Annotated in this window: 52 protein-coding genes and 1 pseudogene (2 of these 53 running past the window's edge); 27 read left to right on the top strand and 26 right to left on the bottom strand. The window is 74.1% G+C overall.

Going from position 1 to position 56,377, the window contains the following annotated elements:
- Both D7318_RS15805 and D7318_RS15800 read right to left on the bottom strand, forming a co-directional pair.
- Positions 1-351: the 5' end (the start) of an ABC transporter permease gene (locus D7318_RS15805; protein WP_120697746.1), read on the bottom strand. 2,238 nt of this gene lie to the left of the window's left edge; 351 of the gene's 2,589 nt are visible here — the first part of the coding sequence; it begins with the start codon at positions 349-351; the stop codon falls past the left edge of the window.
- Entirely contained in the window at positions 348-1,136 is a 789-nt protein-coding gene (locus D7318_RS15800) for an ABC transporter ATP-binding protein (RefSeq protein ID WP_120697745.1), read from the bottom strand. Before D7318_RS15800 ends, D7318_RS15805 begins: the two co-directional genes overlap by 4 nt.
- Positions 1,137-1,466: 330 nt before the next feature.
- On the opposite strand from D7318_RS15800, the gene D7318_RS15795 reads away from it, so the two are divergent.
- The 3 genes from D7318_RS15795 (at position 1,467) to D7318_RS15785 (ending at position 4,497) form a co-directional block, all read left to right on the top strand.
- A complete protein-coding gene (locus tag D7318_RS15795; protein WP_120697744.1) occupies positions 1,467-2,777 on the top strand; it encodes a DUF6716 putative glycosyltransferase in 1,311 nt (436 codons plus the stop codon).
- A 65-nt stretch (positions 2,778-2,842) separates the two neighbouring features.
- Entirely contained in the window at positions 2,843-3,514 is a 672-nt protein-coding gene (locus D7318_RS15790) for a SurA N-terminal domain-containing protein (RefSeq protein ID WP_120697743.1), read from the top strand.
- The gene (locus tag D7318_RS15785; RefSeq protein WP_120697742.1) at positions 3,511-4,497 is read left to right on the top strand and encodes a nucleoside triphosphate pyrophosphohydrolase; all 987 of its coding nucleotides are present in this window, start codon (positions 3,511-3,513) and stop codon (positions 4,495-4,497) included. Before D7318_RS15790 ends, D7318_RS15785 begins: the two co-directional genes overlap by 4 nt.
- Before the next feature lie 187 nt (positions 4,498-4,684).
- Here the strand turns inward: D7318_RS15785 and D7318_RS33940 are convergent, their stop codons facing one another.
- Both D7318_RS33940 and D7318_RS33935 read right to left on the bottom strand, forming a co-directional pair.
- Positions 4,685-5,179 carry an SUKH-3 domain-containing protein gene (locus D7318_RS33940; protein WP_230423788.1) on the bottom strand — a complete coding sequence of 165 codons (495 nt, stop codon included), beginning with the start codon at positions 5,177-5,179 and terminating at the stop codon, positions 4,685-4,687.
- Between the two features lie 63 nt (positions 5,180-5,242).
- Positions 5,243-5,608: pseudogene (locus tag D7318_RS33935) on the bottom strand (YwqJ-related putative deaminase); the annotation flags it as partial.
- Positions 5,609-5,751: 143 nt separating this feature from the next.
- Between D7318_RS33935 and D7318_RS15775 the strand changes: the two are divergent.
- The 8 genes from D7318_RS15775 to D7318_RS15740 all read left to right on the top strand — a co-directional run bounded on the left by D7318_RS15775 (position 5,752) and on the right by D7318_RS15740 (position 14,504).
- Positions 5,752-6,726, top strand: coding sequence for an SMI1/KNR4 family protein (locus tag D7318_RS15775; protein WP_120697740.1), 975 nt, complete (start codon positions 5,752-5,754; stop codon positions 6,724-6,726).
- A 7-nt stretch (positions 6,727-6,733) separates the two neighbouring features.
- Positions 6,734-8,911, top strand: a complete 2,178-nt coding sequence (locus tag D7318_RS15770; protein WP_120697739.1) for an SUKH-4 family immunity protein — start codon at positions 6,734-6,736, stop codon at positions 8,909-8,911.
- A gap of 132 nt (positions 8,912-9,043) precedes the next feature.
- Positions 9,044-9,964 carry a cellulose-binding protein gene (locus tag D7318_RS15765; protein WP_120697738.1) on the top strand — a complete coding sequence of 307 codons (921 nt, stop codon included), beginning with the start codon at positions 9,044-9,046 and terminating at the stop codon, positions 9,962-9,964.
- Between the two features lie 53 nt (positions 9,965-10,017).
- The gene (gene glmU / locus D7318_RS15760; protein ID WP_120697847.1) at positions 10,018-11,475 is read left to right on the top strand and encodes a bifunctional UDP-N-acetylglucosamine diphosphorylase/glucosamine-1-phosphate N-acetyltransferase GlmU; all 1,458 of its coding nucleotides are present in this window, start codon (positions 10,018-10,020) and stop codon (positions 11,473-11,475) included.
- 89 nt (positions 11,476-11,564) lie between these two features.
- Positions 11,565-12,542 (top strand): ribose-phosphate diphosphokinase, encoded by a 978-nt coding sequence (locus tag D7318_RS15755; RefSeq protein WP_120697737.1) that lies wholly within the window; start codon positions 11,565-11,567, stop codon positions 12,540-12,542.
- Positions 12,543-12,720: 178 nt separating this feature from the next.
- The gene (locus D7318_RS15750) at positions 12,721-13,329 is read left to right on the top strand and encodes a 50S ribosomal protein L25/general stress protein Ctc (protein ID WP_120697736.1); all 609 of its coding nucleotides are present in this window, start codon (positions 12,721-12,723) and stop codon (positions 13,327-13,329) included.
- Positions 13,329-13,910 carry an aminoacyl-tRNA hydrolase gene (gene pth / locus D7318_RS15745; protein WP_120697735.1) on the top strand — a complete coding sequence of 194 codons (582 nt, stop codon included), beginning with the start codon at positions 13,329-13,331 and terminating at the stop codon, positions 13,908-13,910. Before D7318_RS15750 ends, pth begins: the two co-directional genes overlap by 1 nt.
- Positions 13,911-13,997: 87 nt before the next feature.
- A complete protein-coding gene (locus D7318_RS15740) occupies positions 13,998-14,504 on the top strand; it encodes a hypothetical protein (protein WP_230423769.1) in 507 nt (168 codons plus the stop codon).
- 1 nt (position 14,505) lies between these two features.
- Here the strand turns inward: D7318_RS15740 and D7318_RS15735 are convergent, their stop codons facing one another.
- Positions 14,506-15,828, bottom strand: a complete 1,323-nt coding sequence (locus D7318_RS15735) for an MFS transporter (protein WP_408055496.1) — start codon at positions 15,826-15,828, stop codon at positions 14,506-14,508.
- Positions 15,829-15,912: 84 nt separating this feature from the next.
- Between D7318_RS15735 and D7318_RS15730 the strand changes: the two genes are divergently transcribed.
- Positions 15,913-16,911, top strand: a complete 999-nt coding sequence (locus D7318_RS15730; RefSeq protein ID WP_120697734.1) for a GlxA family transcriptional regulator — start codon at positions 15,913-15,915, stop codon at positions 16,909-16,911.
- 7 nt (positions 16,912-16,918) lie between these two features.
- On the opposite strand, the gene ppc is transcribed toward D7318_RS15730, so the two are convergent.
- A complete protein-coding gene (gene ppc / locus D7318_RS15725) occupies positions 16,919-19,705 on the bottom strand; it encodes a phosphoenolpyruvate carboxylase (protein WP_408055494.1) in 2,787 nt (928 codons plus the stop codon).
- Between the two features lie 234 nt (positions 19,706-19,939).
- Between ppc and D7318_RS15720 the strand changes: the two genes are divergently transcribed.
- Complete coding sequence (locus tag D7318_RS15720) at positions 19,940-20,971, top strand: acyl-CoA desaturase (RefSeq protein WP_120697732.1); 1,032 nt, start codon at positions 19,940-19,942, stop codon at positions 20,969-20,971.
- Positions 20,971-21,666 (top strand): TetR/AcrR family transcriptional regulator, encoded by a 696-nt coding sequence (locus D7318_RS15715; protein ID WP_120697731.1) that lies wholly within the window; start codon positions 20,971-20,973, stop codon positions 21,664-21,666. Before D7318_RS15720 ends, D7318_RS15715 begins: the two co-directional genes overlap by 1 nt.
- Positions 21,667-21,848: 182 nt before the next feature.
- Here the strand turns inward: D7318_RS15715 and D7318_RS15710 are convergent, their stop codons facing one another.
- Together D7318_RS15710 and D7318_RS15705 are read right to left on the bottom strand one after the other, a co-directional pair.
- On the bottom strand, positions 21,849-22,253 hold the full coding sequence (locus tag D7318_RS15710; protein WP_120697730.1) for a rodlin: 405 nt from the start codon (positions 22,251-22,253) through the stop codon (positions 21,849-21,851).
- Between the two features lie 111 nt (positions 22,254-22,364).
- Positions 22,365-23,192 (bottom strand): trans-aconitate 2-methyltransferase, encoded by an 828-nt coding sequence (locus tag D7318_RS15705; RefSeq protein ID WP_120697729.1) that lies wholly within the window; start codon positions 23,190-23,192, stop codon positions 22,365-22,367.
- A gap of 69 nt (positions 23,193-23,261) precedes the next feature.
- On the opposite strand from D7318_RS15705, the gene D7318_RS15700 reads away from it, so the two are divergent.
- On the top strand, positions 23,262-23,759 hold the full coding sequence (locus tag D7318_RS15700; RefSeq protein WP_120697728.1) for a MarR family winged helix-turn-helix transcriptional regulator: 498 nt from the start codon (positions 23,262-23,264) through the stop codon (positions 23,757-23,759).
- A gap of 37 nt (positions 23,760-23,796) precedes the next feature.
- On the opposite strand, the gene D7318_RS15695 is transcribed toward D7318_RS15700, so the two are convergent.
- From D7318_RS15695 to rsmI, 11 genes are all read right to left on the bottom strand, one after another.
- A complete protein-coding gene (locus D7318_RS15695; protein WP_120697727.1) occupies positions 23,797-24,495 on the bottom strand; it encodes a helix-turn-helix transcriptional regulator in 699 nt (232 codons plus the stop codon).
- 225 nt (positions 24,496-24,720) lie between these two features.
- The gene (gene galK, locus D7318_RS15690; protein WP_120697726.1) at positions 24,721-25,860 is read right to left on the bottom strand and encodes a galactokinase; all 1,140 of its coding nucleotides are present in this window, start codon (positions 25,858-25,860) and stop codon (positions 24,721-24,723) included.
- Positions 25,857-26,858 carry a UDP-glucose 4-epimerase GalE gene (galE, locus tag D7318_RS15685; RefSeq protein ID WP_120697725.1) on the bottom strand — a complete coding sequence of 334 codons (1,002 nt, stop codon included), beginning with the start codon at positions 26,856-26,858 and terminating at the stop codon, positions 25,857-25,859. The genes galK and galE overlap by 4 nt, the downstream gene beginning before the upstream one ends.
- Positions 26,855-27,916 carry a galactose-1-phosphate uridylyltransferase gene (gene galT, locus D7318_RS15680; RefSeq protein ID WP_120697724.1) on the bottom strand — a complete coding sequence of 354 codons (1,062 nt, stop codon included), beginning with the start codon at positions 27,914-27,916 and terminating at the stop codon, positions 26,855-26,857. The genes galE and galT overlap by 4 nt, the downstream gene beginning before the upstream one ends.
- 1,349 nt (positions 27,917-29,265) lie before the next feature.
- Positions 29,266-29,943 (bottom strand): response regulator transcription factor, encoded by a 678-nt coding sequence (locus tag D7318_RS15675; protein WP_120697723.1) that lies wholly within the window; start codon positions 29,941-29,943, stop codon positions 29,266-29,268.
- Positions 29,940-31,775 (bottom strand): outer membrane protein assembly factor BamB family protein, encoded by a 1,836-nt coding sequence (locus D7318_RS34585; protein WP_120697722.1) that lies wholly within the window; start codon positions 31,773-31,775, stop codon positions 29,940-29,942. Before D7318_RS34585 ends, D7318_RS15675 begins: the two co-directional genes overlap by 4 nt.
- 165 nt (positions 31,776-31,940) lie before the next feature.
- Positions 31,941-33,746 (bottom strand): ABC-F family ATP-binding cassette domain-containing protein, encoded by a 1,806-nt coding sequence (locus D7318_RS15665; protein WP_120697721.1) that lies wholly within the window; start codon positions 33,744-33,746, stop codon positions 31,941-31,943.
- Positions 33,739-34,668, bottom strand: coding sequence for a 4-(cytidine 5'-diphospho)-2-C-methyl-D-erythritol kinase (locus D7318_RS15660; protein WP_120697720.1), 930 nt, complete (start codon positions 34,666-34,668; stop codon positions 33,739-33,741). The genes D7318_RS15665 and D7318_RS15660 overlap by 8 nt, the downstream gene beginning before the upstream one ends.
- Before the next feature lie 11 nt (positions 34,669-34,679).
- On the bottom strand, positions 34,680-35,543 hold the full coding sequence (rsmA, locus tag D7318_RS15655; protein ID WP_120697719.1) for a 16S rRNA (adenine(1518)-N(6)/adenine(1519)-N(6))-dimethyltransferase RsmA: 864 nt from the start codon (positions 35,541-35,543) through the stop codon (positions 34,680-34,682).
- Positions 35,540-36,388 carry a TatD family hydrolase gene (locus D7318_RS15650; protein WP_120697718.1) on the bottom strand — a complete coding sequence of 283 codons (849 nt, stop codon included), beginning with the start codon at positions 36,386-36,388 and terminating at the stop codon, positions 35,540-35,542. Before D7318_RS15650 ends, rsmA begins: the two co-directional genes overlap by 4 nt.
- 10 nt (positions 36,389-36,398) lie before the next feature.
- Entirely contained in the window at positions 36,399-37,265 is an 867-nt protein-coding gene (gene rsmI, locus D7318_RS15645) for a 16S rRNA (cytidine(1402)-2'-O)-methyltransferase (RefSeq protein ID WP_120697717.1), read from the bottom strand.
- Between the two features lie 60 nt (positions 37,266-37,325).
- On the opposite strand from rsmI, the gene D7318_RS15640 reads away from it, so the two are divergent.
- The 3 genes from D7318_RS15640 (at position 37,326) to D7318_RS15630 (ending at position 41,810) form a co-directional block, all read left to right on the top strand.
- Positions 37,326-39,041 carry a dolichyl-phosphate-mannose--protein mannosyltransferase gene (locus tag D7318_RS15640; RefSeq protein ID WP_120697716.1) on the top strand — a complete coding sequence of 572 codons (1,716 nt, stop codon included), beginning with the start codon at positions 37,326-37,328 and terminating at the stop codon, positions 39,039-39,041.
- Positions 39,042-39,169: 128 nt separating this feature from the next.
- The gene (locus D7318_RS15635; protein WP_329604579.1) at positions 39,170-40,813 is read left to right on the top strand and encodes a penicillin-binding transpeptidase domain-containing protein; all 1,644 of its coding nucleotides are present in this window, start codon (positions 39,170-39,172) and stop codon (positions 40,811-40,813) included.
- Positions 40,814-40,868: 55 nt separating this feature from the next.
- On the top strand, positions 40,869-41,810 hold the full coding sequence (locus D7318_RS15630; protein WP_120697715.1) for a ribose-phosphate diphosphokinase: 942 nt from the start codon (positions 40,869-40,871) through the stop codon (positions 41,808-41,810).
- Between the two features lie 22 nt (positions 41,811-41,832).
- Here the strand turns inward: D7318_RS15630 and D7318_RS15625 are convergent, their stop codons facing one another.
- Positions 41,833-42,597 carry a hypothetical protein gene (locus D7318_RS15625; RefSeq protein ID WP_147437727.1) on the bottom strand — a complete coding sequence of 255 codons (765 nt, stop codon included), beginning with the start codon at positions 42,595-42,597 and terminating at the stop codon, positions 41,833-41,835.
- 328 nt (positions 42,598-42,925) lie between these two features.
- Entirely contained in the window at positions 42,926-45,166 is a 2,241-nt protein-coding gene (locus D7318_RS15620) for an MMPL family transporter (RefSeq protein WP_120697713.1), read from the bottom strand.
- Between the two features lie 174 nt (positions 45,167-45,340).
- Between D7318_RS15620 and D7318_RS15615 the strand changes: the two genes are divergently transcribed.
- From D7318_RS15615 to D7318_RS15595, 5 genes are all read left to right on the top strand, one after another.
- Complete coding sequence (locus D7318_RS15615) at positions 45,341-48,862, top strand: S41 family peptidase (protein WP_120697712.1); 3,522 nt, start codon at positions 45,341-45,343, stop codon at positions 48,860-48,862.
- A 50-nt stretch (positions 48,863-48,912) separates the two neighbouring features.
- A complete protein-coding gene (locus tag D7318_RS15610; protein ID WP_120697711.1) occupies positions 48,913-49,116 on the top strand; it encodes a hypothetical protein in 204 nt (67 codons plus the stop codon).
- 114 nt (positions 49,117-49,230) lie between these two features.
- Positions 49,231-49,656 (top strand): hypothetical protein, encoded by a 426-nt coding sequence (locus D7318_RS15605; RefSeq protein WP_147437725.1) that lies wholly within the window; start codon positions 49,231-49,233, stop codon positions 49,654-49,656.
- Position 49,657: 1 nt separating this feature from the next.
- The gene (locus D7318_RS15600; RefSeq protein WP_120697709.1) at positions 49,658-50,587 is read left to right on the top strand and encodes a hypothetical protein; all 930 of its coding nucleotides are present in this window, start codon (positions 49,658-49,660) and stop codon (positions 50,585-50,587) included.
- Between the two features lie 239 nt (positions 50,588-50,826).
- A complete protein-coding gene (locus D7318_RS15595; RefSeq protein ID WP_120697708.1) occupies positions 50,827-51,201 on the top strand; it encodes a pyridoxamine 5'-phosphate oxidase family protein in 375 nt (124 codons plus the stop codon).
- Positions 51,202-51,458: 257 nt separating this feature from the next.
- On the opposite strand, the gene D7318_RS15590 is transcribed toward D7318_RS15595, so the two are convergent.
- Both D7318_RS15590 and D7318_RS15585 read right to left on the bottom strand, forming a co-directional pair.
- The gene (locus D7318_RS15590; protein ID WP_120697707.1) at positions 51,459-52,121 is read right to left on the bottom strand and encodes a response regulator; all 663 of its coding nucleotides are present in this window, start codon (positions 52,119-52,121) and stop codon (positions 51,459-51,461) included.
- On the bottom strand, positions 52,118-53,242 hold the full coding sequence (locus D7318_RS15585) for a sensor histidine kinase (RefSeq protein WP_120697706.1): 1,125 nt from the start codon (positions 53,240-53,242) through the stop codon (positions 52,118-52,120). The genes D7318_RS15590 and D7318_RS15585 overlap by 4 nt, the downstream gene beginning before the upstream one ends.
- Before the next feature lie 238 nt (positions 53,243-53,480).
- Here D7318_RS15585 and D7318_RS15580 point away from each other — a divergent pair, with 238 nt between their 5' ends.
- The gene (locus D7318_RS15580; RefSeq protein WP_120697705.1) at positions 53,481-53,843 is read left to right on the top strand and encodes a DUF6223 family protein; all 363 of its coding nucleotides are present in this window, start codon (positions 53,481-53,483) and stop codon (positions 53,841-53,843) included.
- Positions 53,844-53,859: 16 nt separating this feature from the next.
- On the opposite strand, the gene D7318_RS15575 is transcribed toward D7318_RS15580, so the two are convergent.
- Positions 53,860-54,072: a DUF397 domain-containing protein gene (locus D7318_RS15575; protein ID WP_120697704.1), complete on the bottom strand. Its 213-nt coding sequence runs from the start codon at positions 54,070-54,072 to the stop codon at positions 53,860-53,862.
- A 91-nt stretch (positions 54,073-54,163) separates the two neighbouring features.
- On the opposite strand from D7318_RS15575, the gene D7318_RS15570 reads away from it, so the two are divergent.
- Entirely contained in the window at positions 54,164-54,343 is a 180-nt protein-coding gene (locus tag D7318_RS15570) for a hypothetical protein (RefSeq protein WP_120697703.1), read from the top strand.
- 9 nt (positions 54,344-54,352) lie between these two features.
- On the top strand, positions 54,353-54,613 hold the full coding sequence (locus D7318_RS15565; protein WP_120697702.1) for a hypothetical protein: 261 nt from the start codon (positions 54,353-54,355) through the stop codon (positions 54,611-54,613).
- 39 nt (positions 54,614-54,652) lie between these two features.
- On the opposite strand, the gene D7318_RS15560 is transcribed toward D7318_RS15565, so the two are convergent.
- Complete coding sequence (locus D7318_RS15560) at positions 54,653-55,255, bottom strand: TetR/AcrR family transcriptional regulator (RefSeq protein WP_120697843.1); 603 nt, start codon at positions 55,253-55,255, stop codon at positions 54,653-54,655.
- A 100-nt stretch (positions 55,256-55,355) separates the two neighbouring features.
- Between D7318_RS15560 and D7318_RS15555 the strand changes: the two genes are divergently transcribed.
- Entirely contained in the window at positions 55,356-56,348 is a 993-nt protein-coding gene (locus tag D7318_RS15555) for an ABC transporter permease (RefSeq protein ID WP_120697701.1), read from the top strand.
- Between the two features lie 25 nt (positions 56,349-56,373).
- On the opposite strand, the gene D7318_RS15550 is transcribed toward D7318_RS15555, so the two are convergent.
- Positions 56,374-56,377: the end of a GNAT family N-acetyltransferase gene (locus tag D7318_RS15550; RefSeq protein WP_120697700.1), read on the bottom strand. Its footprint extends 476 nt past the window's final position; only the last 4 of its 480 coding nucleotides appear in the window; the start codon falls outside the window, past its right edge; the stop codon is at positions 56,374-56,376.

The following is a 56,377-nucleotide window of genomic DNA, read 5'->3' as shown; positions in this document are numbered from 1 at the left end:
TTCGTTCCGGTCGTCGACGACGACCGCGCTGGTGGAGGCGACGACGCCGGTGACCTGGTCCACGCCGTCGATCGCGGAGACGTCCTCGACGAGCGCGCCGGGTATGGTCTCGGGCCGGCCCGTGACCGCGCCGCCGCCCTCCATCTCGGCGTCGCCGTCCTGACCCGCTGGCGCGATCATGACATTCGAGGCGGTCACCGAGAAGAGCGCGTTGAACGTGGTGTTCATCGTGGCGGTGAACACCAGCGTGCCGCACACGAACGCCACCGAGAGGACCACCGCCATCCCGGAGAGCACCATGCGCCACTTGTGCGCGAAGAAGCTTCTCAGCGATGTCTTGAGAACGCTCACGACGTGCGTCCCTGGGCGTCGAAGCCCCGCATGCGGTCGAGCACGCGGTCGGCCGTGGGCTCGCGCATCTCGTCCACGATCCGGCCGTCGGCCAGGAAGACGATGCGGTCGGCGTACGCGGCGGCGACGGGGTCGTGGGTGACCATGACGATGGTCTGGCCGAGCTCGTCGACGGAGCGGCGGAGGAAGCCGAGGACCTCGGCGCCGGCGCGGGAGTCGAGGTTCCCGGTGGGCTCGTCGCCGAAGATGATGGCGGGGCGTGCGGCGAGGGCGCGGGCGACGGCGACGCGCTGCTGCTGGCCGCCGGAGAGCTGACTGGGGCGGTGCTTGAGGCGCTCGCCCAGGCCGACGGTGCTGACGACGCGGTCGAGCCACTCCTTGTCGGGCTTGCGTCCGGCGATGTCCATGGGGAGCGTGATGTTCTCCAGGGCGTTGAGCGTCGGGAGGAGGTTGAACGCCTGGAAGATGAAGCCGATGCTGTCGCGGCGAAGGCGGGTGAGCTTCTTGTCCTTCAGCCCGGTGATCTCGGTCTCGCCGACCCAGATCCGGCCGCTGGTCACGGTGTCGAGCCCGGCCAGGCAGTGCATCAGCGTCGACTTCCCCGACCCCGAAGGCCCCATGATCGCCGTGAAGCGACCCCGCTCGATGTCCACGCTGACGTCGTCCAGGGCGAGGACGCGCGTCTCGCCCGTCCCGTACGCCTTCACGATGCCCTCGGTCCGTGCGGCCACGGCTGAGTGCCCTCCGCTGCCCCCGGTCGTCGGATTCGCCACAGCCGTCGTCACGTCATCTCCCGTTTTTCATGCTTCGCAGCTTCTGTCCTTGACCTCACAGACTACGGACCGCGTCCGCCGCCCTCGTCGCCCCCAAGGACGAGCCTCGGGTAGGCGCAAAGTCGCAGAATCCCCTAGGGGATGACGACGAAGGTCGTGTCTTCTCCCGGGGAAAGACATGACTTCCGTCAGGTTTCGCCAGGTGAACGCCTCCGCGAGGAGCGCGGATGCGCGGGCAGATCAAGGAAGCGCGGGCAGATCACGGATGCGCGGGCAGATCGAGGAAGCACGGGCAGGAGGTAATCTGATCTCTCCGTCAACACCCCAGGAGATGCTCGGTCGATGGGTAGCGCTGTGCCTCGTGCGGTCGTGCTCGCGGACTCCGACAGCCGGTGGAAGTGGGCCGCGCTCGTCGCCCGGCAGCTCGCCCCGAAGCACGCGCTCGACGCCCGCTTCCTCGCGGGCCCCACCACCCCGACCGAGCGCCAGGTCGACGAGGCCGGGGTCGTCCCCGACACCAGCAGGGTCGTCACCTACGGGGAGCTGCTCGACGACCCCGCGGTCGCCGAGGCCGACCTGCTGGTCCTCGGCACCATCGGCGGCACGACGCTCGCGCTCATCCACAGCCTGGGGATGGCGTGGGACGGCGCGTCCCGCCGCCCCGTCGTGGTCTCGGGCTATGTCGGCGTCGTCTACGAGAACCTGGTGGACGGCCTGCTCCTGCGCGTCGGCTCGGACCTGGTGCTCGCCAACAGCCCGCACGACGCCAAGCTGTTCCGCGAGGTCTACCGGGGCGTGGGCGCCGACCCGTACACCGTGGTCGAGGCCGGGCTGCCGTTCCTCGGCGGGTCACGGTACGACCCCTCGGCCGTGGGCCGCGGCGAGCGCAGGTTCACGGTGTGCTTCGCCGTCCAGCCGACCGTGCCCGCGGGGCGCGCCGCACGGGCCGGGCTGCTCGACAAGCTCAAGCGGCACGCCAGGCGCCACCCCGACCGCGACGTGCTGCTCAAGCCGCGCACGCGCGAGGGCGAGACGAGCGGGCGCCTCGAACGCTTCCCCTACCGCGCGCTGTTCGACGAGCTGGCCGACCCCCCGCCCAACCTCTCGGTGGTCGACGGCGCGATGAGCGACGTCCTCGACCGCACCGACCTGCTGGTCACGGTCAGCTCGACGGCCGCGATGGAGGCGATCCACCGGGGCATACCCACGGCGATCCTCACCGACTACGGCATACGCGAGGCCCACGGGAACCACTTCTTCGCCGCCTCGGGCGCCCTCGCCTCCTGGGCGCAGCTCGACGAGGGCCTGGTCCCCCGGGCCTCCCAGGCGTGGGCGACGGCGCACGGCCTGGGCAGGCGCGACGCGTTCACCGCCGCGCGCGCCCAGTTCGCGCAGCTCCGCTCGCGCGGCACGCTCCCGCGCATGCGCCCCTACTACACGCCGACGAACGCTTCGGACTACCTGGAGGCGCTGCTCAGCCGCCATGGACTGGGCCTGAGCGGGCGCCCGTTGCCCTCCGCCTCGCCCGCGAGCCCCACCGCGATGCGCAAGCTGATCCAGCGCGGCGCGGGCGGCCTCTACCGGGTGGGCCGCAAGCGGGTCGCGCCCGTCATCCGGCGCCTCGCGCAGGCCGACAGCTCGGGCCCGGGCTGACATCGCGGGACCGCCCGGCCTAGGATGATCGATCGACCTGCCCGATCGCCCACGGGAGTGGCCTCGTGAAGCGCCGCACTTCAGCACTGTCCCTCTCCACCGCCGCCCTGCTCGCGATCGCGGCCCCCCTGCTGACCGGCTGCTCGACGGATTCCCATCCGGGCGCTGCCGCCGTCGTCGGCGGCGAGCGGATCACCCTGTCGTCCGTGCAGGCGCAGGTCGAGGCCGTCCGCGACGCGCAGCGCGCGCAGTCGGAGGGCGAGCAGCTGGTCGCCGCGAGCCCCGCCCTGGCGCGCGACACCGTGGCGTTCCTCGTCTACACCGAGGTGCTCGAACGCGCCGCCGACGAGGTGGGCGTCGAGGTGACCCGCCTCGAGGTGCAGGAGGCCAGGGGCAACGCCGAGCGGAACGTCGGCGGCCCCGACGCCCTCGCCGAGGCCCTGCTCCGCCAGCCCAACAGCACGCCGCTCGCGGGCGACGAGCAGATCGACCGGATGCTGCGCGGGCAGCTGCTGTTCCAGGGCATCGCCGCCGAGCTCGGCGTGCTGCCCGACGGCACCGGGCTCGACCGCATGGCCCAGCTGATGGTGGACACCGCCGACGAGGTGGGCGTCGACGTCAACCCCCGCTACGGCGAGTGGGACGCGGAGCAGCTGACGCTGGCCGACGCGTCCATGCCGTGGCTGCGCGCGGACGAGCCGGTCGGGGCCGGGCAGCCCGCTACGCTCGACGGGTGACCGCGGGCCGGATCGTTCTGCTGACCACCACCCACCGGGTGGCCCCGGGGCTGCTCTCGTGGCCCGCCTGGCAGGCCCTGCGCGGCGCGGACCGCGTGCTGTGCCGGGACGCCGACCACCCCCAGCTGCCCTATCTCAAGGACGCGGGCATCGCGGTGGAGACGGGGGCGCCCGAGACGGCCGACGCGCCGGCGCTCGTGGCCGCGTGCGCGGGCGGCCGGAGCGTCGTGGTGCTCGCGGGCGCGAACGGCGAGCCCGCGCTGACGGACGGGCTCGCCGCGCTGGCCGGTTCGGGGCGGGCGGAGGCGCTGCCCGAGCTCGAGCTGCTGCCCGGCTCGTACGACCTCCCCGGGGCGCGGCTGCTCGACCTCGTGCAGGTCATGGACCGGATCAGGGTCCAGTGCCCGTGGGCGTCGCTGCGCACCCACGCCGACCTGGCGCGTTACGGCATCGAGGAGATGTACGAGCTGATCGAGGCCATCGAGGCGGGTGATCGCGCCGAGGTGCGCGAGGAGTTGGGCGACGTGCTGCTCCAGGTCGTCTTCCACGCGCGGATCGCGGCCGAGGACGCGGAGGAGCCGTTCGACATCGACGACGTGGCGGGCGGGATCGTCGCCAAGCTGATCCACCGCCACCCGCACGTCTTCGGGGACGAGACGGCCGAGACCGCCGAGGACGTCAAGGAGCTGTGGCTGCGGACCAAGGCCGAGGAGAAGCGCCGCGCCTCGGTGACCGAGGGCGTCCCGCTGGGGCAGCCGGGTCTCTCGCTGGCCGCCAAGCTCGCGGGCCGGGTCCGCGCGGCCGGGCTCGACGTCCCGCTCCCCGGGCCCGAGGCGGACTTCGGCTACCGGCTGCTCGCCCTGGCCGCGGAGGCCGAGGCCGCGGGGATCGACGCGGAGACGTCCCTGCGGGCGGCGGCCCGCGCGTACCACGAGGCGATCCGCGCGGCGGAGACGGCGGGCTCGGCGGAACGGGACGGCTGACCGCCGCGGCGCGGCCCCGTCGGACGGTGGAGCCGCCGTCCGACGCGACCGCCGCGCGCATGACGTCGCGGGCCTCGGGCCCGACCACGTGGTGGTTCGTGGCCGCGACCTCGTCGGCCGTCGCGTAGGCGCCCCTGGCCGCGGCGGCCCTTCCTGTGGGGTCGGTGCCTCGCCGGGAGGCGGGATCTCACAGGCCGTCGGGCGGTACCAGCCGGTGCGGCGCCGCGCCGGTCAGGAGCGTCGCCAGGCCGCTGATCACATCGGGGCCGAGGTACCAGTCGCCGGTGTGGTCGACGCAGTAGAGACGCGCCTCGGGGTCGATGGCGACGAGCGCCGTGCCGCCGCTCTCCTCCCCGAGGGGCGCGAGCCGCGTGTCGAGCGCCCGGCCGAGGTCGCCGAGGGTGCGGGCCCAGTGCAGGCCGCGCAGCGGGTCGACGACGATCCCGGTGGCGGCGTACTCGCGCCCCGGGCCGCTCGGGCCCAGGGTCATGGGCCCGAGCTCGGCCCACGTCTCGAACGCCGCGGGGAAGAGCGCGTGCGTGTGCCCCTGCGGCGAGCGGTGGGCGCTGAGCGCGTCGGCCCAGCGTTCCGCCTCGGCGGCGTGCCTGCGGCCCGGCACCCAGCCCGCCGCCGCGAGCGCCTCGTCCACGCTGCCGACCGACCAGGGGCCTCCGGTGGCCAGCGTGTCCGAGCCGCCGCCCGGCGCGGCGGGCGCGGCGCTGATGCTGCGCACGCCGAGCCGCGCGAGCAGCACGGCGCACGAGCGGCAGTGCGGGGCGTACTCGCCGTGCTGGGGATCGCCGTCCTCGCGGATGTGCCGGGTGGTGATCCCGGCCTCGTGGAGGGCGGAACGCGCCTGGTCGAGCGTGTGCGCCCCCGCGTCGGCGAGGCAGCGGGAGAGCAGCGCGGGCTCGGGGCAGCGGCCGAGGTGGCGGTCGCGCTGCGCGGTGCCGAGCGAGGCGAGGGTGTCCGCGACGACCGGGTGCAGGTCGGGAGCCGTCGCGGCGCGGCTCGCGGTGCCGGTGAGGGCCTGGGCGGTGGCCGGCAGCGAGAGCGCGGCGGCCGTCGTCGGCAGGATGCCGTCGCGGCGGCGCAGGAGTACGGGAGGCACGGGCCCGGCGCCCCGATGCTGGCGGGGATCGCCCGGCGGCTGGCCATGGGTATCCGATATCACGTGGACGATCGTGCCACCGACAGGCTCACCCCATAGGCTGTGCCGCGACAGCGTGATGTAACAGCAGGGGGCGTACCGCCATGACGACAGGTCGGCTCGGACAGCAGGCCGCGCCACCGAACCGGGCCTATGCCGGACAGATCGTGCAGTTCCCGGACCCGGTCCGGGCGGCACGGTATCCGCAGGGTGTTCGCGTGGACGCGGACGGTTTCCCGGATTTCTCGCCCTACGCGAGAGCCGCGGCGGAGATCGCCGAGCCGCCCGAGGGCTTCGGCGTGGACGAGCTCAGGCTGACCGACTACGTGTCGGCGAACGCCGCGCTGCACGCCTCGGGTCACGAGCTGTGGGCCGACCTGCCCCCGGTCGCCACGCCGCACGGCTGGACGTGGCACCACGTGGCCAGGTCGCGGCGCGTCGAGCTGATCCCCGTCGAGGTCAAGGCCCTGCTGCGGCACCACGGCGGCCTCGCGACCACCGCGGTCGACCAGAGCAAGCGCGGGACGCGCCCCCTGGCCGAGACCAAGCCCGCGCACTTCCGCGTGCCGCGGGCCGTCGCGGTGGAGGAGGACAGGGTGCGGGCCGCGGAGGAGAAGCTGGGGTACCGGCTGCCCGAGGCGTACCGCTCGTTCCTCAGGGCGGCCGGCGGCTGCGCGCCCGCGGGGGTGGCGCTGGACGCGGAGCTCGGGCTGCTGGTGGACCAGCCGTTCTTCACGCTCCGCGAGGAGGCCGCGGTCAACGACCTGGTGTACATCAACAAGTGCCTGCGCGATCACCTCACCAAGGACTACCTGGGCGTGGCGTTCCTCCAGGGCGGCCTGCTGGCGATCAAGGTCAAGGGCGGGGACGCGGGTTCGGTGTGGCTGTGCCCCTACGACGACGCGCGCGACCGGGACGGTCTCGGCGTGGAGCAGCGGGTGGCCGAGCTGCTGCTGCACTGCGGCGACGACTTCGACAACTTCCTGCTGCGGTTGGCGGGCAACCCGCCCGAGCTGGACACCGTGGCCAATCTGATGGTGGACGGCGGCTTCGCGAACGCCGTCCCGGTGGAGGGGTGAGCGGGCCATGGTGACGTTCGCGCAGGCGCAGGAGCGCGCCGAACGCTGGGTGAACGGCTCGGACCCGGGCGCGCCCGCGCGCGAGGTGCGGGTGCGGGAGTTCGACCTGGGCTTCGTGGTGTGGGCCGAGACGCCGGACGGCGGCTGGGCGGGTGGCGGGAAGCTGGTGATCGCGCGGGACAGCGGGGACACCACGCTGTGGCCCGCGCTCTCCGTGGCCGAGGTGATCCGGCGCTACGAGGAGGAGTACGGCGTGGCCCCCGCGGCCCCGGCCCCCGCGGCGACCGGCGAGCCGATCGACCTCAACGCCACGTCGTTCCTGCTGACCCCGCCGCAGTGGCTCCAGGACGCGGCGGACCGGGCGGGCATCCCCGACCAGCGCGCCGACCCGCCGCCGTCGCCCGCGACGCCCGCACCCGCGCCTTCTTCCGCCCCGGCGCCCTCGCCTTCCGCGCCGCCCTCGCCCTGGGCCGGTACGGACACCACGCCGCCGCCGCAGGCCGCGCCGAGCAGCCCGTGGGCGGGCAAGGACGTGGACACCTCGGGCGGTGACGCGTCCTCGTCGCCCTGGGCGGGCACCGACACGTCGGGCAGCGGCGACGAGGCGGAGTCGATGGCGCCGCCCGCGACGGTGTTCTCGCCGCCGGTTGCCGTGCCCGACGCCTCGGCCTCGCCCGCCGGGGCGCCCTCGTCCGAGGCGCGGACGACCGTGATGCCCCAGGGCAGCGCGTTGCCCAGGACCAAGGTGAGCGAGCCGACGCCGCCCGCCGCGCCCTCCGGCGCCCCGCCCGGCACGCCGCCCGGCACCCCCGTCGGCCCGCCGCCCGTGCCGGGTGGCGGGGGCGCGGCCGACCTGGCGAGCGCCGACACCCACAAGTCGATGGCGGGCCCGCTCGGTGGCCCGCCAGGGCCTCCCGGCAGCCCGCCGCCCCCCGGCGGCAGGGGCGCCGCCGTGCCGCCGCCGCCGGGGGCGCCAGGCGCGCCAGGGGCGCCCGCCCGCCCCGGGCCGCCGCAGCCGCCCGACCCTTCGGGCGCGGACGCCGCGGGCGCGTATGTACCGACCCAGACCGTTGACCCCGACATCGTGGCCTCCCTGCGCAACCCGGGGCAGCCCACGCCCCCGCCGGGCCCGGGCGCGCCGCCACCGCCCCCAGGCCCGAGCGGCTACGGCTACCCGCAGGCGGGCGGCTACGGCTATCCGCCGCAGGCCCAACCCGCCGTCGGCTCCGGGTACATGGCGGTCCTGCGGTATCGCGCCCCCGACGGCTCCGAGCAGCAGCTGATCCGGCGCTCGGCGCCCGGCATGCCGCACCCCGAGTGGCAGATCCTGCACGAGCTGCACGCGATGAACGTTCCCCCGCAGCAGGTCATCGAGCTGCACACCGAGTTGCAGTCGTGCGAGCTGCCCGGCGGGTACTGCGCGCGGATGATCAGGGAGACCTGGCCCCAGGTGCGCGTCACGCACACCGCCGCCTACGGGCGCGACCTGGCGTCGCGTCAGGCGGGGGTACGCCATCTGGTTGAGCACCAGGACGAGTTGCAGCAGTTCGCCGACGGGCCGCAGCGCTCGGCGCCGGTGCGCGCGCCGCTGCCGCAGCAGCATCCGGCGCCCGCCGTGGGCCTCGACGTGATCGGGCAGGAGCTCGCGCAGGCGTTCGGGCCGCAGGGGGTGTTCCGCTACACGCCGCAGACGGTGTCGCGGCACGGCGTTCCCGAGATCGTGCAGCAGACGCTGCTGTGGTCGGGGCTGCCGCTGGAGATCGGGCCGTTCTTCTGGGCGCAGGCCCAGCCGGGGCGTCCGGTGCCCACGCTCGCCGAGGTCGCGATGGAGCGCGGCGTGCAGCCGAGCCCCGACGCGGGCTCCTACCTCGTGATGGGCACCGACTTCGGGCGGCAGATCTGCGTCCAGTACGGCACGGCCGCGATCGTGGCGGTGCCGCTCGAGGCCGACCCCGCGGGGCCCGTTCCGCCGCAGTTCGTGAACGCGTCGCTGCCGCAGTTCGCCCGCTGCATGGCGCTGCTCGGGCGGATGTGGCGGCTGCGCCTCGGGCTCAACTCCGAGCAGGCGGGCCGCTGGACGACCGATTTCCAGGCGCAGCTCGCCTCGCTCGACCCGATGGCGGTGGCGGACCCGGAGAGCTGGTGGTCGGTCCTGCTCGAGCAGATGTGGGACGGGCTGCTCTGACGCGTTCCCCGACGATCGCCGGTGACCGCTGGTGATCACCGGTGGCCTGTGGCGGGTCACAACATGACCGTCGCGCGCGGACTTTCCTTCGCGTTCGCCGGTAAGTCCCGCCGTGCAGGGGATCATTGACGTATGACGGGGTTTCCCACGGCGCGCGGCAGGGGCTATCAGCCGCGCCAGGTGGACGAGGCGGTGGCCGCGCTCGCCCTGGAGCGGGACGCGGCGTGGCGCAGGCTGGCCGAGCTGAGCCTGCGCGTGGAGGCGATGGCGCGGGAGGCGGAGCGGCTGACCGCCGCGGTGGCCGCGCTGCCGCCGCAGACGTTCCACTCGTTGAGCGACCGGGCGCGCGAGCTGCTCGCCGAGGTGGAGGCCGAGGCGGCCGAGCTGCGCGACGACGCGGAGACCGAGGCCGGGCGGCTGCTCGACGCCGCGGCCGACGCGGCGCGGACGCTGCGCGCCGAGGCCGCCGAGGCGGCGGCCCGCGGGCGCGCGGGCGCGGACGCGGCGGCCGACGCCACCGTGGCGGCGGCCGATGAGGGCGCGCGGCGCCTGCTCGACGACGCGCGCCGCCGGGCGGCGGCCGTGCGGGAGCGCGCCGCGGCCGCGTTCACCGAGGTGGAACGCCGCTGCGCCGCGCTGCTCGCCGACCAGCGCCGCGGCCATGCCGTGGCGGCGAACGCCCTGCGCACCGACCTGGCCGCCCGCGAGGCCGAGACCGACGCCAGGGTGGCCGAGCTGACGGTGCGCGCCGACTCCACGCTCGAACGCGCCAGGCGCGACCTGGCGGACGCCGCGGCCGAGGCGCGCGCCCGCGACGACGCGGCGGAGGCCAGACGCGCCGAGCTGCTCGCGGACGCCCGCGTGCGCCGCCAGCGCGTGGAGCGCGAGAGCGAGGAGGTGGCGCGCGACCTGGAGGAGCGCTCGGACCAGGTGCGCGCGCACCTGGCGCACATCCGCACGACGCTGGCGAGCCTGACGGGCCGCACCCCGCGCCGCCAGGGGCGCGGTCCCGAGGGGGAGGCCTGGCGGGAGGAGACCGGGCCGGCGGAGTAGGGCTCGGTATTCTCGGAAACCCTCGAACCCCGCACATGAAGGACACGATCCCCGTGAGCTCCAGCCCCCCGGCAGCCGTCATCGTTCTCGCAGCGGGCGAGGGAACCCGCATGAAGTCAGCCAAGCCCAAGGTGCTGCACGACATCTGCGGCCGCTCGCTGCTCGGCCATGTGGTCACCGCCTGCCGGGAGCTGACGCCCGATGAGCTGGTCGTGGTCGTGGGGCACGGCCGCGAGGCGGTGGAGGCGCACCTCAGGGAGACCGATCCGGGGGCGCGCATCGCGGTGCAGCACGAGCAGCGCGGGACGGCGCACGCCGTGCGCGCCGGGCTCGAGGCGCTGGTGAAGGCGCCCGCGGTGGGCACGGTCCTGGTGACGTGCGGGGACATCCCGATGCAGACGCCGGAGACCCTGGCCGCCCTGGCCCTGGCGCACGCCACCCAGGGGAACGCCGTGACGGTGCTCACGGTCGAGGTGCCCGACGCGACCGGCTACGGCCGGGTGCTGCGGGACGGCGAGGGCGCGGTGACCGAGATCGTGGAGCACAAGGACGCCTCGCCCGCGCAGCTCGCGGTCCGCGAGGTCAGCTCGGGCGTCTTCGCGTTCGACGGCGCCCTGCTCGCCCACGCGCTCACCCGCGTGACCACGGACAACGCCCAGGGCGAGGAGTACCTGCCCGACGTGCTGGCGATCCTGCGCGACGAGGGCCACCGCGTGGGCGCGCTGCTCGCGGCCGACCACCTGGAGCTCGCGGGCATCAACAACCGCGTGCAGCTGGCCACCGCGCGCCGCGCGCTCAACGACCGCCTGCTCGAGCGCGCCATGCTGGCCGGGGTCACGGTGGTGGACCCGGCGACGACCTGGGTGGACGCGGGCGTGACGTTCGAGCGGGACGCGGTGGTGCACCCGGGCACGCAGCTGCTCGGCGCGACGCACGTGGCCGAGGGCGCGGAGGTGGGCCCCCACTGCCGCCTCGCGGACACCGAGGTGGGCGCGGGCGCGCAGGTGGTGAACACCGTTGCGGACGGCGCGCGGATCGGCGCGGGCGCGAAGGTGGGCCCGTTCGCCTATCTCCGCCCCGGCACGGTCCTGGGCACCGGGGCCAAGGCGGGCACGTTCGTGGAGACGAAGAACGCCTCGATCGGCGAGGGCACCAAGGTGCCGCACCTCTCCTACGTGGGCGACGCGACCATCGGCGACCACACCAACATCGGCGCGGCCAGCGTCTTCGTGAACTACGACGGCGAGGCCAAGCACCACACCACGGTGGGGAGTCACTGCAAGACCGGCTCCGACAACATGTTCGTGGCGCCCGTCTCGATCGGCGACGGGGCCTACACGGCGGCGGGTTCGGTCATCACGAAGGATGTCCCCCCGGGATCACTCGCCGTAGCCAGGGGCCAGCAGCGGAACATCGACGGCTGGGTCGCGCGCAAGCGCCCCGGGTCGGCGGCGGCAAGGGCGGCCGAAGCCGCTCTAGCTGCGGCGGAGCGCCCGGAGGACGAGGCGTAGCGGGGGCATAAGGGGCGCGTAAGGGGGGCGTACGGTAGAGGTGGGCCCATCGGGGTGCACGAGGGTGACACACACCAAGGAGACGTACTGTGACCGGGATCAAGACCACCGGCGAGAAGAAGCTGATGCTGTTCACCGGCCGCGCCTATCCCGAGTTGGCGCAGGAGGTCGCCGACGAGCTGGGTGTGGGGCTCGTCCCCACCAAGGCCAGGGATTTCGCCAACGGTGAGATCTACGTGCGCTTCCAGGAGTCGGTGCGCGGCGCCGACTGCTTCCTGATGCAGAGCCACACGGCGCCCATCAACAAGTGGATCATGGAGCAGCTCATCATGATCGACGCCCTCAAGAGGGCGTCGGCGCGGTCGATCTCGGTGATCATCCCCTTCTACGGCTACGCCCGCCAGGACAAGAAGCACCGCGGCCGTGAGCCCATCTCGGCCCGGCTGATGGCGGATCTGCTCAAGACCGCGGGCGCGGACCGGATCATCACGATGGACCTCCACGCGGACCAGGTGCAGGGGTACTTCGACGGGCCCGTCGACCACCTGTTCGCGCTTCCCCTGCTGACCGACTACATCGGGAGCCGCGTGGACCGCGCCAAGCTGACGGTGGTCTCGCCGGACGCGGGGCGCGTGCGGGTGGCCGACCGCTGGGCGGACCGGCTCGCGGCGCCGCTCGCCATCGTGCACAAGCGGCGCGACCCCGACGTGGCGAACCAGGTCACGGTGCACGAGGTCGTCGGCGACGTCGACGGCCGGGTGTGCGTGCTCGTTGACGACATGATCGACACGGGCGGCACGATCTGCGCGGCGGCGGACGCGCTCTTCGCCAACGGCGCCGAGGACGTCATCGTGGCGGCGACGCACGGCGTCCTGTCGGGCCCGGCGGCCGACCGCCTGAAGAACTCGCGGGTGAGCGAGTTCATCTTCTCCAACTCCCTTCCCACACCACGTCAGGTGGCGCTCGACAAGATCACGGTGCTCTCGATGGCCCCGACGATCGCGCGCGCGGTCCGCGAGGTCTTCGAGGACGGCTCGGTGACCAGCCTGTTCGAGGGCGATGTGTGAAGGGGGCGAGGTGTGAAGGGGGCGCGCCGCGGCCGTTAGACTTCCAGGGTTGCTCGGCGAGGGAGGGCTCCGGTTCGGGGCTCGTCCGTAATCGACGCGCTGTCCTTGGCAGGGTCCTCTCGGGGCCGGGTGACCCGGTGTGTCCCGACCCTGAGGAACCCCAAGGAGGAGTGCAGCCATGGCTGATGTGAAGATCGCGGCGCAGTCGCGCACCGAGTTCGGCAAGGGCGCGTCGCGCCGTATCCGCGGCGAGGGCAAGGTGCCCGCCGTCATCTACGGGCACGGCACCGAGCCCGTGCATGTGACCCTGCCGGGCCACGAGCTGATGATGGCGCTCAAGACGTCCAACGTCCTGATCACCCTGGACATCGAGGGCCGCGAGGAGCTGGTGATCCCCAAGGCCGTCCAGCGCGAGGCCATCCGCGGCTTCCTGGTCCACCTCGACCTGCTGATCGTCAAGCGCGGCGAGAAGGTCACGGTCGAGATCCCGATCGTGACCGAGGGCGAGGTCGGCCCCGGCGGCGGCCTGCTCGAGCACGTGCTGGGCGCCCTTCCCGTGGAGGCCGAGGCCACCCACATCCCCGAGTCGGTCACCGTCTCCGTCGAGGGCCTCGAGGTCGGCGCCTCGATCCTGGCCAGGGACATCGCGCTGCCCGACGGCACGTCGCTGGCCATCGACGGCGAGGACGTGGTGATCCAGGTGCTCCAGCCGCAGGCCGAGGAGCCGGCGGGCGAGGGCGCCGAGGGCGCGGGCGCAGAGGGGGCCCAGGAGCCCGCCACCGCCTGATGGACGAGCCCTGGCTGATCGTGGGTCTCGGGAACCCGGGACCCCAGTACGCGGGCAACCGGCACAACGTCGGCTTCATGGTCGCGGACCTGCTCGCCGCCCGGATCGGGGGCGCGTTCAAGGCGCACAAGGCGCGCGCCTCGGTGCTCGAGGGGCGCCTCGGCGCCCCGGGCGCGGGCGGTCCCCGGGTGGTGCTGGCCAAGCCCCAGACGTTCATGAACCTCTCGGGCGGCCCGGTGACCGCGCTCAGCACGTTCTACCGGGTGCCGCCCGAGCGCCTCGTGGTCGTCCACGACGAGCTGGACATCGGCTACGGCGTGCTGCGGCTCAAGCGGGGCGGCGGGGACAACGGGCACAACGGCCTGAAGTCCATCACCGGTTCGCTGGGCCGCGACTACCACCGCGTCCGCTTCGGCGTCGGCCGCCCGCCGGGCCGGATGGACGTCGCGGCGTATGTGCTGCGGGACTTCTCCACGACCGAGCGCAAGGAGCTCGACTACTTCGTGGACCGGGCGGCGGACGCGGTCGAGGCGCTGGTCACCGAGGGCCTTGAGCGGGCGCAGGGCGCGTTCAACGGGTGACGCCCGCGGCGGGCCCGCCGCGCGGGACGCCCGTGGAACGCCCCACGGGGGTTGACCGCGCGCATGGCCTTGGCCAAGGATCTGCGCATGTCCGCCACCGGCGCCACCCGCACCGTCCCGAGCGAACGCGCCCGCCGCGGCGGGCGGGGCACGCACGGGGCGCTGCGGGTGGCGCGGATGGCGTTCGGCTGGCTGCTCGCGGCGTTCCTGGTGGCCGCGGGCGGGTGGGCGTCGTTCGACCCGGTCGAGGACGCGGTCCGCGCCGATGGCCGGGAGCGCTCCACGATGACGCTGGTCGCGTGCGACCGCGACGCGTGCACCGGGATGTTGGCGAGCACGGGCGAGACGGTCGTGCTCCGGCAGGTCATCGCCCGCGAGGAGGGCGAGCGCCTCGATGTCGCGCTGCGCCCCGGCACCGACGAGGCCGTGCGCACCGGGGCGGCGGGCGCGCTCTACGCGGGACTTCCGCTGATCGGCGCGCTGCTCATGGCGGCGGTGGTGATCGGCGGCGGGCTGCGCCTGTACCGCACGGCGTGGGCCGTGGCGGGCGGGGCGCTCGCGGCGCTGCTCGCGACGTTCGCGCTGTGGATCTGACTCAGCCCGTGGGCGAGGGCGAGGTGGCGCGGCGGGCCCCGATCACCATCACGAGCACCGCCGCCACCGCGCACAGCGCGCCCGACGTCGTCCAGGCCAGGTCGTAGGACCCGGTGACGTCCCTGATCAGCCCGGCGCCGAACGCCACGACCGCGGCGCCCAGTTGGTGCGAGGCGAGCACCCAGCCGAAGACGACGGCCGCGTCCTCGCCGAAGTGCTCGCGGCACAGCGCGATCGTGGGCGGCACGGTGGCCACCCAGTCGAGGCCGTAGAACGCGATGAACAGCAGCATCGGCGGGTGCACCGACTCGGCGAGCAGCGTCGGCAGGAAGAGCAGCGAGAGGCCGCGCAGGCCGTAGTAGACCGCGAGGAGCCTGCGCGGGTCGTAACGGTCGGTCAGCCAGCCGGAGAGCACCGTGCCGACCAGGTCGAAGATCCCTATCACCGCGAGCAGCGAGGCCGCGACCGGCACGGACATGCCGTGGTCGTGGGCGCCCGGCACGAAGTGGGTGCCGATGAGGCCGTTGGTGGAGGCGCCGCAGATCGCGAACGAGGCCGCGAGCAGCCAGAACACCCGCGTGCGCGCGGCCGAGGCGAGCGCGCCGACGGCCCGCGCCGCCGCGCCCCCGGCCTGGCGGGGGGCCGGGGCCCAGTCGGCGGGGGCGCCGTAAGGGGCGACCCCGATGTCCTCGGGCCGGTCGCGCAGCCGCCACAGCACGAGCGGCGCGACGGCGAGCGCGCACAGGGCGACGGCCACCGCGGCGGCCCGCCATCCGGGCCCCTCGGCGAGCAGGCCGACGATCGGCAGGAAGACCAGGTTCCCGGCGGCGCCGCCCGCCGTGAGGATGCCGGTGACCAGGCCGCGCCTGGCGACGAACCAGCGCCCCGCGACCGTGCTCGCGAACGCCAGCGCCATCGACCCCGAGCCCAGGCCGACCAGCACGCCCCAGCAGAGGATCAGCTGCCACTGGGCGTTCATGAAGACGGTCAGCCCGCTGCCCAAGGAGATCAGCACGAGCGCGCCCGTGACGACGCGGCGTATCCCGTAGCGCTCCATGAGCGCGGTGGAGAACGGCGCGGTGAAGCCGTAGAGCAGCAGGTTGACCGAGACGGCGAACGAGATGCTGCCGCGCGACCAGCCGAACTCCTCGTGCAGCGGGTCGATCAGCACCCCCGGCGCGGCCCGGAAGCCCGCCGCGCCGATCAGCACGAGGAACGAGACGGCCGCGACCCACCACGCCGGGTGCACGCGGGGCGCGCGGCGCGGCGGAAGCGCCGACACGGCGGCTGTCCCAAGAGCGGATGAGGGCTCGGTGCGCGTCACCCCATGAGCCTGCGCGACCGGCGCCGCCGGGACGAGTGGCCCGATGGCCATGATGTGCAAGGATCGGGCCATGAGGATCGAGCCATGAGTGTGTTCCATGACGACGGCCGCCACCGGGTCGCCGTGCTCGTGCGGCACGGCCTGCTGCCGATCGAGGTGGGCATCGTGCACCGGCTGATGGGGCGCGCCCGCACGGCGGAGGGCGAGCCGCTGTACGAGGTCGTGACGTGCGGCGTCGCGCCGGGCGAGACGCGCACCGACGCCGACTTCACGATCCATGTGCCGCACGGCCCCGAGGCGCTGGCCGAGGCCGACACGGTGATCATCCCGGCCGCCCACGACCACGTGACCGAGCTGACGGGCGTCCTCCCTCGGGACCTTGTCGCGGCCCTGGCCCTGATCCGGCAGGGGGCGCGCATCGCGTCGATCTGCACCGGCGCGTTCGTCCTGGGCGCGGCCGGGCTGCTCGACGGGCGGCGGGCCACCACGCACTGGGCGTCGTGCGAGCGCTTCGCGAGGCTGTTCCCCGAGGTCCTGCTGGCGCCCGACATCCTCTACGCCGAGGACCGCGCGGGCGAGAGCCTCGTGCTGACCTCGGCCGGGGTCGCCTCGGGGATCGACCTGTGCCTGCACATGGTGCGTTCGGACTTCGGCGCCTCGGTCGCCAACGCGGTGGCCCGCCGCACGCTCGTCCCGCCCCATCGGGACGGGGGGCAGGCGCAGTTCACCGAGCGCCCCGTGCCCGCGCCCAGAGCGCGTTCGACGGAGCGCGCGCGGGCGTTCGCGCTCGACCACCTCCACACGCCGCTGACGCTGCGCGACCTGGCCGCGCGCGAGGCGATGTCGGTGCGGACGTTCACCCGCCGCTTCCGCGCGGAGACCGGCGTCTCCCCGCAGCGGTGGCTCACCTTCCAGCGCGTGGAGCGGGCCAGGCGGCTGCTCGAGGAGACCGACCTGCCGGTCGACCGGGTCGCGGACGCGGCGGGCTTCGGCACGGCCGCGTCGCTGCGGCAGCACCTCCAGGCCGCGCTCGGCGTCTCGCCCAGCGCCTACCGCCGCACCTTTCGCGCGGCGGCGGGCTGAGCGGGCGTCAGCCGGTGTTGCGCAGGCCCGCCGCCACGCCGTTGACGGTCAGGAGCAGCGCCCGCGACAGCAGCTGGTCGGGCTCCTCGCCGCGCCGCGCCGCCTCGCGCTGCCGGTGCAGCAGCGTGACCTGGAGGTAGGAGATCGGGTCGAGGTAGGCGTCCCTGATGCGCAGCGTCCGCTGGAGCGCGGGGTTGGCGTCGAGCAGCTCGCGCTCCCCTGTGATGCGCAGCACCTCGGCCACGGTCAGCGCGTGCTCGGCCTCGATCGTGGCGAAGACGTGCCGCAGGTCGTCGGGCACGAGCGTCTCGACATAGTGCCTGGCGATCCGCAGGTCCGTCTTGGAGAGCGTCATCTCGACGTTCGCCAGGAAGTTGCGGAAGAAGTGCCAGTGCTCGTACGCCTCGCCGAGCACGTCGTCGAGCCCCGCCTCGCGGGCCGCGCGCAGCCCCGAGCCCACGCCGAACCACCCCGGCACGATCTGCCGCGACTGCGTCCAGCCGAACACCCAGGGGATCGCCCGCAGCCCGTCGAGGCCCGCGCCGCTGTCGGGGCGGCGCGAGGGGCGCGAGCCCAGGTGCAGCTCGGCGAGCTGGTCCACCGGGGTCGAGGCGAAGAAGTACGCCGGGAGGTCGGGGTCCTCGACCAGGCGGCGGTAGGCGGTGTGCGCGACGTCGGAGACGGTGTCCATCGCCGCGTCCCAGCGGGCCAGGGCCTCCTGCGACTGGCGCGGCGCGGTGTGCAGCGCGGACGCCTGGAGCGTCGCGGAGACGGTCAGCTCCAGGTTCTCCCTGGCGAGGGAGGGCACCAGGTACTTGTCCGAGATGACCTCGCCCTGCTCGGTGACCTTGATCTCGCCCTCGAGCGTGCCCCACGGCTGCGCCAGGATCGCGTCGTGCGTGGGCCCGCCACCCCGGCCGACCGTGCCGCCCCTGCCGTGGAAGAGCCGCAGCCGCACCCCGTGCCGGTGCGCCACGTCGCGCAGCCGCCGCTGGGCGCGGTGGATCTCCCACTGCGACGTGGTGATCCCGCCGAACTTCGACGAGTCGCTGTACCCGAGCATGACCTCCTGCACGTCGTCGCGCAGCGAGACCAGGCGGCGGTAGGAGGGGTCGGAGAGCATCGAGTCGAGCAGCTTGTCCGCGATGCGGAGCTCGTCGGTCGTCTCCAGCAGCGGAACGATCCCGATCCGCGCCCATCCGGCGTGCAGGTCGATCAGCCCGGCCTCACGCGCCAGGACGGCCGCGGCAAACACGTCGTCCGCGCCCTGACACATCGAAATGATGTACGACTCGATGACCTCGGGGCCGAAGGTCTCCAGCGCCTTGCGGACCGTCTCGAAGACGCCGAGCGTCTTCGCGCCCGCCTCGTCGAGCGGCGCGGGCGTGGGCGCGAGCGGCCTGCGCGAACGCAGCTCCCTGGCCAGCAGCTTGGTCCGGTACTCGCGCGGCATGTCCGCGTACCGCCACGACTCCTCGCCCAGCCGGTCGAAGAGCTGGCCCAGCGCGTGGTGGTGGGCGTCGGCGTGCTCGCGGACGTCCATGGTGGCCAGCTGGATGCCGAACGCGGCCAGCGTCCGCATCAGCCGCTCGAGCCGCCCGTCGGCGATGAGCCCGCCCCTGTGCTCGCGCAGCGACGTCTGCACGACCCGCAGGTCGTCGAGCAGCTCCCCGGTCCCCAGGTAGTCGCGGCCCGGCACGTGCGGGGCGTCGTCGGCCAGCCTCGTCCGGGTGTTGACCAGCTTCTGCCGGATACAGGTGACCTTGAGGCGGTAGGGCTCCTCGGCGTTGAGCCGCTTGTACCGCGGGGTGATCTCGGGCAGCGCCGCCAGGTCATCCGCCAGCGAGTCGAGCAGGACCTGGCTCGCGCCTGAGTTCCGGATGGAGTTGGACAGGGCGCTGCGCAGCTCGTCGATGTGCCGCAGCGCGCTGCTGATGCCGTGCTCGTGCTGGAGCAGCAGCACGTCCCATGTCACCGACGGCGTGACGTTGGGGTTCCCGTCGCGGTCGCCGCCGATCCAGGTGCCGAACGTCAGCGGCCTGCCGCCGGTGGGCAGCGGCGCCCCGGCCCGCTCGAGCTCGGTGGCCAGGTCCTCGAGCACGTCGCCCACGGCGCCCGCGTGCAGCTCGTCCAGGTAGTACACGGCGTTGCGCGCCTCGTCGGCGGGCTCGGGGCGGGCCACGCGCAGCTCGTCGGTCTGCCAGATCAGGTCGATGTTCTCCGCGAGCCGCAGATCGGTGCGCCGCCGGTCGCCGCCGTGCTCGTGCTCGGGGTGGTCGAGCAGCTCGGCGATCTTGCGCAGCTTGGTCAGCACCGAACGGCGCGCGGCCTCCGTGGGGTGCGCGGTGAACACGGGCCGCACCCCGAGGTTCGCCACCGTCTGCCGCAGATGGGCCGGATCCGCGTCCTTGAGCATGTCGGCGGTGCGCGACAGCTCGCCGCCCACCGCGGCCCTGCGCTCGCGCAGCTCACGCCCTCGGTGCACCTGCTCGGTGACGTTGGCCAGGTGGAAGTACGTGGAGAACGCGCGGACCAGCTTGGCCGCGGTCACCAGGTCGGTGCCGCCGAGCAGCGCGGCCGCCGCCTCCCCGTCGCTGCGGGTCAGCGCCCTGACGCGCTCGACAAGATCGAGCAGCTCGGACCCGTCCTGGCGGACCAGCGTCTCGCCCAGGAGGTCACCGAGACGGCGGATGTCGGCGCGCAGCGCGCTACTGCTCTCCGGCGCCCCCTTGGCGTCCGGGATGTCGGTGACGCCGGACGTCTCCGGCTGGGGCTGACGATCGGGACTGCTCACAGTGCGGCTCCTCGCGGCGGACTTCTCCGGCAGGTCGTTGGCACATGGCGGACCGCGTTGTCCGGCACGCCCCATCGTAATGAGCGAGCCGCACCCGGTCGTCACCTCGCCGTCACCCGGTCGTGAGAGCCGGGGGCCCGGTGGCGAGCGGCGATACTTACGATGCCGTAGGTTACGGTCCCGTAGGTGGCTGAAGCCTTCCTTAACGCTTCTTCTCCCCCCAAGGAAAAGCCCATGTCCACACCCCAGGACCTCGCGTCCACTCCCCCGGCGACCGCGGCCGACCCGGCCCCCGCCGACGGCGCCGCGTCCGCGACCCTCGGCGGCGAGCAGCGCCGCTCGGTCGAGCAGGTCGCCCTGCTCCTCTTCATCGTCGTCCCCTTCGTGGCCCTGGTGGCCGCGGTGCCCCTGGCCTGGGGCTGGGGCGTCAGCTGGCTCGACATCGCCCTGCTCGTGGCGTTCTACTTCCTCGGCTGCCACGGCATCACCATCGGCTTCCACCGGTACTTCACGCACGGGGCGTTCAAGGCCAAGCGGCCCATGCGGGTCGCGCTCGCCATCGCCGGGTCGATGGCCGTCGAGGGCCCGCTGGTGCGGTGGGTCGCCGACCACCGCAAGCACCACAGGCACTCGGACGCCGAGGGCGACCCGCACTCCCCCTGGCGCTACGGGGAGACGCTGCCCGCGCTGCTCAAGGGCCTGTGGTGGGCCCACATGGCCTGGATGTTCGACACCGAGCAGACGCCCCAGCAGAAGTACGCGCCCGATCTGATCAAGGACCCGATCACCCGGCGCATCTCACGCCAGTTCGTGCTGTGGACCGTGGTCTCCCTGGCGCTGCCCCCGCTGATCGGCGGGCTCGCGACATGGTCGTGGCAGGGCGCGGCCAGCGCGTTCTTCTGGGGCTCGCTCGTCCGCGTCGCCCTGCTGCACCACGTGACTTGGTCGATCAACTCGATCTGCCACGCCACCGGCAAGCAGCCGTTCAAGTCCCGTGACCGCTCCGGGAACGTGTGGTGGCTCGCGGTCCTCTCGTGCGGCGAGTCCTGGCACAACCTGCACCACGCCGACCCCACGTGCGCCAGGCACGGCGTGGACCGCTGGCAGGTGGACTCGAGCGCCCGGCTGATCCGCTGGTTCGAGAAGGCGGGCTGGGTCGACGACGTCCGCTGGCCCAAGCGGTCGCGCATCGACGCCAAGCGAAACGATCCCCATACCGAACCAGGGGAAAACCGTGAGGAAGCGGCCACCGCCCACGCGGCATGATGGGGTCCGTGGCGACCGACAACAGCATCAAGGGCAGTGGCAAGGACAGGCCGGAGCGACCGGCCAGGACCCCGCGGCGGGCCCGCCGGAGAATGACCGGCACCGAGCGCAGGGAGCAGTTGCTCGACATCGGCCGCACCCTCTTCGCCGAACGGGGCTTCGAGGGCACGTCCGTCGAGGAGATCGCCGCCAAGGCGGGCGTCTCCAAGCCGGTGGTCTATGAGCACTTCGGCGGCAAGGAGGGCCTCTACGCGGTCGTCGTGGACCGCGAGATGAGCCGCCTGCTGTCCATGGTGACCGGCGCCCTGACCGCGGGGCACCCCAGGGAGTTGCTCGAGCAGGCGGCGTTCGCCCTGCTCGACTACATCGAGCAGTACACCGACGGCTTCCACATCCTGGTGCGTGATTCGCCGGTGGCGCAGTCCACCGGGACCTTCGCGTCGCTCATCGGCGACATCGCCACCCAGGTCGAGGACATCCTGGGGCTCGAGTTCAAGAGCCGTGGCTATGACCCCAAGTTGGCGCCGATATACGCGCAGGCGCTCGTGGGGATGGTGGCGTTGACCGGCCAGTGGTGGCTGAGCGCGCGCAAGCCCAAGAAGGCCGAGGTGGCCGCCCACCTGGTGAACCTCGCGTGGAACGGCCTCCAGGGCCTCGACCACAGCCCCCGCCTGGTGGGCCACCGCCGCACCTGAGCGCCCCGGTTCCGCGTGAACGCCGCTCCGCGTGAACGCCGTTCGCAGGAAACACCGTTCGCAGGAAACACCGCGACCCCCTCGCCGGGACCTCAAGGGTCCCGGGAGGGGGTCGTGCGGTGCGGAGCGCCGGAGAAGAAGGCCGAAGAACCCGGAGCCCGCGTAGGCGAGACGCGGATCCGTCAGTGCTCGCTGACGCCGTTCTCCGAGAGGAGCGACAGGTCCGAAAGCAGCTTGGACAGTGGGTCGTCGCCGTCGATCTGCGTGGAGTTGTCGTTGCAGTACTGCTGCTGCTGGCTGGACAGGATGTCGTCCAGGCCGACGTTGACCAGGCCGAGGATGCTCTGAGCGGTCGTGTTCGGCAGGGCCGGGATGCACAGGTCGTTCAGCGAGCCGTTGACCAGGGCCATGTTGGGGCTCATGGTGCCACCGGTGGTGGTGTTGCCGTAGAGCTTGGCGGACCCGTTGCCGTTGACCGTCTCGTGACCGGCATCCCCACCGATGGCCATCGCCGGGCTGGCGGCGATTCCGACGGCGCCGACGGCGGAGGCCGCGATGGCAGCCGTGGCAAGCGTCTTCTTGATCACTAGCTTGTCCTTCCGAGTTCTCTGGAATGCCCTGTTTCTGGAGCGACCTGCACAACGCGCCTGGGCGGATTCGGTTGTCGGCGTTCACTCGAATCGCCCAACGCCGTTGCCCTATCGGCGTCCGGCTGACGTGGCCACGGCGAAGACCCTGCGGAAGGGGAACAGGGTGCCGTGCGGGCCCCGCGGATAGGCGGCGCGCAGGGCGCCGCGGAGCTCGTCGACGAACGCCTCCCGCGCCCCTGGGTCGCCGTCGAGGGCGGTCAGCACCGGGCGGAGTCCCGTGCCGAGCAGCCAGTCGAGGACCGGGTCGTCGCCGGGCAGGAGGTGGAGGTAGGTGGTCTCCCACACGTCCACGGCGCTGCCCAGGTCGGCCAGCGCGTCGAAGTAGCCCTCGGGGGTCAGCACGGCGTCGGGGTGGCGCAGGACGCCGCCGAGCCGGTCGCGCCAGCGGGGGCTCGCGCACAGCTCGCGCATCAGGACATGGCTGGGGGCCGCGAAGTTCCCCGGGACCTGGAACGCCAGCACCCCGCCGGGCGCGAGGCCCGCGACCCACGCGGGGAAGGCCGAGACATGGCCGGGGACCCACTGGAGGGCGGCGTTGGACAGGATCAGGTCGAACGGCTCGGCCGGGCGCCAGGTGGCGAGGTCGGCGTGGGCGAACGCGAGCGAGCCCGCGCCCCCGGGGAGGGGCCCGGCCACCGTCGCGGCCTCGGCGAGCATCGCGTCGGAGTTGTCGTAGCCGGTGACGCGGGCGTCGGGCCAGCGCTCGGCGAGCAGCAGGCTGGGGCGCCCAGGGCCGCAGCCGAGGTCGGCGATCCGGGGCGCGTCGGGGAGCGCGGGGACGCGCGCGATCAGGTCGCGCAGGGGCCGGGCGCGATCCCCGCTGTGGCGGGCGTACTGGGCGGGATCCCACTGGGCCCGGGGCGATACAGGAGCCATGGGACGATCGTACCGTTACTATCTCGACATCAAGAGACTTCATGTCGAGGGAACGCCTAGACTGGGGGCATGGAGGACGAGGTTGACCGGCTGGTGGCGGCCTGGCGGCGCGAGCGGCCCGATATCGACGTGGAGCCGCTCGAGGTGCTGAGCCGGGTCAGCAGGCTGGCGCGCCACCTCGACCGGGCCAGGCGCCTGGTGTTCGCCGAACACCACCTCGAGCCCTGGGAGTTCGACGTCCTCACGGCCCTGCGCCGGGCGGGCAGCCCGTACCAGCTCTCGCCGGGGCAGCTGCTCACCCAGACGCTGGTGACGTCGGGCACCATGACCAACCGGATCGACAGGCTCGCCAAGAAGGGCCTGGTCGAGCGGCTCCCCGACCCCAACGACCGCAGGGGCGTCCTCGTGCGGCTCACGGTCACCGGGCAGCGCCACGCGGACGGCGCCCTGTCGGGCCTCCTCGCCCAGGAGCGCGCGCTGCTCGGCGGGCTGACCGGCGCCCAGCGCCGCGAGCTGGCCGCACTGCTGCGCCACCTGACGGCCCCGTTCGACAACACCCCGGCGTGAACACCCGCGCGTGAACACCCCGGCGCAGGACCGGCCGTCACGTGGCGGGGTCGGCTGGTGGGACGCCGGCCCGCCGGGCCAGTGCCACCGCGGCGAGGGTCGAGTGGACGCCGAGCTTGCCCAGGACGTTCTGCATGTGGGTGCGGACGGTGTGCGGGGAGAGGTAGAGGCGCTCGGCGACGGCCTTGCGCCCCAGGCCCGCCAGCATGCACCGCAGCACCTCGAGCTCGCGCGGCGTCAGCGACTCGACGAGGCGCTGGTGCTCGCTGCGGTGGTGGCGGTCGCGGTGCAGCTCACGGAGCACGCCGGTGAGCAGGGCGGGGGGCACATGCGTCTCGTCGCGCAGCACGCCGCGGATGACCTGGAGCAGGCGGGCGAGCGAGCTGTCCTTGGCGACCCAGCCCGAGGCGCCCGCGCCCAGGGCCGCCGCGGCCTGGGCGGCGTCATCTTCTGCCGCGAGCATGACAGAACGAAGGGCGGGAAGGCGTTCGGCCGCCATCGCCAGCAGGGACTCCTCGTCGGGCGCCGCGGCGGCCGCGCCGTCCAGGTCGGCGTCGAGCAGCAGCACGTCGTAGGGCGGCTCGCCCCCCGCCCTGGCGCGTTCGATGACGTGCAGGGCGGCGGCGACGGTCCCGACGGCCGTCGCCTCGACGTCCTGCTCCGCGGTGAGCGCGGTGGCCAGCGACTCGGCGAAGATCCGGTGCCCGTCGACGACCAGCACGCGAATACGGTCCACAACTGCCCCTAGGCTCACGGTGAGTCGGGCCGGCGGGCGCGGCCCCTGTGCCCCGGCGGGGCCGCCGCGGCCGCCGCCGCGTCAGCACCGGTGAGGAGTCCTGGGCGCCGCGCCCACCGCTCTCGCCCCCTGATCAGCACCGGCCCCCACCGGTGCTGTCCCCTCAGAGTACGGGCGCGGGCCGGTGGCGGTAGGGGTTTCGCGGAAGAGGCGGTATCGAAGCGATCACATCGGGATGCGCTGGGCGCCCGCCGAGGGGATCGCCTCGAACACGCGGGGCGCCGCGAGCCCGCGCGCCGCGAACTCCTCTCGCACGGCCGTTCCCGTCGCCTCCGCCGCGTCCTCGTCCACCAGCACGATGGCCGAGCCGCCGAAGCCGCCGCCCGTCATCCGGGCGCCGAGCGCGCCCGCGTCCACCGCGGCCGCGACGACCAGGTCCAACTCGGGGCAGGAGACCTCGAAGTCGTCGCGCAGCGAGGCGTGCCCCTCGGTGAGGAGCGGGCCGATGTCGCGGGCGCGGCCCGCGTCGAGCAGCGCGATGACGCGTTCGACGCGCCGGTCCTCGGTGACCACGTGCCGCACGCGGCGGCGCACGACCGGGTCGGTCAGGCGGGTCAGCGCGGCGTCGAGGTCGTCGTGGTCCACGTCGCGCAGGAACGGCACGCCGAGGGCGGCCGCGCCCGCCTCGCACTCCGCGCGGCGCTTCGCGTAGGCGCCGTCGGCGTGGGCGTGCTTGACGCGCGTGTCCACGACGAGCAGCCGCAGCCCCTCGACGGCCATGGCGAACGGCACGTGGCGGCGGCCGAGGTCGCGCGTGTCCAGGTGCAGGACGTGCCCGGCGACGCAGCACGCGGAGGCCATCTGGTCGAGGATGCCGCTGGGTACGCCGACGAAGTCGTTCTCGGCGCGCTGGGAGAGCCGGGCAAGGGTCTCGGGCGGCAGGCCGAGGCCGCCCAGGTCGTTGAGTGCCAGGGCGGTGACGACCTCGAGCGCGGCGGATGAGGAGAGCCCCGCGCCCGTGGGCACGTCGGAGTCGAACGAGATGTTCGCGCCGCCGATCTCGTGGCCCGCCTCGGCGAGCGCCCAGGCGACGCCCGCGGGGTAGGCGGCCCAGCCGGGGACAGCGCCAGGGGCGAGCGCGGCCAGGTCGACGGTGACGGGCTCGGCGTCGGGCTCGTGGCCCGAGTGGAGCCGCAGGAGGCGGTCGGGGCGGCGCGAGACCAGGGCCTTGATGGTCTGCGGGAGGGCGAGGGGCATCACATAGCCCTCGTTGTAGTCGGTGTGCTCGCCGATGAGGTTGACCCGCCCTGGGGCGGCCCACAGGCCCTCGGGGGCGGTGCCGAACAGCCGCTCGTGGTCGGTCACTTGGCCTCCCCCTCGGCGGTCGCCCCCGCGTCGGCGGCGCGTTGGGCGAACGTCCAGGCGTCGGCGATGATCGCGGCCAGGTCGGGGCGGGACGGGGTCCAGCCGAGGCGGCTCCTCGCCCGTTCGGCCGAGGCGACCAGCACGGCCGGGTCGCCCGCGCGGCGGGGTGCCTCGATCTCGGGGATGGCGTGGCCCGTCACGCGGCGGGCGGTCTCGATGACCTCGCGGACGGAGAAGCCGTTGCCGTTGCCGAGGTTGCAGATCAGGTGCTCGCCCCGGGTGGCCGCGCCGAGGGCCAGCAGGTGGGCCTCGGCCAGGTCGTCCACGTGGATGTAGTCGCGCACGCACGTGCCGTCGGGGGTGGGGTAGTCGGTGCCGTAGACCGAGATGGCCTCGCGGCGGCCCTGGGCGACCTGGAGGACCAGCGGGATCAGATGGCTCTCGGGGTCGTGCCGCTCGCCCTGGCGGCCCGCGGGTGAGGAGTGGGCGCCCGCGACGTTGAAGTAGCGCAGCGAGACGGCGGCCAGGCCGTGGGCCGCGCACGCGCCGGTGATCATGTGGTCGACGGCGAGCTTGGACGCGCCGTACGGGCTGCCCGGCGCGGTGGGGGCGTCCTCGGTGATGGGCGTGGTCCCGGGCTCGCCGTAGACGGCGGCCGTGGAGGAGAAGACGAGGGTGGCGACGCCCGAGTCGCGCATGGCGGCGAGGAGCTCGATGGCGCCGCCGACGTTGTTCCGCCAGTACTTCTCGGGGTTGGTCACGGACTCGCCGACCTGGGAGAACGCGGCGAAGTGCAGAACGGCGTCATAGCTGGCGTCGAGGTGCTTGGCCGCGTCCTGGACGCGGCCGTCGACGAAGTCGGCGCCCTCGGGGACGCCCGCGCGGAAGCCCGTGGACAGGTCGTCGAGCACCGTCACACGGTGGCCCGCGGCCAGCAGGTGGGCCGCGACGACCCCGCCGACATAGCCCGCTCCCCCGGTCACCAGGTACTTGCTCATGTGCCGCTCGCCACCTCTCGCAGCCGGTCGGCCGCGGCCTCCGGCAGAACGTCGTTCACAAAGGCGCCCACGCCCGACTCCGAGCCTGCCAGGTACTTGAGCTTGCCGGGGCTGCGCCGGATCGTGAACAGCTCCAGACGCAGCGCGAAGTCGTCGCGGGCCTCGTCCCCGATGCCCACGGGCGCCTGATGCCAGCCGGAAATATAGGGCGTGGGCGGGGCGTCGGGCCCGAAGATCCGGTCGAAACGGCGCAACAGCTCCAGATAGACCCCGGGGAGCTCGGCGCGCGCCGCCTCGTCGAGCGCCGTCAGGTCGGGGACGCGGCGGCGCGGATAGAGGTGCACCTCGTAGGGCCAGCGGGCCGCGTGCGGCACGAACGCCGTCCACGCGCCCGTCTCGAGCACCACGCGGCGGCCATCGGCGCGCTCGGCGGCGAGGATCTCGTCGTAGAGGTTGGCCCCGGTGCGGGCCCGGTGCCCGGCGACGGCGTCGATGGCGCGCCGGGTGAACGGCGTGACATAGGGATAGCCGTAGATCTGGCCGTGCGGGTGGGCCAGGGTGACGCCGATCTCGACGCCGCGGTTCTCGAAGCAGTAGACCTGCGTCACGCCGGGCAGCCGCAGCAGCTCGGCGGTGCGGTCGGTCCAGGCGTGGAGCACGAGGGCGGCCTGCTCCTCGGTGAGCGAGGCGAACGACGCGTCGTGCTCGGAGGTGAAGCAGACGACCTCGCAGCGGCCTGTGTCGCCGCCGAAGGAGGGGAAGCGGTTCTCGAAGACCGCCACCTCGTAGCTCTCCGCTGGTATCTCGCTCAGCCGGTCGCCCCGCGAGGGGCACAGCGGGCACTGGTCGGCCGGGGGGTGGTAGGTGCGGGCCTGGCGGTGGGCCGCGTAGGCCACGGGCTCGCCGAGGAGCGGGTGGTGCCGGATCTCGGAGGGCGCGACGGAGCGGTCGACCGGCGGCAGTGGCCTGCGGTCGACGGCGGCGCGGGGGCTGCCGTCGACGCGGTCGTAATAGAGCAGCTCGCGGCCGTCGGCGAGGCGGGTCGTGGTCCTCTTCATCACCCGGTCCAGATCCAGAGTCAGCGCACTCCAACAGAATTCAACATAAGGAAGCATACAGCTACAGTCCTGCGGACAGCCAGCCCACGAGCCCAGCCACCTCCCGGTGGCCCCTTCCCCTCCAGGCCCCGCCTCCGGCGCGGGATCGCCTTCCGGCGGGGGGGGATCGCCTCCGGCGCGGGATCGCCTCCGGCGCGCGGTCGCCTCCCGGCGGGGGGGCGCCTCTGGCGCGGGATCGCCTTCCGACGGGCGGGGGGTCGCCTTCCGGCGCGGGGGATCGCCTCCGGCGAGGGGGTCGTCTCCGGCCAGAGGGCGCCTCCGGCCCGGGAAGCGGGCACGGCCCCCGGCGAGGGTCGCCTTCCGACGCGGGGGATCGCCTCCGGCGAGAGGGCGCCTCCGGCTGGGGAAGCGGGCACGGCCTCCGACGCGGGGCCGCCGCCCAGCGGGCGCCGCCTCCCAGCGAGGGTCGCCTCCGGCGGGGGGCCTCCGGTGGGGGTCGCCCCCCGGCGGGCAGATCACCTCCCAGTGAGGGGCCTCCGGCCGGGAGCGGGAGCAGTCCGGTACAGAGCCACCTCCGGCGGCGGGGGAAGCGCGGGCCCGGCGTTGGGGTCGCCTCGCGGCGGTGGCACCTCCGGCGCGGGATCGCCTCCGGTGGGGGTCGCCCCCCCGGCGAGAGGGTCGTCTCCCGGCGAGAGGCCTCCGGCCGGGAGCGGGAGCAGTCCGGTACAGAGCCACCTCCGGCGCGGGGCAGTTGCCGAGGCGCGGCCCCGGGGGCGCAGCCACCCCCGACACGGAGCGAGAACTCCCCGCACAGCGACCGCCTCCGGCGAGGGGGTCGTCTCCGGCCGGGGAAGCGGGCACGGCCCCCGGGGCGGGAGCAGCCTCCCAGCGGGCGTCGCCTTCCGGTGCGGGTCGTCTCCCGGCGGGGAGCCTCCGGCCGGGGGTGGGAGCAGTCCGGTACAGAGCCACCTCCGGCGGCGGGGGGAAGCGCGGGCCCGGCGTTGGGGCCGCCTCGCGGCGGTGGCACCTCCGGCGCGGGATCGCCTCCGGTGGGGGGCGCCCCCCGGCGAGGGGCCTCCGGCCAGGGTGGGAGCAGTCCGGTACAGAGCCGCCTCCGGCGGGGACAAGCGAGGCCCGGCTTGGGGCCGCCTTCGGCCGGGGAGACGGGCGCGGCTCCAGCCCGGTGCCACGGGCCTCCCGGCGCGGGAGGCGCCTCCCCCGTAGGGCGGGAACGGCCCGGCACGCGGGGTCGCCTTCGGTGGGGGGAATCGCCTCCGGCGGCGGGATGTGCCGGGCGGGTGACCCGCCGCGTCGAACGCCCTGGCGCAGCAGCGCGCAGCGCAGCCGGGTCAGGGCCTCGCGGGACGGTGGAGGTGGTCGAGGAGGCCCGTGCGGACCGCGAGGGCCGCCGCTTCGAGGCGGGACGCAGTCCCCAGCTTGGTCAACAGCCGCTGCACATGCGTGCGCGCCGTGCTGGGGGCGACGCCGAGGCCCGCCGCGATGCGGCGGGTGTCCTCGCCGTCCACGATCCGCATCAGGACGTCCGCCTCGCGCTCCGTCAGCAGCGCCGCCAGGCGCGCGCCCTCGGCCTCCGCGCCGGTCCGCGGGTGCAGCAGCTCGGCGAACGCCTCCCTCAGCAGCTGCGGCGACACCGCCGCGTCGCCCGCCTTGGCCCTGAACATCGCGCGCTCCACGCCGTCGATCCGCTCGTCGTGCCGCACATAGCCGCGTGCCCCGGCCGCGAACGCGGCGGCGACGCCACGCGGCCGGGGCACGGGGCCGAGCACGACGACGGCCACGCGTGGACACTCGCGCCGTATCCGCAGCACCGGGTCGAGCGCGCCGGGGGCGTCGGGTTCGAGGGAGCCGAGCAGGCACACGTCGGGCTGCTTGCCCACCACCAGGTCGGCCGCGCGGCTCACCGGCGCGCCCGCGCCGAGCACCCGGTGGCCGCGCACCCGCAGGGCCGAGGCCAGCGCCTCGGCGACCAGCCGCCTGTCGTCGACGACGACGACGCGCACGCTCACCGGTAGACCAGCATGGCGCGGGGCTCGTCCAGGGCTTCGCTGTAGAACTTGAAGTTGACCAGGGTGAACGTGTCGTCCCGCCACAGCGGCTGCTGGTCGTGCGGGAAGAGGCTGCCCCCCATCGACGCCTCCTGGGCCCGCGCGGCGCGGTCGAGCGCCATGATGGGCCGGATCTCCTCCGTCTCGGGATCGACGGCGACGACCATGCCCTCGAGTTCGGTCGTGGCCGCCTGATACGCCAGGACCTGACCGTCCTGGACCCCGAAGGGCCGGATCTGACCGCCGTTGATCGGCTGGACCTCGTAGGCGGGCTGTCCGGTCGCCAGGTCGAACGCCACCAGCGCGTTGCCGTCGAGCCCCGGCTCCATCGTGGCGAGGAAGAGGTGGCCGCCCGCGATCGCGGAGGCCGAGCAGTTGTGGAAGATCGTGACCTCGCACGGCGCCGTGTAGTGGTCGGCGTTGTAGTCGAGGACCGCCTGGACCTCCTGGTGTGCCTCGTCGATCACCCACAGCTGGCTCTCGCCCGACGAGAACCCGTCCTCGCTCAGCGAGACCTGGACCACGAGCGGCTCGACCGAGACCACCGCGTCGACGGCCACGATCAGCTCCTCGTGGGCGGCCGGGTACTCCCAGACCCACTGCTCCTCGCCCGTCTCGTCGGTGGCGCGGATGCTGCCGCCCTGGGGCTCGGAGAACGTGCCGCACAGGTAGTTGGAGATGATCGTCTCGTCGACGACCATGAAGTCCGTCTCCTTGCACCGGTCGGCCGACCCGCTCTCCCAGAGCTTGCGCTCCTCGCTGATGCTGTAGCCGATCCCGGCCGTGCCGGTGCCCATGACGACCGTGTCGCCCAGGATCCAGGGGTAGGTGTCGAAGTCGGTCGACTGGACCGTGTCGAGGGGCATCGTCAGCACCTCGTCGCCCGTGGAGATGTCCACCACGGTCAACTCCTCGCAGTCGCGGCCCTGGAGGAGCGCGACGCGGTTCTCGGAGACATTGGGCGAGGCCAGGCAGTTGCCGTCGGCGGACTCGAACGGCAGCGACCAGTTCTCGGCGCCGGTCGCCAGGTCGTAGGAGACGATCTCGTCGGGCATCACGCGCACGAACGCGTCGTCGAGCCACCAGAAACCCTTGGCCTCGACCACGTTCTCCTCGGAGGTGGGCTCGTACGCGGGCAGCTCCCACGCCAGCGAGGCGGAGATCGCCTCGGCGGGCAGCTCCCCGCCACCCGGCTCTTCGCCGCCCCCGCCCCCGTCGCCGCCGGGCTCGCCGCTCGGCTCCTCCTGGGCCGCGGGCTCGCCGCCGCCGTCGTCGCCCCCGAAGACCAGGAACGCGCCACCCGCCACCAGCACGAGCGCGAACACCGTGGCCACGGCTATGAGGATCTTGGTGCGGTTCGAGCCGCCGGAGCGGCCGCTCGGCGGAACGGACCCCGAAGGGGCGCCCGGCGTGGGGAAGTTGGGGCCCGACGGGCCATAGCCGAGGGTCGGCGCCTTGTAGGGGCCGGGGGCGGTCGGGGCGCCGAACGAGGAGCCGCCCGCCGTCTGTTCACCCGACGCGTACGGCGAGGCGTAGGGCGCGGGGGGCGTCGCGTGGGGCGGGGGCTGCTGCGGGTAGCCGTATCCCGGCTGGCCCGGCTGGCCGCCCGGCACCACGGGCTGCGCCGACGGCGGCGTGCCGGGCGCGGGCGGCGGGGTGCCGGGCGCGGAGGGCGGCGTGGGGAAGCCATAGCCGCCGGGCGCGTCGCCGGATCCGGGACCCGGCTCGGGCGGCGGCCCGTAGCCGCCGGCGGGCGGCCCAGGGGGCTGGTTCGGCGGTGGCGGCTGAGACATGGATCCCCCTGGGGCCGGTGGGCCACGGCCGCGCTGGGCGCGTGGGCGAAGGACTGCGGCCGATCGGCGGTCGATCGTGCGGTCGAGCAAAGCTCTTTTTACCATCGGACACCGGTACGGCCCCTTGCGGTTCCGGCCTCGTGGGGCATTCGGCCGGTTCCGGTGTCAGCCGCCGTCCGCGAGTTCGAGCCAGCGGGTCTCCAACTGGTCGCGCTGCTCGGTGAGTTCGCGGAGCTCGGCGTCGAGGTCGGCGACCCGCTTGAAGTCCGTCGCGTGCGCGGCCATCTCGCCGTGCAGCGCGCTCTCCCGCTCGCCGATGCGGTCGAGCTGCCGCTCGATCCGCTGGATCTCCTTCTGCGCGACGCGCGACAGCTGGGCGGGCGGCGGGCTCGTGGCCGCGCGGGCCGTCGTCGGCGGGGGCGAGGCCGCCGCCTCGGCCAGCCGGGCGGCGCGCCGCTCCACGTACTCCTCGATGCCGCGCGGCAGCATCCGCAGCGCCCGGTCGCCCAGCAGGGCGAAGACGCGGTCGGTGGTGCGCTCCACGAAGTAACGGTCGTGGCTGACCACGACGAGCGACCCTGGCCAGCCGTCGAGCACGTCCTCGAGCTGGGTCAGCGTCTCGATGTCCAGGTCGTTGGTCGGCTCGTCGAGGAACAGCACGTTGGGCTCGTCCATCAGCAGCCGCAGGATCTGGAGCCGCCGCCGCTCGCCGCCCGACAGGTCGCCGACCGGCGTCCACTGGCGCTCCTTGCCGAAGCCGAACCGCTCGCACAGCTGCGACGCGGTCAACTCCTTGCCGCCGCCCAGGTCGACGCGTGCCCTGACCTGCTCGACGGACTGGAGCACGCGCAGCGCGGGGTCCAACTCCGCGACGTCCTGCGACAGATACGCCAGCCGCACGGTCTTGCCGACCGTGATCGTCCCCGCGGCGGCCCGGCCCGCGGCCATGGCGCGCAGGAGCGTCGTCTTGCCCGCGCCGTTCACCCCGACCAGGCCGATCCGGTCGCCGGGGCCGAGCTGCCACGTGAGGTGGCTCAGCAGCTCGCGGTCGCCCGCCGTGACGGTGACGTCGTCGAGGTCGTACACGGTCCTGCCGAGGCGGGCGCCCGCGAAGCGCGTCAGCTCGGCCTGGTCGCGCGGCGGCGGGACGTCGGCGATCAGGGCGTTGGCCGCCTCGACGCGGAAACGCGGCTTGCTCGTCCTGGCCGGTGCCCCGCGCCGCAGCCACGCGAGCTCCTTGCGCACGAGGTTCTGCCGCTTGGCCTCCTCGCCCGCCGCGACGCGCTCGCGCTCGGCGCGCGCGAAGACGTAGTCGCTGTAGCCGCCCTCGTAGGTGTGCACGGTGCCGCGCTGCACGTCCCACATGCGGGTGCAGACCTGGTCGAGGAACCACCGGTCGTGGGTGACCACCACGAGCGCCGAACGCCGCGCGCGCAGGTGCTCGGCGAGCCACGCGATGCCCTCGACGTCGAGGTGGTTGGTCGGCTCGTCGAGCACGATGAGGTCCTGCTCGGCGATCAGCAGCTTGGCGAGCGCGATCCTGCGCCGCTCGCCGCCGGAGAGCGGGCCGATCACCGTGTCGAGGCCCGCGGGGAAGCCGGGCAGGTCGAGCCCGCCGAACAGCCCGGTGAGCACGGCGCGCACGCGCGCGTCGCCCGCCCACTCGTGGTCGGCGAGGTCGCCGATGACCTCCTGGCGGACGGTGGCGGCCGGGTCGAGCGGGTCGTGCTGGGTGAGCACGCCGAGGCGCAGGCCCCCCGAGTGGGTGACGCGCCCGTCGTCGGGCTCCTCCTGCCGGGCGAGGACGCGCACCAGCGTGGTCTTGCCGTCGCCGTTGCGCCCCACGACGCCGATCCGGTCGCCCTCGCCGACGCCGAGCGAGACTCCGTCGAGCACCGCGCGGGTGCCGTAGACCTTGCCGACGGACTCCAGGTTGACGAGATTCCGGGCGGACTTGGGGGACTCAGGCATGGGACTCGATGGTAGTCGCCCCCGCGGCGGGGCCCGTCGTCGCGCGGGCGTCGCGGCACGTGCCCCCGGCCCTGAGCGCGGCGGCGACGCGGGCGGCGGCGTCGGCGTCCTCGGCGAGGAACGCGCACGTGGGCCCCGAGCCCGAGACGAGCCCGGCGAGCGCGCCCGCCTCCGCCCCCGCGGCGAGGGTGGCGGCGAGCGAGGGGCGCAGCGAGAGGGCGGCGGTCTCGAGGTCGTTGGCCAGGGTGGCGGCCAGCGCGTGGGCGTCGCCGTCGCGCAGCGCGTCGAGCAGCGCGGGGGTGGGCTCGGGGCGCGGCGGGTGCACGCCTTCGGCGTCGCGCAGCCGGTCGCACTCCCGGTAGACGGCGGGGGTGGACAGGCCGCCTTCGGCGAGGGCGAACACCCAGTGGAACGCGCCCGACACCGGCAGCCCGGTCAGCAACTCTCCCCTCCCCCGCCCCAACGCGGCCCCGCCCACCAGGCTGAACGGCACGTCGGAGCCCAACTCGGCGCAGAGCTTCAGGAGCTCGGGCCGTGGGGTGGCGGTGCCCCACAGGGTGTCGCACGCCAGGAGCGCCCCCGCGGCGTCGGCGCTGCCGCCCGCCATGCCACCGGCGACGGGGATGTCCTTGTCGATGTGCAGCCGGACGGCGGGCTCGATGCCGTGCAGAGCCGCGAGCAGGGTCGCGGCGCGGGCGGCGAGGTTGGCCTCGGGGTCGAGGGGAACGTCGTCGCTGCCTGGCCCCGCGCACGTGACGGCGAGCGCGTCGGCGGGGGCCGCGGTGACGTGGTCGTGGATGCCGACGGCGAGGAAGACGTTGGCCAGGTCGTGGAACCCGTCGGCCCGCGGCGGCCCGACGGCCAGCTGAACGTTGACCTTGGCGGGCACACGGACGGTGACGACTTGCGCGGGGGACCCCATGGGGTCCGAGTCTAGGCGCCGCCGCGGGTGGGCCTTGACTCCGCCAGGTGTGCGAAGTCCTCCACCGTCAGCGACTCGCCCCTGGCCGTCGGGGCGACGCCCGCCGCCTCGCACGCCGCCTCCGCCGCAGCCGCCGACCCCGCCCAACCGGCCAGCGCCGAGCGCAGCGTCTTGCGGCGCTGCGCGAACGCCGCGTCGATCACCGCGAAGACCTCGGCGCGCGAGGCCCGCGTCGGCGGGGGGTCGCGGCGGACCAGGGAGACCAGGCCCGAGTCCACGCGCGGCGCGGGCCAGAACACCGTGCGGCCGATCGCCCCGGCCCGCCGCGCCTCGGCGTACCACGCGGTCTTGACCGAGGGCACCCCGTACACCTTGGAGCCCGGCGGGGCGACAAGACGGTCGGCGACCTCGGACTGCACCATCACCAGGCCGCGTTCGAGGCCGGGGAACGTCGCCAGCATGTGCAGCAGCACCGGCACCGCGACGTTGTAGGGCAGGTTGGCGACGAGCGCGCGCGGGGGCGGGCCCGGCAGCTCGGTGACGCGCAGCGCGTCCGCGTGGACCAGCGCGAAACGGTCGGCGCGCGCCGGGAGGCGCGCCGCGACCGTCGCGGGCAGCGCCGCCGCGAGCACGTCGTCGATCTCCACCGCCGTCACATGGCCCGCGGCGCCCAGCAGCGCCAGGGTCAACGAGCCGAGCCCCGGGCCGATCTCGACCACCGCGTCGTCGGGGCCGATGTCGGCGGCGCGCACGATGCGGCGCACGGTGTTGGCGTCGATCACGAAGTTCTGGCCGCGCTGCTTCGTCGGGCGCAGGTCGAGCGCCGCCGCGAGCTCGCGGATGTCGGAGGGGCCGAGCAGCGCGTCCTGGGTCACCCGAAGACCCGTTCGGCGTTGGTCGCGACGTGCCGGGCGAGCTCGTCCTCGGCCAGCCCCTTGACCTCGGCCATCGCGCGCAGCGTGACGGGGATCAGATAGGGCGCGTTGGGCCTGCCGCGGAACGGCGCGGGCGTCATGAACGGCGCGTCCGTCTCCACCAGCAGCAGCTCGGGCGGCGCGGCGGCGAGCGCGTCGCGCAGCGGCTGGGCGCTGGCGAACGTGACGTTCCCGGCGAACGACATGAAGTAGCCCTCGGCGGCGCACACCTCGGTCATCGCGACATCGCCCGAGTAGCAGTGGAACACCGTGCGGCGCGGGGCGCCCTCCTCGCGCAGGATGCGCAGCACGTCGTCGTGCGCGTCGCGGTCGTGGATGACCAGGGCCTTGTCCAGCTCCTTGGCCAGCGCGATGTGCCGCCTGAACGAGCGCTGCTGCGCCGCGACGCCCTCGGGCCCGGTGCGGTAGCGGTCGAGCCCGGTCTCGCCGATGGCGACCACCTGGGGCAGCGCGCCGAGGTCCGCGATCTCCCGCAGCGCGGCGTCGAGGCCGCCGGGGCCTTGGGCCTCCTCGATACGCGGCGCCTCGTTGGGGTGCAGGGCGACGGCGGCCACGATCGCGTCGTGGTCGGCGGCGACCTTGGCGGCCCAGTGGGCGCGTTCGACGTCGCAGCCGATCTGCACGATGCGGGTCACGCCCACCGCCGTGGCCTTCGCGAGGGCCTCGTCGACGGTCGTGCCCTGCATGTCGAGGTGGGTGTGGGCGTCGGCGACGGGGACGGTCAGCGGCTCGGGCAGCGGCGGCGGCACCTGCTCCTGGGCCTTCGCCTTGGCGGACTTGGGCATGCCGTGAATCCTACGGCGACGCCGATCCGGCCTCTCCCGAGGCGCGGGCCGCCACCACGGCGTCGAACACGCGCCGCTTCGGGACGCCCGCCGCGCGCGCCACGTCGGCGATCGCCTCCTTGCGGTGCAGGCCCGCGGCCTCACCCTCCGCGACGAGCCGCGCCAGCTCGGCCGCGTCCACGCGCCCCGGCGCGGGCGCGGGGGCGCCCTCGACGACCACCGTGATCTCCCCGCGCACGCCGGGCGCGGCCCAGGCGGCCAGCTCGGCCAGCGGGCCCCGCCTGACCTCCTCGTACGTCTTGGTCAGCTCGCGGCACACGGCCGCGCGCCGGTCGCCGCCGAACGCCTCGGCCATCGCCGTGAGCGAGGCCGCGAGCCGGTGGGGCGCCTCGAACCAGACGAGCGTGCGGCGTTCCCCCGCCACCTCGCGCAGCCGCGCGGCGCGCTCGCCCGGCTTGCGCGGCAGGAATCCCTCGAAGCAGAAGCGGTCGACCGGCAGCGCGGACAGCGCGAGCGCGGTCAGCACCGCCGAGGGCCCCGGCACCGCCGTGACGCGGACGCCGCGCTCGACCGCCGCGGCCACGAGCCGGTAGCCGGGGTCGGACACGGACGGCATCCCGGCGTCCGTCACCAGCAGGACGCGCGCCCCGCGCGCCAGCTCGTCCGCGAGCTCCGGCGTGCGCGCCGACTCGTTGCCCTCGAAGTACGACACCACGCGCCCCCCGACCACGACGCCGAGGCCCTGCGCGAGGCGCCGCAGGCGGCGGGTGTCCTCGGCCGCGACCACATCGGCCGCCGCCAGCTCGTCGGCCAGCCGCGGCGGGGCGTCGCCCAGGGCGCCGATCGGGGTCCCTGCCAGTACGAGCGTGCCTGTCATGGCCGTCATCCTCGCGCATCTCACGAGGTTCGAAAGGGCCGGATGCCAAGATGGGCCCCGATGAGCAGCCAGAGCAGCCAGACCGTGACCGAGGCCCCGCCGGAGAGCGAGCCGGGCCGCCGCCCGCCCGCGTGGGAGCAGCGGCTGCGTCGTTTCGGCTATGCGGGCCGCCGCGGGTCGGGCGTGCGCGAGCGCTTGGTGCCGCCCTACCCGGAGCCTGGCGCGCGCCTGTGGCAGTACTTCGGCTTCGCGCCGCTCGCCGCAGCGCGCCTGGCCCGCTGGACGGCGTGGGGCGGGCCGCTGCTGGTGGCGGCGTTCGCGGGCGCGCTGCGCTTCGCGAACCTGGGCTCGCCGAACGCCGTGATATTCGACGAGACGTACTACGCCAAGGACGCCTGGTCGCTGCTCGAGCACGGCTACGAGACCGACTGGCCCGAGGACGCCAACGAGCGGATCATCGGCGGCGAGACCCCGGTCGGCTCGGCCGCTTCCTATGTCGTGCACCCGCCCGCGGGCAAGTGGGTCATCGCGCTGGGCGAGTGGATGTTCGGCCTCACGCCGTTCGGCTGGCGCTTCATGGTGGCGCTGCTCGGCACCCTGTCGGTGCTCATGCTGTGCCGGATCGGGCGGCGGCTCTTCCGCTCGACCGTGCTCGGCTGCATCGCCGGGCTGCTGCTCGCGGTGGACGGGCTGCACTACGTGATGAGCAGGACCGCGCTGCTCGACCTGGTGCTGATGTTCTGGCTGCTCGCGGCGTTCGGCTGCCTGCTGATCGACCGCGACCGGGCCAGGGCGCGCCTCGCCGCGGCGCTGCCGGTGGGGGACGACGGGCTGGCGCGCTCGTCGCTCGACGTGGGCGAACGCCTCGGGCTCGGCGCGCGGCCCTGGCGCGTCGCCGCGGGGGTGTGCCTCGGCCTCGCGTGCGCGACCAAGTGGAACGGGCTCTACGTGCTCGCCGCGTTCGGCCTGCTGACCGTGCTGTGGGACGCGGCGGCGCGGCGCACCGCGGGGGCGCGCCAGGCGTACGCCGTGACGCTGCGGCGCGACGCGGGGCCCGCGTTCCTCTCGCTCGTGCCGGTGGCGCTCGCGGTGTACATCGCGTCGTGGGCGGGCTGGTTCGCCACGTCGGGGGGCTACTACCGGGACTGGGCCGAGGGGCGGGACAGCTCGTTCTCGTGGGTGCCTGGCCCGCTGCGCAGCCTGTGGCACTACACCACCGAGGTCTACGGCTTCCATGTGGACCTGACCTCGCGGCACGACTACGAGTCCAACCCCTGGAGCTGGCTGGTCGCGACCCGGCCCGTGACGTTCTTCTACGAGTCGCGGGAGGCGGGCGACGACGGCTGCGGCTATCCGAGCGGCTGCGCGCGCGAGGTGCTGGCCCTCGGCACCCCGCTGCTGTGGTGGGCGGCGTGCTTCGCGCTCGCGTACGCGCTCTACCGCTGGCTGTTCCGCCGCGACTGGCGGGCGGGCGCGGTGCTGTGCGCGGTGGCGGCGGGGTATCTGCCGTGGTTCCTGTACCAGGAGCGCACGATCTTCTACTTCTACGCCGTGGTGCTCGCGCCGTTCCTGTGCCTGGCCGTGACGCTGATGATCGGCGCGATCCTGGGGCCGCCCGGCTGCTCGGAGCGGCGCAGGGTGGCGGGCATCGTGGCGGCCGGGGTGCTCGTGCTGCTGATCGTGTGGAACTTCATCTACTTCCACCCCATTTACACGGGTACCGAGCTGCCCGTGGACGGCTGGCGCGCCCGGATGTGGCTCGACACCTGGGTCTGATGTGACGGGTGAGCCCGAGTGAGGCCGAAGTGACACCGGGCTGCCGTCCGGCATACCGGGGGTAGCCGGTAGGCTGCGGCGACAGCGGGCCGGTGCAGCGCGCTCGCGGAAGTACCAGGGCAGGGGGCATGGTTGACATGCGGAACGGGCAGCGGATCGCGGTGGTGGCGGGGGTGTGCGCGGCCGTCGTGTCGGTCGTCGGCTTCGGGGCGTACAGCCTGCTCGGCGACGACGGGAGCGGGGGCGGCGCCGCCGCCGCGGACGGCGGGCCCGGCGGGGACGACGAGCCCGCGGGGCCGCCCACCGACGAGGAGGTGCTCACCGCGTCCGGCGCGTTCCTCGACGCGTGGGCCGCGGGCGACGCGGTCGCCGCCGCCGAGCTCACCAGCGACCCCGAGGCCGCGCGGGCCGCGCTCGAAGCGCTGGCCGCCGACGCCTCGTTGACCGAGGTGGCCATCGAGGCGGGCACCCCCGACGGCGCGAGCGTGCCGTTCTCGCTCGACGCCACCGTCGCCCACGGGGACGAGGAGCCCGCCGAGCTCGGCTGGGAGACCGCGCTGAGCGTCGTGCGCGACGAGGCGAGCGGCGAGCCGGTCGTCGCGTGGGCGCCCACCGTGATCCACCCCAACCTCGCCGAGGGGCAGTCCCTGGAGACGGGCCCGATCAGCGAGGTCCCGCCGGTCGAGGCGCTCGACCGGAACGGCGCGGTGCTCTCCGCCGACGACTACCCCTCGCTCGCCCCGGTCATCGCCGAGCTCCAGGAGCGCTACGGCGAGCAGGCGGGCGGCTCGGCGGGCGCCGAGACCCGCATCGTGGACGCGGAGGGCGAGACGGTCACGTCGCTGCTCGAGCTGGCCGAGCCGACCGCGGGCCAGGTGCCCACGACGATCGACCCCACGGTGCAGCGGGCCGCCGAGGACGCGGTCGCGGACAGCGCCAGCGCGTCGGTCGTGGCGATCCAGCCGAGCACGGGCGCGATCCACGCCGTCGCCAACTCCCCCGCCGACGGCTTCGACACGGCCCTCGAGGGCAGCTACGCGCCCGGCTCGACGTTCAAGATCGTGACGGCCTCGCTGCTGCTGGACCGCGACCTGGCGTCGCCGGGCGCCGAGCACCCGTGCCCGAAGCACTTCACGCACGGCGGCTGGGAGTTCCAGAACCTCGACGAGTTCGAGATCGAGGGCGGCACCTTCGCCGACAGCTTCGCCCGCTCGTGCAACACCGCGTTCATCAGCCAGGCGCCCGAGCTGTCGGACGACGAGCTGGGGAGCCACGCGCGGGACGCGTTCGGCCTCGGCCTCGACTGGCAGGTCGGCGTGACGTCGATGGACGGCGCGGTGCCCACGCAGTCGGACGCGCAGATGGCCGCCTCGCTCATCGGCCAGGGCGGCGTGCGCATGAACCCCCTGACCATGGCGTCGGTCTCGGCCACCGTGAAGAACGGCTCGTTCCTCCAGCCCTATCTGGTGCCCGCCGACTTCGACGGGCGGCAGCTCGCGCAGGCGCCTTCGCCGCTGCCGACGGCGGGCGACCTGCGGTCTCTGATGAGCCGCACCGCGGCCAACGGCACCGCCGCCGAGGCGATGGCCGGGCTCGGCGGGGACATCGGCGGCAAGACCGGCTCGGCCGAGGTGGACGGGCAGGACAAGCCCAACGCCTGGTTCACCGGGTACCGCAACGACCTGGCCGTGGCCGCCGTCGTCCCCGACTCGGGCCATGGCGGAACGTTCGCCGGTCCCCTGGTGGCCGACGTGCTGAGGGTCGCCCCTTAGGTTGACCCGAAGGAGGGGCCCGCCGGGGGCGCCCCCGACCGGAAGTGGGACGACCGTGCGTGAGATCGCCGTCTTCAGCGGCAGCGCCCACCCCGAGCTGGCCGCCGAGGTCTGCGCCCATCTCGGGGTGCCGCTGCTGCCGACCAGGGTGGACCGCTTCGCCAACGACTGCCTCCAGGTGCAGCTCCAGGCCAACTGCCGGGAGCGCGACGTCTATCTGGTGCAGCCGCTGGTGCGGCCCGTGCAGGAGCACCTGGTCGAGCTGCTGCTGATGCTCGACGCGGCGCGGGGCGCCTCCGCGGCGCGCACCACGGTGGTGATGCCGCACTACTCCTACGCCAGGTCGGACAAGAAGGACGCGCCGCGCATCTCGATCGGCGGGCGGCTCATCGCGGACCTGATGGTGACGGCGGGGGCGAGCCGGGTGCTGGCGATGACGCTGCACTCGCCGCAGGTGCACGGGTTCTTCAGCGTCCCGGTGGACCACCTGCACGCGCTGCGGGAGCTGGCCTCGCACTTCAAGGGCCAGGACCTGGGCAACGCCGTGGTGGTCTCGCCCGACCTGGGCAACGCCAAGGAGGCGGCGGCGTTCGCGCGCATGCTGGGCATCCCGGTGGCGGCGGGCGCCAAGCAGCGCTTCAGCGACGACCGCGTGACGATCAGCTCGGTGATCGGCGATGTGACGGGCCGGGACGTGATCGTGCTGGACGACGAGATCGCCAAGGGCAGCACCGTGATCGAGCTGCTCGGGCGCCTGCGGGAGCTGGACGTCGCGTCGGTGCGGATCGCGTGCACCCACGGGCTGTTCTCGGCCAACGCGCTCGGGCGGCTGAGCGCGGAGCCCGATGTCCTGGAGATCGTCTGCACCAACACCGTTCCCATCCCCGCCGATCAGCGCACCGGCAAGCTGCGCGTGCTGTCGATCGCCCCCGCGCTCGCTGAGGCGGTCCGCCGGATCCACAACGGCGAGTCGGTCAGCGCGCTGTTCGGTGAATAGCGCACGGCGAAGGGTGAGTGGCTCACCCGCAGACTCCGGGCACCGATGTCGGGGAGCTGAGGGTCAGGGCGCGGTCGGCGGTCGACGACCAGTACAGGGTCATGCCCGTCGCGGCGAGGTCGATGCCGGTCACGGCGGTCGCGTTCCAGGTGTGGGCGAACGCGCCGCGCGCGGTGAGGGTGCGGCACGCGCCCGTGCCCTCGAAGACCAGCGCGGAACGCCCGGTCGCGATGTTCATGTCGGTGGCCGACTTCTCGGGTGGCAGCAGGAACCCCACGCCGTACGGGCCGAGCTCGGCCGCGTCCTCGCGGCTGACGCTGGGGTACTGGGACGTGGTGCCCGCGTGGTGGACGACGCGGACGATGGGCTCGACGGGCGCGTCGAACCAGGTGACCACGGCCTGGTCACCGCTCATGGGCGCGGCGGGGAGCTCGGTGAACTCCCAGTCGGTGATGGCGACCCAGCGGTCGACACCGTTCACCTCGGCGATCACATAGACGTCCGGGGCGGTCACGGTGAGCCCTTCGGCGGGCGGGATGGGGGCGCTCACCCGGGTCAGGCAGGCGCGTTCGGCGAGGACGGCGTCGACCTCGGCGGGGGTGTGTCCCGTGGATTCGAGCCCCTCGACCAGGGAGAGCAGCCGGTCGGCGCCCGCCTCGGTGGAGACGGGGATGTCGGGGGTGCAGGCCGCCTCGGGGGATCTCCCCTGGGCGGATGGGGCCGAGGCCCCGATGAGCGCGGCCATCGCCGCGAGGGCCGTCAGAGTCGTCGCTGTTCGGCGTCGCACGTCGCCTCCCGATTTATCGATATGACTACTTGACGCGCGACGCCGCAGTCTACCCATGATTGACCGGATGTGTACCGGGTGAGTGCCGGGTCGCCCGAAGGAGCGACCCGAACGGCGGCCCGAGCCGACGGCGGCTCAGCAGCCCGGCGCCGGGCGGGAGTTGGGGCGCGGGGCCCGTCGGCGGCGAGCGGCCCGCCCACATCTCGGCGGGCGCCGCGGAGGGGTACGGCGACGCCCGCGACGGCGCCGAGCCCGGCCCCCGACCCCCCGGGTGAGGGGATCGGGTGCCGGGCTCGGCGGGGAGAAGCGGCGGCGCTTCGGGCGGGTGTCAGACGCCCGCGGGCTCGCGCTGCCGCTCGACGGCGGCGCGACCCTTTCCGTTCGCCTCCAGGTAGCGCTCGAGGGACTCGCCCTCGACGTCGACGTTGGGCAGGATCCGGTCGAGCCACTTGGGCAGCCACCAGGCCCGCTCGCCGACGAGGCCCATCACCGCGGGAACGATGATCATGCGGACCACGAACGCGTCGAGCAGGACGGCGACCCCGAGGCCGAAGCCCATCATCTTGACCATGGCCTCGGTGCTGGTGACCGCGAACCCGGCGAAGACGCTGATCATGATGACCGCGGCCGCCGTGACCACGCGGGCGTTCAGGTTGAAGCCCGTGACCACGGACTGGCTCGGGCCCTCGCCGTGGACATGGGCCTCCCGCATGCGGGTCACCAGGAACACCTCGTAGTCCATGGCGAGGCCGAAGATCACGCCGACCATGAAGATCGGCATCAGGCTCATGATCGGCCCGGTCTCCTCGACGCCGATCAGCTCGGCCGCCCAGCCCCACTGGAAGACCGCGACGACGGAGCCGAGCGCGGCGAGCACCGAGAGCAGGAAGCCGAGGGCGGCCTTGAGCGGCACCAGGATCGAGCGGAAGACCAGGATCAGCAGGATGAACGCCAGGCCGACCACCAGGGCCAGATAGGGGATCAGCGCGTCGTTCATCACGTCGGAGAAGTCGATGTTGGCCGCGGCGGCACCGCTGACCAGCATCTCCGCGCCGCTCTGGCTCTCGACCTGCGGGGCGAGCTCGTCCCGCAGCTGGTGGACCAGCTCGGTGGTGTCGTGGTCGGAGGGACCGGTGGTCGGGAAGGCGAGCAGCGTCGCCATGGTCCCGTCCTCGTTGTACATCGCGGGGGCCGAGGCCGCGATCCCCTCGATCTGCTCGAGCTCACCGGCGACGGTGTCGGCGGTGGCCTCGAGGTCCGCGCCGTCGCGGCCGTCGAGGATGAGCATCAGCGGACCGTTGAACCCGGGCCCGAAGCCGTCGCTCAGCATGTCGTACGCCTTGCGCAGGGTGGTGTCCTCGGGCTGCGTGCCGTTGTCGGGCAGGCCGAGCTCCATGCTGGCCACGGGCACCGCGAGGACGCCGAGGCCGACGACGGAGGCCGCGAGGGCGAGGGCCGGGCGGCGCAGGATGGCGCGGGCCCACCGGGTGCCGCCGTTCTCCTTGCCCGGCTTGGTGAGCGAGGCGGGGACGCCGGTCTCGGGGTTCTGCTTGCGCAGGCGGCGGCCGAAGATCCGCTTGCCCACGATGCCCAGGGCGGCGGGCACCAGGGTGAGCGCCACCAGCACGGCCACCGCGACGTTCGCGGAGGCGGCCAGGCCCATCTTGGTCAGGACCGGGATGTTGACCACGGCCAGGCCCGCGAGGGCGATGATCACCGTGAGGCCCGCGAAGACGACGGCCGAGCCCGCGGTGCCGGTCGCCCGGCCCGCCGCCTCCTCGTGGCTGTGGCCCGCGATCAGCTCCGCCCGGTACCGGGAGACGATGAACAGCGCGTAGTCGATGCCGACCGCGAGGCCGATCATCATGGCGAGGATGCCGGTGGTCTCCGAGAGGCCGAGGGTGGTGCTCAGGGCCGCGATGCCCAGCACGCCGACCATCACGCCGATGAGCGCGGTGAGCAGCGGGAGCCCGGCGGCGATCAGCGAGCCGAAGGTGATGACGAGGACGATGGCGGCCACGACGATGCCGATGACCTCGCCACCGCCCATCTCGACCTCGCCCATGGCGACCTCGCCGCTCGCCTCGACGGCGAGACCGGTCTCACGCCCGCCCTCCATGGCGGCGATCAGCTCGTCGTGCATCTCGGTGGAGACATCGCCGCTCACGATGTCGTAGTCCACCGTGCTGTACGCCGTCGAGCCGCTGACCGCGCCGCTCTGCTCGGCGAACGGGTCGGTGACCGAGAGCACCTTGTCGGCGCCCTCGAGCTCGGCCAGCACGCCGCCGACGGCCTGCTGCCACTCGGCCGCGGTGATGTCCGCGCCGTCGGGGGCCTGGAAGACGACGGTGGTCTCGACGGAGTCGGCGTTCGCCTCGGGGAACTCCTCTTCCATGAGGTCGAGGGCTTCCTGCGACTCCGTGCCTGGCAGCGAGAAGTCGTCGGGGACCGCCCCGCTGGACGAGGCGGCGCCGGCCCCGATGCCGAAGAGCAGCGCCACCCAGAGCAGCACAGCCCACCAGCGGCGCCGAAAACTCAGGCGTCCTAGCTTGTACAGAAACGTAGCCACGGGGCAGGTTCTCCTGTCCGGGTATCAGGGATCGTCAAAGTGTCAAGTCAGCTCATGGGACGAGACGCGCCCCCCGGCGCGACAGGGTGAGTCCCGGACTGAAAAGTGATTCAGATCACAAAGACGGTCTCTTTGTGACTTGCCGGGACAATCCGCGAGCCGAAGCATGGAACCGTGAGCGACGAACTCAACTCTTCCGCCGTAACCCCGGGTGAACCACCGGAGTTTGACGGCTATCTGCGATTCCCGCATCTGCACGGTGATCTGCTGTGCTTTGTCGCCGAGGACGATCTCTGGCTGGCGCCGTTGCCCGCCGGCGGCCGTCAGGCCGACCGGGCCTGGCGGCTCACCGTCGATCGTACCCGGACCGGCCCCCCCAGGTTTTCCCCCGACGGCCGGTACATCGCGTTCACCAGCTGGCGCACCCTCGACCCCGAGATCCACCTCGCCCCGGTGGACGGCGGGCCGGTGCGGCAGCTGAGCCACTGGGGCTCCTACGACACCCGGGTCTGCGGCTGGGCCCCCGCGGACGGGACGGGCGAGAGCCGGATCCTCGCGCTCGGCTCGCACCACCAGCCGTTCTCGCACTTCACCTGGGCCTACAACGTTCCCCTGGACGGGGGACCCGGCGAACAGCTGCCCTGGGGTCCGGTTTCGGACATCGCCGTCACCGGGTGCGGGGCCGAGCGGCGCACGCTGCTGCTGACCGGGAAGGCGCCGCACGAGCCCGCGGCGTGGAAGCGGTACCGGGGCGGCGCGACGGGCAAGCTGTGGCTGCACGGGGAGCGACTGCTGCCCGACCTCAACGGCCATATCGACAGCCCCATGTTTGTCGGTGACCGGATCGCATTTCTTTCCGACCATGAGGGGATTGGAAACCTCTATTCCTGTCGCCCGGATGGCTCCGAGCTGTGGCGCCACAGCGACCACGACGCGTTTTACGCCCGCCATGCCGCGACCGACGGCCGCCGGGTGGTCTACCAGTGCGGGGGCGACCTCTGGCTGGCCGACGACCTCGGCCCAGGGTCCGTGCCCCGTCGCCTCGACGTGCGACTCGGGGGCCCGCGCACCGGGCGGCGCCCGTACCAGGTCCGCACCTCCGGCCATGTGGACGCGCTCTCCGTCGACGCCACGGGGCGGGCGAGCGCCGTGTGCGTGCGCGGCGCGCTGTACTGGCTCACCCACCGCGACGGCCCGGCCAGGGCCCTGGCGGCCACGCCGGGCGTGCGCGTCCGCGAGCCCGAGATGCTCGGCGACACCGGGCGGATCGCGTATGTCACGGACGCGGCGGGCGAGGACGCGATCGAGGTGACGCACCTGCCGAGGGCCAGCGGCGGCCACGACCCGCAGCGGCTCGCGGCCGGGGTGCTCGGGCGGGTCAGGGAGATGACGTCGTCACCCGACGGGCAGTCCCTGGCCGTGGCCACCCACGACGGGCGGCTGCTGGTGATCGCGGTGCCCGAACCTGCGGACGAGACCGGTGAGACCGGTGCGGAGGGCGCGTCACCGGACGAGCAGGCCGGGGAGACGGAGGCCGGGGAAGCCGAGGGCGGGGAGACGGAGGCCGAGGAGACGGAGGCCGGGGAAACGCCCGAGCCGCCGCGCCCCGGTGACCTGGTCGAGGTGGTCCGCTCGCTCAACGGCCCGATCCGCGATCTCGCCTTCTCCCCCGACTCCGCCTGGCTGGCCTGGGCCCACCCCGGCATCGGCCGCTCCCTCAGCCAGATCAAGATCGCCCAGCTGACCGCCCCCGAGCGCCCCATCCTCGATGTCACCGACGGCAGGTTCGAGGACGAGGAGCCGGTGTTCACGCGGGACGGGCGCTATCTGGCGTTCCTGTCGTGGCGCGGCTTCGACCCGGTCTACGACGTGCACACCGGCGATCTGTCGTTCCCGCTGGGCAGCCGCCCCTACCTCGTGCCGCTGTCGTCGGCGACCAGGTCGCCGTTCGCGATCACGCCCGAGGGGCGCCCGGCGGCCGGGGGGCTCGACCCCGACGACACGGGCGGCGAGGAGGGCAGGGTCACGGTGGAGGCGGAGGGCCTGGCCAGCCGGGTCACGCCGTTCCCCGTGTCGGCGTCGAAGTACTCCTCGCTCCACCCGGTGAGCGGCGGCGGCCTGGTCTGGCTGCGCTGGCCGATCTCGGGCGCGCTGGGCGAGACGTTCGTCAACCCCGACGACACCTCGGGCAAGCCCACCCTCGAGCACTTCGACCTGGCGAAGGCGAAGCGCGCCGAACTCACCGCGCACGTCGACTGGTTCGCGCCCAGCGGCGACGGCACGCGCCTCGTGGTGTGCGAGGACGGTCAGTTCCGCGCGATGTCCGCCACCGAGAGCGGGGACGGCGACGACGGCGGCTATGTGGACCTGCGGCGCATCGTGCACGTGGCCGACCCGGCGGCGGAGTGGCGGCAGTCGTTCGACGAGGCGGGGCGGCTGATCAGGGACTACTTCTGGGAGCCCAAGATGTGCGGCGTGGACTGGGAGGGGATCCTCGCCCAGTACCGGCCGCTGGTCCAACGGGTCGCCAGCCCCGACGAGTTCGCCGATCTGCTCTGGGAGACGCTGGGCGAGCTCGGCACGTCGCACGCCTATGTCACCCCGGCGCGGCGCAACGAGGGCCCGCCGCAGTACCAGCGCGCGCATGGCCTCCTGGGCGCCAACTTCACCCGCACGAAGGAGGGTTCATGGCAGCTGTCCCGCATCCTCCCCGGTGACTCGTCGGATTCCAGGGCGCGTTCGCCGCTCGCGGGCACCGGGGTGCGCGAGGGGGCGCTGCTGACGCACGTGGGCGGGCGGCCCGTCGACCCGGTGGCGGGACCGTGGCCGCTGCTCGCCGGAACGGGCGGCACCAGCGTCGAGTTGACGTTCACCGACGAGGCGGACGGCAGGCAGCGGAGGGTGGCCGTCGTTCCGCTGGTGGACGACCGCTCGCTGCGCTACCAGGACTGGGTGTCCCGACGCCGGGACCTGGTACGGGAGTTGAGCGAGGGGCGGTGCGGCTATGTGCACATCCCCGACATGGGCGGCTCCGGCTGGGCGCAGTTCAACCGGGATCTGCGCCTCGAGTTCTCGCGCGAGGCGCTGATCGTGGACGTCCGGGGCAACGCAGGCGGCCACATCAGCGAGTTGGTGGTCGAGAAGCTCAGCCGCACCATCCTCGGCTGGGACCTGACGCGCAACGCGCAGCCCGTGAGCTACGCCTCCAACGCGCCACGCGGCCCCGTCGTGGCCCTGGCCGACGAGGCGACGTCGTCGGACGGCGACATGATCACCGCCGCGTTCCGGCTGCTCGGCCTCGGCCCCGTGGTCGGCTGCCGCACATGGGGCGGGGTGGTCGGGATCACCGGGGGGCACGAGCTCGGCGACGGCACCGGGATCACTGTTCCGATGAACGCCGCGTGGTTCGACGCGTACGGCTGGGACGTCGAGAACCACGGCGTGATCCCGGACATCGAGGCGCTGCGCTCGCCGCTCGACTGGGCCGAGGGGCGTTCCGTGGTGCTCGACACGGCGGTGCGGGTCGCGTTGGACCTGCTGGAACGCCACCCCGCGAGCGCGCCGCCCGGCTACCGGGACCTCCCCGACCGCAGCCGCCCCCCGCTGCCGCCGCGCACGGTGGGCTACGGCGCGTCGGGGGAGAGCGGCCGTTCCGGGGGGAATGCCCCGGAATGCGAGGAAAGCGAGGCCGTGTAACGCTGGTCACGGCTCACCCGTTCACCCGTCTCACACTCCGAGGAGTACGCATGGGCATGTCGGACCAGTTCAGGGATAAGGCCCAGGAGCTCCAGCAGCGCGCCAAGGACGCCATGAACCAGCAGAAGGAAGCGCAGCAGGACGACGAGGAAGGGCAGCAGGGACAGCAGCAGGGCAGCATGACCCAGCGCGCCAAGCGGGCGGGCAAGCAGGTCATGGACGAGACGAAGCAGCAGCGCGACCAGCAGGACTGACCGCGCGCCGGGGGTGTCATCGGCCCCCGGCCGCCGCCACGGCCCGCCCGTCAACTCGGCGCGGGCTGTTCGGCGTCGGGTGCGGCGGTGACTCCAGGGGGTACGGTCGACACCGTGAGCGAGACGCGACCCCTTGATCCGGAGGCCCGCCGTGTGCGGGACCGCATCGCCGAGGTCTGCCGGGACTTCCCGGCCATCCGCGCGCTGCTGACGGCGCACGGCGACCTCGCCCCGCTCGACGCCCTGTTGGACGCCCTGCGCGAACAGGCCGATCCCGCCCGCCCGTTGGAGCGGCTCGACGGGGCGGTGCGCGAGGCGGAGATCGCCCGCTCGCCGTACAAGGACACCGGCGCGCCCTCCCACCACGGCCCCACGGTGCCCGCGGGCTGGAGCGAGCTGCCGGTCCAGGGCCGCCGCGCCGAGGCCGTCTTCCTGTGCCCCGCGGGCGCGTGCTCGCGCAGCTGGCTGCCCGCCGCGCACGACACGGCGCCGCCCGTGTGCTCGGCCACGGGCGCGCCGCTGCGCTGGGAGCGCATCTGACGTGGGCAGCCTGCTGGGGGAGTTGGGCAAGCAGTTGGCCGAACGGTGGATGGCGCTGCTCGTGCTGCCGGGGGCGCTGCTCGTCGCCACGCTGACCGCGGCGTGGGAGCTGGGCCACGCGCACGCGCTGGACGCCGCCCGCCTCGGGGACCGGCTCGACGCGTGGGCCGCGTCGCCACGCCTCGACTCCCCCGGCGGGGTGGCGCTCGTCCTGCTCGCGGTGGGCCTGGCCGCGGCGGGCGCGGGGCTGGCCGCGCAGGGGCTCGGCTCGGCGATCGAACGCGCCTGGCTCACCACGGGCACCAGGCCGCGGCGGCTGACGGAGGCGCGCAGGCGGCGTTGGGAGCGCGCGAACGACGCGTACGAGCACCGGCGCGAGGAGCTGGCGCAGGCGCGCGCCCGGGGCGAGGCGCCCCCGCCGGGCCCCGCGCTCGGGGAGGCGCGCGCCGCGCTCGAGGCGGTCTCGGCCGAACGCCCCGAGCGGCCCACGTGGATGGCCGACCGCCTCAACGCCCCCGCCGTGCGCCTCGACCGCGAGTACGACCTGGACCTGGGCACCGTGTGGCCGCATCTGTGGCTGGTCCTGCCGGAGTCGGCGCGCCTCGAACTGTCCGCCGCGCGCGAGACGTTGACCCGTTCAGTCACCCTCGCCGGGTGGGGCCTGCTGCACGCGGCGGTGGGCGCGCTGTGGTGGCCGGGCCTGCTGGTCGGGGCGGTCACGGTGGCCACGGGCTGGCGCAGGGCGCGGGCCGCGACGGCGACCTACGCCCAGCTGATCGAGGCGGCGGCCCGCCTGCACGCCGTCCGCCTGGCCCGCCACCACGGCCTGCCGACATCCGCCCGCCTGACGCGCACGACGGGCTGGCAACTGACGTGCCTGATCCAGGGCCAGGGCCACCTGATCCCCCTGACGGACCCTCCGGGCAGGTAGGCCGCGCGTCGCCCTCCGGGCAGGCAGCCCGACGTTTCCCTCCGGGCGGGCGGGGCCCGGCGTCGCCCTGCGGGCGGGCGGGCCGGACGCGCCCCACAGGGCACCGGCACTGAACGTCGGCCCTCCCGGCGGGTAGGCCATGGCCCGCCGGGACGGGCGGTGTGTGGGTGTGGGTGGCGATGAGTTCCGGTGGTCCGGCGGGTCTGTTCGGTGAGAAGCCGCCGTTCCCAGGAGGAGCCATGGAACCCCGCAGCGAGTTCGACGCCCGGTACAGCGACCCGGCCGCGGCGCCCACGGAGTGGGCGGAGGCGCGGGCGCTGCTGGCGGAGGCCGAGGTGTACTGGCTGTCCACGGTCCGCCCGGGCGGCGGCCCGCACGTCACGCCGGTGATCGCGGTGTGGCAGGACGGCGCCCCGCATGTCACCACGGGCCCCGAGGAGCAGAAGGCCCGCAACATCGCGGCCGGCCCCCGCGAGGAGTGGCGGTTCACCCCCCGCGAGGGCCAGCTCCACCACACGGCGGGCGCGGCTAACGCCTTCCGCATCAGCCCGACCACGGCCTATGGATTCGCCAAGTCGCCCTATGGCCACACCCGTTGGCGCTTCGACACATGATCCCCTGCGGGAAGCGAGGGCCGACGACGGCGGCCGTCGTGCCGCAGGCGTCACCGTTGCGCCGCCCCGCCCAGGCCCGCTCGCGCCGCGCCAGGCCCGCCGCAGGCGACGCCGCACCAGCCGAGCGACGCCCCCTCCAAACTCCGATCACATCGGCCGAGCCCACCGCAGGTGCTCCCCACCCACACCCACCACGTCGGCCGAGCCCGCCGCAGGCGCGCCGCGTACCGACCGGTCGGCGGCGCGGCCCGTCGAGGTCAGCGGTCGCGGGGGGCCACCAGGCCGGACTCGTAGGCGAGGATCACGAGTTGGGCGCGGTCGCGGGCATGGAGCTTGGTCATGGCCCGGTTGATGTGGGTCTTCGCCGTCATGGGGCTGATCACCATGCGGTCGGCGATCTGGTCGTTGGACAGGCCCTGCGCGGCCAGGGCGACGGCCTCGCGTTCGCGGTTGGTCAGCGCTTCGAGCCCTGGGCCGGTACCGGGGCGGAGCGGCTGGGTGACATACCGGTCGATCAGCTTGCGGGTGATCGACGGCGCGAGCAGGGCGTCACCGCGCGCGGCGACGCGTACGGCGTGCACCAGGTCCTCCGGCACGATGTCCTTGACCAGGAACCCCGCGGCACCGGCACGCAGCGCGTCGAAGACGTACTCGTCGAAGCCGTAGTTGGTCAGGATGACGACGCGCACCCGGGCCAGGGCCGGGTCATCGGCGATGCGCCGGGTGGTCTCGATCCCGTCGATGACCGGCATCCGGATGTCGACGAGCGCGACGTCGGGCAGGTGTTCCCTGACGAGGGCGAGGCCCTCCGCACCGTCGCCCGCCTCGGCCACCACCTCGATGTCGCCCTCGACGTCGAGGAGCGCACGGAACCCGCTGCGCAGGAGCGGCTGGTCGTCGACCAGCAGGACCCGGATCACGACGCGCGGTCCAGGGGGAGTTCGGCCCGGACGGTGAAGCCGCCGCCGCCGCGCGGCTCCGCCCGCAGGCGACCGCCGAGCGCGGTGACCCGTTCGCGCATCCCGAGCAGCCCGACGCCGGGGACGGGAGCGGCGTCCGGGGTCGCCCTGCCGTCGTCGTCGACCCGTATCGCGATGGCGTCGGGCCCGTGGTCGATCCGGACCGACGCCGTGGTGGCGGCGGCGTGCCTGGCGACGTTGGTGAGCGACTCCTGAACGATCCGGTAGACGGTCCGTTCCACCGCGGCGGGCACGTCGTGGCGTTGCCCCGCGACCGTCAGCGTCGCGTCGAGGCCGATCGCGCGGGCCCGTTCCACCAACTCCTGAACGTGCTCGAGTCCTCGTGGCGGGGTCGTGCCGTCGTCGCGCAACGCCTCGAGCGTGGCCCGCAGCTCCCGGGTCGCCTCACGTCCCGCCTCCCGGATCGCCAGCAGGGCCTCCGGCACCTGTTCGCCTCGCTTGCGGGCCACATGGACGGCGACTTCGGACTGCACCTTGATGATCGAGATCTGGTGGGTGAGCGAGTCGTGCAACTCCCTCGCGATGTGCAGCCGTTCCTCGTCGGCGCGGCGCCGCGCGGTCTCCTCCCTGGTGCGCTCGGCCTCGTCCGCCCGCCGCTCGGCCTGCCACAGCGCCTCGCCCGCGGCACCGGCCGCGATCAGCCAGGCCACCTCGAGGGCGCCCCGGGCCCGCGCGAACGCCTCGCCCCAGTCGTGCAGGGAGACCAGGGCCGCGAGCGGGAGCGCGGCCAGCAGGGCGAAGGAGGCCACGACCGCGACGACGCGGTGCCCCTCCCGCACGGCGGCGTACACCGCGAACAGATACGCGACGGCGGGCACGTCGAATCCGGCCGCCTGGTGGCCCACCGCGCACAGCCCCGTGACGGCGAGCACCGGAACCGGCGCCCGGCGCCGCGCGGCCAACGCCAGGCCCCCGGCCGCCAGCAGGGCGTGGCCGAGTGCCTCGTGGGCCGCGGCGGAACGTTCCACCGAAAGCCCGGTGACCAGCAGCGTCGCCGCCACGCAGACGGCGATCGCCCAGTCTCTGACATCAGCGCGAACACCGGACCGCCCTGGGCTCATGCGCGCACCCTAGCCGGACGCGGCGGCGGGCGAGTCCTGCTCGCGGACGAGGGGCGACTACCGCGTCCGCGGCACCTTTCGCGGCGCCTGCGGCGTGCGCGGCACCCGGGTGCGCCATCGGCGGCAGCGCGAAGTGCCCGCGTCCGCGGGACGACGCGCGCAGCGGTCGACGGGCACGATCAGGCCCCGACCCGGCCCCGGAACGAGGGCGCGCGGCAGAACGGCAGAGGAGAGCGACATGAGCTCATCAACGGCCCTGATGATGGCCGCCGATGGCGGTCTCGGCATCGGCGAGGGGCGGGGCGGCGCCATCGTGGCCGCGGTGGTCGCGCTGATCGGCATAGCCCTGGGCGCGCTGGCCCTGGCCCGCGCCGCCGGTCGTCTCGGCACAGGGCCCTGGCGGCCCTTGGGCACCGCGGCCATGGTGACGGGACTCGCGGGCATCGCCCTCGGCGGGCTGCATCTGGTCACCTCCACCGGTGGTTTCGGCACGGGCAACGGGCGGGCGGGCGCCATCGTGGCCATGGTGCTGGGGCTGACCGCCACGGTCCTGGGCGGCCTGGCCCTGACCCGCTCCCGCCGCACGGTGCCGACCGGCTGACCCGGCCGCGGCGCCCCTACGGCCGGAACTCGGCGGCGGCGCGGCGGAGGAACGTTTGCCACGGCCCGGTCGAGAAAACGGCGACCGGGCCGCCATCCCCCACACACTTGCTGTCCCGCACGGCGAAACCGCCCCCGACGCTGGCGACCTGGACGCAGTCGCCGCCGTTCGACCCGCTGTACGACGACCTGCCCCAGCGGGCGGCCGAGGGATCGAACTCGGTGGTCATCTCTGCTCCTTGAGAACGGCGTTGATCAGGTTCAGCGAATCATCAGGTGATGGCGCATGGGCCCGCAAACGATCGTAGGCCGCGCCGACTGATGCAGGCTGCCACCGGTCGATCCGTCCGCCCAGACCGCCGGATCCGCGCCCACCCCGAGGACCACCACCTCCCCTACGGCCACCCCGCCGCGCGGTGGTTCCTGGCGTCGCAGCTCATCGTCGAGCTCACCCGCTGCACGATCGACACCGGCCTCACCGGCCGCCTCGCGGCGCCGTAGGATCGGCGGATGAACGTCGGGCGATATCGGGACTTCGACGTCGGGGACATGCCGCCCGCGCTCGCCGCCGTGCTGGGCATCGGGCTGATCGCGCTGTTCGTCCTGCTGATCTGGACCCTGATGCGCCTCGATCACACCAAGCTCAGGGACCCTCGCGCCCGGGCGCGGGCGAAGCGGCGCAAGGAGAGCCAGAAGCGGCAGGGCGCGCTGCGGGCGCGGCGTGAGGCGCTGCAACGCAAGGCCGCCCGGCGGGGCCGAGCCGACAACTAGGCTCTGTCCCGCCCGGCATACGACGCGCCCCGCGCGGCGTCACGCGGACTCGGGGGCCGAGAACGACGTGAGGCCGTGGACGCCCGCGCTGATCATCTCGTGGTCGAGTGGGCCCAGCAGCGCGCGCTGGACCATGAAGCCCTGGGCGCACGCCGTCAGTACGCGGGCCACCGCCTCGGGATCGGTGCCTGGCGGGATCAGGCCGCGTTCGATGTATCCGTTCACCACCTCGCGCCAGGCGTCGAGCAGGCTGCTCACCACGTTTCTGAGCACCGCGGCGAGTCGTTCGTCGCGGAACGACTCGGCCCACACCTGGACCACCAGGGGCGGTGGGAACCTCAGGACCGACTCGACCCGCCGCAGCGCGTCGGACAGGATCTCGTCGGGGTGCGGCAGCCGCGAGGACGCGAGGGCGTCGGCGAACGCGCCGCGCACCGTGTCGAGCACCTCGTGCGCCAGCGCGCCGATGATCGCCTCCTTGGCCGGGAAGTAGCGGTAGACCGCCCCGGCGGACAGCCCGGTCTCCTTGAACACGTCCTGCATCGACGTGCCGTGGAAGCCGTCCCTGGCGAAGCAGCGGGCGGCGCCCTGGAGGATCTGGCGTCGGCGGGCTTCGAGGTGTTCCTGGGATACGCGGGCCATGCCGCGCATCGTAAAACGAACGTTCCTTCTTGACAATCCAGGGGCCCGAGGGCCACCGTGGGCAACGTAAAACGAACGATCCTTCTCCGAGGAGTCCTCGATGCCCTCCCCTCCCTCCGCGTCACGGGCCACCGCGATCGTGGTGCTCGCCGTCCCGGCGATCGTGGCGTTCGCGCTGTGGGCCTTCGCGTGGCCCGCGGCCAGGACAGGACCCAACGACCTGCCGGTGGGCGTCGCGGGCCAGGGCGTGGCCGCGGAGCAGGTCGCCGAGCGACTGGAGGCGCGGGAGGGGGCGTTCGACGTCCGGAGGTACGAGGGCGCGGACGAGGCGGCCGAGGCCGTGCGCGACCGGGAGGTCTACGGCGCGTTCGTGGTGGGCGGGGACGGCGGTCCCGAGGTGCTCACGGCGAGCGCGGGCGGTCCCGCGGTGGCGCAGCTGCTGACGGAGCTGGCATCGGCGCAGGCCCCCGAGGGAGCGCCCGTCGCGGTGACCGACGTGGTACCGGCGCCCGAGGGGGATCCGCGCGGCGCGGCGTTCAACGCGAGCGTGCTGCCGATGGCGCTCGCCGGGATGGCCACGGGCGTGCTGGTGACGCGGCTGCGGCTCGGCCGGGTCCCGGCGCTGCTCGCCATGGTGGGCGCGTCGGTCACGGTCGGGACGGTCGCGGCGGCGATCGGCCACGGGTGGCTCGACGTGCTGGGCGGCTCCTGGGTCGCGGTGACCGCGGGCCTGGCGCTCATCGTGCTCGCGGGCGCCGGTCTTGTCGCGGGCTCGGCCAAGCTGCTCGGCCCCGGGGGCATCGCGGTGGGGGCGCTGATCCTGATACTGCTCGGCAACCCCTGGTCGGGCGCGGGCTCGGCGCCGGAGATGCTGCCCGACCCGATCCCGGTGATCGGCCCCTGGCTGCCCACGGGCGCGGGGGCGACGCTGCTGCGGTCGGTGGCGTTCTTCGACGGGGCGGGCGCGGCGTTCCCGGCCGCGGTGCTCGGCGGCTGGGCGGTGCTCGGGACGACGGCCCTGCTGCTGGCCCGCCGCCGCGCACCGGCTCGTCCGGCGCCGCCCGAGGACGCCAGGGTCCCGGCAACGGTGTGAGGCGGGGTCGGTTCAACGGCCCGCGTCAG

Source organism: Streptomyces radicis, from assembly GCF_003626575.1.
In the GTDB taxonomy this organism is placed as follows: Bacteria; Actinomycetota; Actinomycetes; order Streptomycetales; family Streptomycetaceae; genus Streptomyces; species Streptomyces radicis.
Note: the sequence above shows the minus strand (reverse complement) of the source record. Positions and strands in the feature narration are given on the sequence as shown.

Excerpts from the sequence above, each read along its gene's own strand:
- D7318_RS15795 (WP_120697744.1), top strand. The coding sequence starts at position 1,467 with ATGGGTAGCGCTGTGCCTCGTGCGGTCGTGCTCGCGGACTCCGACAGC.
- D7318_RS15775 (WP_120697740.1), top strand. The coding sequence starts at position 5,752 with ATGACGACAGGTCGGCTCGGACAGCAGGCCGCGCCACCGAACCGGGCC.
- D7318_RS15770 (WP_120697739.1), top strand. The coding sequence starts at position 6,734 with ATGGTGACGTTCGCGCAGGCGCAGGAGCGCGCCGAACGCTGGGTGAAC.
- D7318_RS15765 (WP_120697738.1), top strand. The coding sequence starts at position 9,044 with ATGACGGGGTTTCCCACGGCGCGCGGCAGGGGCTATCAGCCGCGCCAG.
- D7318_RS15750 (WP_120697736.1), top strand. The coding sequence starts at position 12,721 with ATGGCTGATGTGAAGATCGCGGCGCAGTCGCGCACCGAGTTCGGCAAG.
- pth (WP_120697735.1), top strand. The coding sequence starts at position 13,329 with ATGGACGAGCCCTGGCTGATCGTGGGTCTCGGGAACCCGGGACCCCAG.
- D7318_RS15740 (WP_230423769.1), top strand. The coding sequence starts at position 13,998 with ATGTCCGCCACCGGCGCCACCCGCACCGTCCCGAGCGAACGCGCCCGC.
- D7318_RS15730 (WP_120697734.1), top strand. The coding sequence starts at position 15,913 with ATGAGTGTGTTCCATGACGACGGCCGCCACCGGGTCGCCGTGCTCGTG.
- D7318_RS15720 (WP_120697732.1), top strand. The coding sequence starts at position 19,940 with ATGTCCACACCCCAGGACCTCGCGTCCACTCCCCCGGCGACCGCGGCC.
- D7318_RS15715 (WP_120697731.1), top strand. The coding sequence starts at position 20,971 with ATGGGGTCCGTGGCGACCGACAACAGCATCAAGGGCAGTGGCAAGGAC.
- D7318_RS15705 (WP_120697729.1), bottom strand. The coding sequence starts at position 23,192 with ATGGCTCCTGTATCGCCCCGGGCCCAGTGGGATCCCGCCCAGTACGCC.
- D7318_RS15700 (WP_120697728.1), top strand. The coding sequence starts at position 23,262 with ATGGAGGACGAGGTTGACCGGCTGGTGGCGGCCTGGCGGCGCGAGCGG.
- galE (WP_120697725.1), bottom strand. The coding sequence starts at position 26,858 with ATGAGCAAGTACCTGGTGACCGGGGGAGCGGGCTATGTCGGCGGGGTC.
- galT (WP_120697724.1), bottom strand. The coding sequence starts at position 27,916 with ATGAAGAGGACCACGACCCGCCTCGCCGACGGCCGCGAGCTGCTCTAT.
- D7318_RS34585 (WP_120697722.1), bottom strand. The coding sequence starts at position 31,775 with ATGTCTCAGCCGCCACCGCCGAACCAGCCCCCTGGGCCGCCCGCCGGC.
- D7318_RS15665 (WP_120697721.1), bottom strand. The coding sequence starts at position 33,746 with ATGCCTGAGTCCCCCAAGTCCGCCCGGAATCTCGTCAACCTGGAGTCC.
- D7318_RS15660 (WP_120697720.1), bottom strand. The coding sequence starts at position 34,668 with ATGGGGTCCCCCGCGCAAGTCGTCACCGTCCGTGTGCCCGCCAAGGTC.
- D7318_RS15650 (WP_120697718.1), bottom strand. The coding sequence starts at position 36,388 with ATGCCCAAGTCCGCCAAGGCGAAGGCCCAGGAGCAGGTGCCGCCGCCG.
- rsmI (WP_120697717.1), bottom strand. The coding sequence starts at position 37,265 with ATGACAGGCACGCTCGTACTGGCAGGGACCCCGATCGGCGCCCTGGGC.
- D7318_RS15640 (WP_120697716.1), top strand. The coding sequence starts at position 37,326 with ATGAGCAGCCAGAGCAGCCAGACCGTGACCGAGGCCCCGCCGGAGAGC.
- D7318_RS15635 (WP_329604579.1), top strand. The coding sequence starts at position 39,170 with ATGGTTGACATGCGGAACGGGCAGCGGATCGCGGTGGTGGCGGGGGTG.
- D7318_RS15610 (WP_120697711.1), top strand. The coding sequence starts at position 48,913 with ATGGGCATGTCGGACCAGTTCAGGGATAAGGCCCAGGAGCTCCAGCAG.
- D7318_RS15595 (WP_120697708.1), top strand. The coding sequence starts at position 50,827 with ATGGAACCCCGCAGCGAGTTCGACGCCCGGTACAGCGACCCGGCCGCG.
- D7318_RS15585 (WP_120697706.1), bottom strand. The coding sequence starts at position 53,242 with ATGAGCCCAGGGCGGTCCGGTGTTCGCGCTGATGTCAGAGACTGGGCG.
- D7318_RS15580 (WP_120697705.1), top strand. The coding sequence starts at position 53,481 with ATGAGCTCATCAACGGCCCTGATGATGGCCGCCGATGGCGGTCTCGGC.
- D7318_RS15575 (WP_120697704.1), bottom strand. The coding sequence starts at position 54,072 with ATGACCACCGAGTTCGATCCCTCGGCCGCCCGCTGGGGCAGGTCGTCG.
- D7318_RS15570 (WP_120697703.1), top strand. The coding sequence starts at position 54,164 with ATGCAGGCTGCCACCGGTCGATCCGTCCGCCCAGACCGCCGGATCCGC.
- D7318_RS15565 (WP_120697702.1), top strand. The coding sequence starts at position 54,353 with ATGAACGTCGGGCGATATCGGGACTTCGACGTCGGGGACATGCCGCCC.
- D7318_RS15560 (WP_120697843.1), bottom strand. The coding sequence starts at position 55,255 with ATGGCCCGCGTATCCCAGGAACACCTCGAAGCCCGCCGACGCCAGATC.
- D7318_RS15555 (WP_120697701.1), top strand. The coding sequence starts at position 55,356 with ATGCCCTCCCCTCCCTCCGCGTCACGGGCCACCGCGATCGTGGTGCTC.